Source organism: Rossellomorea sp. SC111, assembly GCF_024733565.1.
Lineage (GTDB): Bacteria > Bacillota > Bacilli > Bacillales > Bacillaceae_B > Rossellomorea.
This window is the reverse complement of record NZ_JANIOC010000026.1, coordinates 1-47,515: the sequence shown is the minus strand read 5'-3', so window position 1 is coordinate 47,515 and position 47,515 is coordinate 1. Positions and strand designations below refer to the sequence as shown.

Annotated in this window: 43 protein-coding genes; 6 read left to right on the top strand and 37 right to left on the bottom strand. The window is 44.0% G+C overall.

Annotated features, from left to right (window positions below; translation table 11 throughout):
* Nucleotides 1-478 precede the first annotated feature (478 nt).
* The 14 genes from NQ095_RS22020 to NQ095_RS21955 all read right to left on the bottom strand — a co-directional run bounded on the left by NQ095_RS22020 (nucleotide 479) and on the right by NQ095_RS21955 (nucleotide 17,238).
* Nucleotides 479-1,507, bottom strand: coding sequence for a glyceraldehyde-3-phosphate dehydrogenase (locus NQ095_RS22020; RefSeq protein WP_258265486.1), 1,029 nt, complete (start codon nucleotides 1,505-1,507; stop codon nucleotides 479-481).
* Nucleotides 1,508-2,022: 515 nt separating this feature from the next.
* Nucleotides 2,023-2,628: a dephospho-CoA kinase gene (gene coaE, locus NQ095_RS22015; protein ID WP_258265485.1), complete on the bottom strand. Its 606-nt coding sequence runs from the start codon at nucleotides 2,626-2,628 to the stop codon at nucleotides 2,023-2,025.
* A gap of 30 nt (nucleotides 2,629-2,658) precedes the next feature.
* Nucleotides 2,659-3,291 carry a sporulation membrane protein YtaF gene (ytaF, locus tag NQ095_RS22010; RefSeq protein WP_258265484.1) on the bottom strand — a complete coding sequence of 211 codons (633 nt, stop codon included), beginning with the start codon at nucleotides 3,289-3,291 and terminating at the stop codon, nucleotides 2,659-2,661.
* Nucleotides 3,292-3,359: 68 nt separating this feature from the next.
* Nucleotides 3,360-4,184, bottom strand: coding sequence for a DNA-formamidopyrimidine glycosylase (mutM, locus tag NQ095_RS22005; protein ID WP_258265483.1), 825 nt, complete (start codon nucleotides 4,182-4,184; stop codon nucleotides 3,360-3,362).
* A gap of 24 nt (nucleotides 4,185-4,208) precedes the next feature.
* Nucleotides 4,209-6,839, bottom strand: a complete 2,631-nt coding sequence (gene polA, locus NQ095_RS22000) for a DNA polymerase I (protein WP_258265482.1) — start codon at nucleotides 6,837-6,839, stop codon at nucleotides 4,209-4,211.
* Nucleotides 6,840-6,979: 140 nt separating this feature from the next.
* A complete protein-coding gene (gene hflC, locus NQ095_RS21995; RefSeq protein WP_258265481.1) occupies nucleotides 6,980-7,915 on the bottom strand; it encodes a protease modulator HflC in 936 nt (311 codons plus the stop codon).
* Nucleotides 7,908-8,870 (bottom strand): FtsH protease activity modulator HflK, encoded by a 963-nt coding sequence (hflK, locus tag NQ095_RS21990; RefSeq protein ID WP_258265480.1) that lies wholly within the window; start codon nucleotides 8,868-8,870, stop codon nucleotides 7,908-7,910. Before hflK ends, hflC begins: the two co-directional genes overlap by 8 nt.
* Before the next feature lie 271 nt (nucleotides 8,871-9,141).
* Nucleotides 9,142-10,941 (bottom strand): two-component system histidine kinase PnpS, encoded by a 1,800-nt coding sequence (gene pnpS / locus NQ095_RS21985; RefSeq protein WP_258265479.1) that lies wholly within the window; start codon nucleotides 10,939-10,941, stop codon nucleotides 9,142-9,144.
* On the bottom strand, nucleotides 10,938-11,654 hold the full coding sequence (locus tag NQ095_RS21980) for a response regulator transcription factor (RefSeq protein ID WP_258265478.1): 717 nt from the start codon (nucleotides 11,652-11,654) through the stop codon (nucleotides 10,938-10,940). Before NQ095_RS21980 ends, pnpS begins: the two co-directional genes overlap by 4 nt.
* Before the next feature lie 218 nt (nucleotides 11,655-11,872).
* Entirely contained in the window at nucleotides 11,873-12,349 is a 477-nt protein-coding gene (locus NQ095_RS21975) for a MaoC family dehydratase (RefSeq protein WP_258265477.1), read from the bottom strand.
* Between the two features lie 579 nt (nucleotides 12,350-12,928).
* A complete protein-coding gene (mdh, locus tag NQ095_RS21970) occupies nucleotides 12,929-13,867 on the bottom strand; it encodes a malate dehydrogenase (protein ID WP_254653802.1) in 939 nt (312 codons plus the stop codon).
* Nucleotides 13,868-13,945: 78 nt separating this feature from the next.
* Nucleotides 13,946-15,220 carry an NADP-dependent isocitrate dehydrogenase gene (gene icd / locus NQ095_RS21965; RefSeq protein WP_258265476.1) on the bottom strand — a complete coding sequence of 425 codons (1,275 nt, stop codon included), beginning with the start codon at nucleotides 15,218-15,220 and terminating at the stop codon, nucleotides 13,946-13,948.
* A gap of 116 nt (nucleotides 15,221-15,336) precedes the next feature.
* Nucleotides 15,337-16,455 carry a citrate synthase gene (citZ, locus tag NQ095_RS21960; RefSeq protein ID WP_258265475.1) on the bottom strand — a complete coding sequence of 373 codons (1,119 nt, stop codon included), beginning with the start codon at nucleotides 16,453-16,455 and terminating at the stop codon, nucleotides 15,337-15,339.
* Nucleotides 16,456-16,779: 324 nt separating this feature from the next.
* Complete coding sequence (locus NQ095_RS21955; protein ID WP_258265474.1) at nucleotides 16,780-17,238, bottom strand: DUF441 domain-containing protein; 459 nt, start codon at nucleotides 17,236-17,238, stop codon at nucleotides 16,780-16,782.
* A 158-nt stretch (nucleotides 17,239-17,396) separates the two neighbouring features.
* Here NQ095_RS21955 and ytvI point away from each other — a divergent pair, with 158 nt between their 5' ends.
* Nucleotides 17,397-18,503, top strand: a complete 1,107-nt coding sequence (gene ytvI, locus NQ095_RS21950; RefSeq protein ID WP_258265473.1) for a sporulation integral membrane protein YtvI — start codon at nucleotides 17,397-17,399, stop codon at nucleotides 18,501-18,503.
* A 557-nt stretch (nucleotides 18,504-19,060) separates the two neighbouring features.
* On the opposite strand, the gene NQ095_RS21945 is transcribed toward ytvI, so the two are convergent.
* The 8 genes from NQ095_RS21945 to dnaE all read right to left on the bottom strand — a co-directional run bounded on the left by NQ095_RS21945 (nucleotide 19,061) and on the right by dnaE (nucleotide 30,105).
* Nucleotides 19,061-19,447 carry an FxsA family protein gene (locus tag NQ095_RS21945; protein ID WP_258265472.1) on the bottom strand — a complete coding sequence of 129 codons (387 nt, stop codon included), beginning with the start codon at nucleotides 19,445-19,447 and terminating at the stop codon, nucleotides 19,061-19,063.
* Nucleotides 19,448-19,625: 178 nt separating this feature from the next.
* Nucleotides 19,626-21,386, bottom strand: coding sequence for a pyruvate kinase (pyk, locus tag NQ095_RS21940; RefSeq protein ID WP_258265471.1), 1,761 nt, complete (start codon nucleotides 21,384-21,386; stop codon nucleotides 19,626-19,628).
* A gap of 30 nt (nucleotides 21,387-21,416) precedes the next feature.
* Nucleotides 21,417-22,376, bottom strand: coding sequence for a 6-phosphofructokinase (gene pfkA, locus NQ095_RS21935; protein ID WP_258265470.1), 960 nt, complete (start codon nucleotides 22,374-22,376; stop codon nucleotides 21,417-21,419).
* Nucleotides 22,377-22,718: 342 nt separating this feature from the next.
* A complete protein-coding gene (gene accA / locus NQ095_RS21930) occupies nucleotides 22,719-23,699 on the bottom strand; it encodes an acetyl-CoA carboxylase carboxyl transferase subunit alpha (protein WP_258265469.1) in 981 nt (326 codons plus the stop codon).
* Complete coding sequence (gene accD / locus NQ095_RS21925; protein WP_258265468.1) at nucleotides 23,693-24,562, bottom strand: acetyl-CoA carboxylase, carboxyltransferase subunit beta; 870 nt, start codon at nucleotides 24,560-24,562, stop codon at nucleotides 23,693-23,695. Before accD ends, accA begins: the two co-directional genes overlap by 7 nt.
* A 134-nt stretch (nucleotides 24,563-24,696) precedes the next feature.
* On the bottom strand, nucleotides 24,697-25,356 hold the full coding sequence (locus NQ095_RS21920; RefSeq protein WP_258265467.1) for a FadR/GntR family transcriptional regulator: 660 nt from the start codon (nucleotides 25,354-25,356) through the stop codon (nucleotides 24,697-24,699).
* Nucleotides 25,353-26,591, bottom strand: a complete 1,239-nt coding sequence (gene ystJ, locus NQ095_RS21915; protein ID WP_258265466.1) for an NADP-dependent malic enzyme — start codon at nucleotides 26,589-26,591, stop codon at nucleotides 25,353-25,355. Before ystJ ends, NQ095_RS21920 begins: the two co-directional genes overlap by 4 nt.
* A gap of 163 nt (nucleotides 26,592-26,754) precedes the next feature.
* Entirely contained in the window at nucleotides 26,755-30,105 is a 3,351-nt protein-coding gene (gene dnaE, locus NQ095_RS21910; RefSeq protein WP_258265465.1) for a DNA polymerase III subunit alpha, read from the bottom strand.
* 137 nt (nucleotides 30,106-30,242) lie between these two features.
* On the opposite strand from dnaE, the gene ytrH reads away from it, so the two are divergent.
* From ytrH to NQ095_RS21890, 4 genes are all read left to right on the top strand, one after another.
* Nucleotides 30,243-30,578, top strand: coding sequence for a sporulation membrane protein YtrH (gene ytrH / locus NQ095_RS21905; protein WP_034756917.1), 336 nt, complete (start codon nucleotides 30,243-30,245; stop codon nucleotides 30,576-30,578).
* Nucleotides 30,575-31,081 carry a sporulation membrane protein YtrI gene (gene ytrI / locus NQ095_RS21900; protein WP_258265464.1) on the top strand — a complete coding sequence of 169 codons (507 nt, stop codon included), beginning with the start codon at nucleotides 30,575-30,577 and terminating at the stop codon, nucleotides 31,079-31,081. Before ytrH ends, ytrI begins: the two co-directional genes overlap by 4 nt.
* A 339-nt stretch (nucleotides 31,082-31,420) precedes the next feature.
* Complete coding sequence (locus NQ095_RS21895) at nucleotides 31,421-31,984, top strand: sigma-70 family RNA polymerase sigma factor (RefSeq protein WP_258265463.1); 564 nt, start codon at nucleotides 31,421-31,423, stop codon at nucleotides 31,982-31,984.
* A complete protein-coding gene (locus NQ095_RS21890) occupies nucleotides 31,981-32,997 on the top strand; it encodes a DUF4179 domain-containing protein (RefSeq protein WP_258265462.1) in 1,017 nt (338 codons plus the stop codon). The genes NQ095_RS21895 and NQ095_RS21890 overlap by 4 nt, the downstream gene beginning before the upstream one ends.
* Nucleotides 32,998-33,031: 34 nt before the next feature.
* Here NQ095_RS21890 and NQ095_RS21885 read toward each other — a convergent pair whose 3' ends face one another.
* The 13 genes from NQ095_RS21885 to NQ095_RS21825 form a co-directional block, all read right to left on the bottom strand.
* A complete protein-coding gene (locus tag NQ095_RS21885; protein ID WP_258265461.1) occupies nucleotides 33,032-33,889 on the bottom strand; it encodes an alpha/beta fold hydrolase in 858 nt (285 codons plus the stop codon).
* 2 nt (nucleotides 33,890-33,891) lie between these two features.
* Complete coding sequence (locus NQ095_RS21880; protein ID WP_258265460.1) at nucleotides 33,892-34,326, bottom strand: GNAT family N-acetyltransferase; 435 nt, start codon at nucleotides 34,324-34,326, stop codon at nucleotides 33,892-33,894.
* Complete coding sequence (locus NQ095_RS21875) at nucleotides 34,305-34,772, bottom strand: GNAT family N-acetyltransferase (protein ID WP_258265459.1); 468 nt, start codon at nucleotides 34,770-34,772, stop codon at nucleotides 34,305-34,307. The genes NQ095_RS21880 and NQ095_RS21875 overlap by 22 nt, the downstream gene beginning before the upstream one ends.
* Nucleotides 34,769-35,632: a phosphotransferase family protein gene (locus NQ095_RS21870; RefSeq protein ID WP_258265458.1), complete on the bottom strand. Its 864-nt coding sequence runs from the start codon at nucleotides 35,630-35,632 to the stop codon at nucleotides 34,769-34,771. Before NQ095_RS21870 ends, NQ095_RS21875 begins: the two co-directional genes overlap by 4 nt.
* An 11-nt stretch (nucleotides 35,633-35,643) precedes the next feature.
* The gene (locus tag NQ095_RS21865; RefSeq protein ID WP_258265457.1) at nucleotides 35,644-36,492 is read right to left on the bottom strand and encodes an alpha/beta fold hydrolase; all 849 of its coding nucleotides are present in this window, start codon (nucleotides 36,490-36,492) and stop codon (nucleotides 35,644-35,646) included.
* A 56-nt stretch (nucleotides 36,493-36,548) separates the two neighbouring features.
* Complete coding sequence (locus NQ095_RS21860; RefSeq protein ID WP_258265456.1) at nucleotides 36,549-37,763, bottom strand: MFS transporter; 1,215 nt, start codon at nucleotides 37,761-37,763, stop codon at nucleotides 36,549-36,551.
* A 246-nt stretch (nucleotides 37,764-38,009) separates the two neighbouring features.
* Complete coding sequence (locus NQ095_RS21855; protein ID WP_258265455.1) at nucleotides 38,010-38,648, bottom strand: DUF7010 family protein; 639 nt, start codon at nucleotides 38,646-38,648, stop codon at nucleotides 38,010-38,012.
* Between the two features lie 200 nt (nucleotides 38,649-38,848).
* Nucleotides 38,849-39,877: a DUF4362 domain-containing protein gene (locus tag NQ095_RS21850; protein WP_258265454.1), complete on the bottom strand. Its 1,029-nt coding sequence runs from the start codon at nucleotides 39,875-39,877 to the stop codon at nucleotides 38,849-38,851.
* A gap of 523 nt (nucleotides 39,878-40,400) precedes the next feature.
* On the bottom strand, nucleotides 40,401-40,820 hold the full coding sequence (locus tag NQ095_RS21845; RefSeq protein ID WP_258265453.1) for a hypothetical protein: 420 nt from the start codon (nucleotides 40,818-40,820) through the stop codon (nucleotides 40,401-40,403).
* 12 nt (nucleotides 40,821-40,832) lie between these two features.
* A complete protein-coding gene (locus NQ095_RS21840; RefSeq protein ID WP_258265452.1) occupies nucleotides 40,833-41,654 on the bottom strand; it encodes a lipid II flippase Amj family protein in 822 nt (273 codons plus the stop codon).
* A 407-nt stretch (nucleotides 41,655-42,061) separates the two neighbouring features.
* Nucleotides 42,062-43,270 carry an MFS transporter gene (locus NQ095_RS21835; protein ID WP_258265451.1) on the bottom strand — a complete coding sequence of 403 codons (1,209 nt, stop codon included), beginning with the start codon at nucleotides 43,268-43,270 and terminating at the stop codon, nucleotides 42,062-42,064.
* 381 nt (nucleotides 43,271-43,651) lie between these two features.
* Nucleotides 43,652-44,335: a DUF3600 domain-containing protein gene (locus tag NQ095_RS21830; protein ID WP_258265450.1), complete on the bottom strand. Its 684-nt coding sequence runs from the start codon at nucleotides 44,333-44,335 to the stop codon at nucleotides 43,652-43,654.
* Complete coding sequence (locus NQ095_RS21825) at nucleotides 44,328-44,846, bottom strand: sigma-70 family RNA polymerase sigma factor (RefSeq protein ID WP_375162872.1); 519 nt, start codon at nucleotides 44,844-44,846, stop codon at nucleotides 44,328-44,330. Before NQ095_RS21825 ends, NQ095_RS21830 begins: the two co-directional genes overlap by 8 nt.
* Nucleotides 44,847-45,107: 261 nt before the next feature.
* On the opposite strand from NQ095_RS21825, the gene NQ095_RS21820 reads away from it, so the two are divergent.
* The gene (locus tag NQ095_RS21820; protein ID WP_258265448.1) at nucleotides 45,108-46,073 is read left to right on the top strand and encodes a quinone oxidoreductase family protein; all 966 of its coding nucleotides are present in this window, start codon (nucleotides 45,108-45,110) and stop codon (nucleotides 46,071-46,073) included.
* 42 nt (nucleotides 46,074-46,115) lie between these two features.
* On the opposite strand, the gene NQ095_RS21815 is transcribed toward NQ095_RS21820, so the two are convergent.
* Together NQ095_RS21815 and NQ095_RS21810 are read right to left on the bottom strand one after the other, a co-directional pair.
* Nucleotides 46,116-46,568 carry a GNAT family N-acetyltransferase gene (locus tag NQ095_RS21815; protein ID WP_258265447.1) on the bottom strand — a complete coding sequence of 151 codons (453 nt, stop codon included), beginning with the start codon at nucleotides 46,566-46,568 and terminating at the stop codon, nucleotides 46,116-46,118.
* Between the two features lie 268 nt (nucleotides 46,569-46,836).
* Nucleotides 46,837-47,515: hypothetical protein (locus NQ095_RS21810; protein WP_258265446.1), on the bottom strand; the 679-nt coding region annotated here is incomplete at its 5' end.

Here is a 47,515-nt window from a genome sequence, read left to right as displayed (position 1 = left end):
AAGTCCGGTAGCTTATCGAGTAAGTACTGAATTAGCTGCTTAGAAATTTAAGTGTCCAACGTTATGGGACCAGTGCAGCTTTGCCCTGTGGGGTCTCAACTGTCCAGCTACGGCGGCTAGCCCCTCGAGGTCATAAGCTAAATGGCCCAAGAAGGCAAAAGGACGCCTTCTTAGTCCATTCCTCTTATGCTTGTCGGGGCTGAGCGAGCCGCCTCCGCATTTCGAGCTGTCCCGCTATTCCCGCAGGAGTCAAGTGCCTTCCGCTGCAATCCACTCTGTGATTTGACACTAGTAAAACTTTCAGATAGATAATTCTATGAAAGAACAATATTTCTAAACAGACTTTACACGATAGCGAATAAATGCTTCATTTTAAAAATTCTTTCGTTTACCCATTTATTAAAGTGTAATAAAAGAAAAGAACGCACCTGAAAAAGGCACGTTCTAATATATTACTTTATGATTTATGTTGGTTCTTTCAAACGTTGACTTCTTGTTTGGCATTCATTTTGGTGGCGACGAATTTGGCCAGGTCGACGACGCGGCATGAGTAGCCCCATTCGTTGTCGTACCAGGCAAGGACTTTCACTTTTCGGTTGCCCATGACCATGGTGGACAAGCCGTCGATGATGGCAGAATGAGGGTTTGTATTAAAATCGATTGAGACTAGTGGCTCTGTCGTATATTCCAGGACTCCGTGCAGGGAACCAAGGGATGCTGTGACGAATGCTTCGTTGATCTCTTCAACGGTTACGTCTCTTTTTACATCCACGACCAGGTCCACTAATGAAACGTTCGGAGTCGGTACACGTAAGGCCATGCCATGAAGCTTCCCGTTTAGTTGAGGAAGCACTAATGATAATGCTTTCGCTGCTCCGGTAGTCGTCGGGATGATCGATTGTCCGCACGCTCTTGCTCTTCTCAAATCTTTATGTGGATTATCGATATTCTTCTGATCATTTGTGTAAGCATGAACCGTCGTCATGAGACCGTTTTCAATTCCGAACTGCTCATCCAGCACTTTCGCTACAGGAGCCAGACAGTTCGTTGTGCAGGAAGCGTTGGAGATGACGCTGTGTTCTTCTATATTTAATGCGCTTTCATTTACACCCATCACAATGGTAACGTCTTCATTTTTACCAGGGGCCGTCAGGATGACTTTTTTCGCTCCTGCTTCTAAGTGAAGGCTCGCTTTATCTTTAGAATTGAATTTCCCCGTCGCTTCGATTACGATATCGATGTTCAGTTCATTCCAAGGTAACGCCTTAGGATCACGATTGCTTAATAGTAGGACACGTTTCCCGTTGACGATGAGTGCATGATCTTCCACCACTACATCTGCCTGGAATGTACCATGATTTGTGTCATACTTTATTAAATGGGCTAACGTTTCAGCCGGGTAGCTTGCATTAATGGCTACAACCTCTAAGTTATCCTCTAATATCGCTTTTCTGAAAACCATTCTTCCGATACGTCCAAAACCATTGATTGCAATTTTCGCCTTCATAAATCCGGCTCCCCTCTATATTAATGTTATACTTATATGTTTATTTGCTAAAAATAGTATAACATATTTGGAGAATTAGTTAATAAGTATTTTGCGGATTTTAAATGTTTTATTATTCTGACAAATAGGCTTATTGTATGTATATTTTTGTGGTTTGGTTTCATACGTGTTTTGCACACACTCAAATCAGTAATGTTTAAACCATAAATGAGTTTAAGTGTAAATTGCGGACCGTTCCTTTTCGCTCCAGGCACTTCCTTTCCGCGGGGAGGAAGTCGAGCCTCCTCGGGCGTTGCCCTGCGGGGTCTCGACTTTTCCTCGTTTCCCGCAGGAGTGAAGTGCCTTCCGCTCCATTCCACTCTGTATTTCTAACTAAAGTCAGCATATAAAAAGATTAAACAACACCCTTAAATTCCTTTTGGGTATCGGGTTATTGAATAACAGAATTAATATTAATATACATATATTACACCATTAAAAAACCGACAAGGGTTTCTTGTCGGTCATTTGTGATGCTATGGTTGTAAGTCCCATTCTGCTAATAGAGCCTCAAGTTGTTCTCTTGTCTCATGGAGTGATCCGTTGTTGTCGATGACTGCGTCGGCAAGGTTGACTTTGTCCTTGAGTGGGAATTGGGACGCGATCCTAGCTTCTGCATCTTCGCGGTTTAAGTGATTGCGTTCCATTAAGCGGGACAGCTGGGTTTCTTCGTTCACGTATACGAGGAGGGTACGCTCCACCATCCATGTGAGATCGCTTTCGAATAGCAATGGAATATCCATGAATATGGTGTTTTTGCCAGAAGCAATGGCTTCGTCTTTATGCTGGAGCATCATGCTTCTGACGGCAGGGTGCACGATGCTGTTCAGCACTTTCCTTTTTTCTTCAGAGTTAAAGATGATTTGACCGAGTTTTTCACGATTGATGGCCGAATCGTTTTCATGGAGGATGCCTTGACCAAATTCTTCGACAATCGCCAGATAAGCAGGCTGACCCACCTCGACCACCATACGGGCTGCGAGGTCTGCGTCGATTATGGTATATCCTTTTTCATGTAGCATGGTTGAGATTGTACTTTTACCACTTGCGATTCCACCTGTTAATCCTATAATACGTGCCATGATCGTGTCCTTTCCAATACTCGCCGGGCACTAGAACCTCAGGATCCCGATCAGGATGAGCAGAACGCCCGGAAGAAATGAAACGCGGTGAATCCAGCGCAGATGAGAGAAGAATTCCCCCATCTTTAATCCGGAAAATAAGAACGCAAAGCTCATCACAAAGATCGCCAGGGTTAATAGTAGTGGCGAGAAATGTAATAACGCGGCACCGATTCCGGCACCGAAGGCATCCAGTGACAAGGCGATTCCAAGCATGAACGCCTCGATACCGGTAATGGTACCCGATTTATCAAAGTCCGCCGTGAGCGGTCTTCTTAATATTTGAATCACTAAACCTATGGATTTGATTTCAAAATTGATCAATGTTTTTTCATGTGACAGTACCGTTTCTTTTTCCGGTCTGAAGAACTGATAAAGAACAGCCGCGCCTATCACGACAAGGATCAGTCCGCCGATCCTTCCTGCCCAGACCGGGGTGATGATGGACCCGATGGTTTGACCGAGTAACATCGCCAGCAATAAAGAGCTCGCTGAACAGATCGATATGATGCTGATTGATTTTGTAGGGATTTTCACTTTTCGCAATCCATAAGTTAAACCGGTGCTGAAACTATCGAGACTCACAGCGAACGCCAGCAGTAATAAGGAGATTGTTTCACTCATCTAATAGCCCTCCCGAAAATCATTACAATACTATATGGTAAGGGCTTATCAAATGTTAAACGTTCTTTCTACTGCTGACAGCGAGGGCAGTAATGGGTCCCCCTCCCCGCCGATACTTTCTTTTCGATAGGGGTACCGCAGTTTCGGCACGGCTCTTCTTTCCTGCTGTACACATAAAGGTTCTGTTGAAACATCCCCATCTGCCCCTCTGAATTCACGTAAGACCGGATCGTGCTGCCGCCCATTTCCACCGCTTCGGTCAAAGTGTGAATAATTTCATTGTGGAGCCGATCGATTTCTTTCCGGGACAGGGACTTTGATTTTCTGTCGGGATGAATGCTTGCACGGAACAAGGCTTCATCTACATATATATTCCCAAGGCCAACCAGGACCGTCTGATCCAATAATGTGGCTTTCACGATTCTTTCAGTCCTGCCAAGCTTTTCAGCGAGATAGTCTGATGTAAATTCTGACAGGAACGGTTCCGGCCCCAATTGTAGGAGGGGGAGGTGCAATAATTCTTCCCCCTTCTTGAACAGATGCATCGTTCCAAACTTCCGGACATCACGGTATCTGAGTTCCGTTCCATCCGTAAAGTGAAAGATGACATGGGTGTGTTTTTCAATGGGATCCCCCTGATCAGCCAGATTATACTTCCCTTCCATTCTTAAATGGGAAACGAGGGCAACATCATTGCAATCAAAAATCAAAAATTTTCCTCTTCTTCTCATTTCGATAATTTCCTGCCCTCTCAAGCTATGAATGAATTCATCCGCTTCAGGGGGATTCTTGATCATTTTCGGCCAAAAGACACTGACATCCTTTATTTTCTTACCTGATACAAGGAGCTCCAATGTTCTTCTGACTGTTTCCACTTCAGGCAGCTCAGGCATTGTGCCACCTCCTTCTGCTTAGAACTACTTCGCGTCGTACCATGTTTGTCCGTAAGAGTAATCAACCTTTAATGGAACTTCAAGCTCCATTGCACTCTCCATCACTTCCGGAACAATTTTCTTTAATGTTTCGATTTCGTCTTCAGGAGCTTCAAAGATCAATTCATCGTGCACCTGTAAGAGCATTCGTGTTTGAAGATTCTCTTCCTTCAAACGGGCTGCCATATCAATCATGGCTTTCTTGATGATATCTGCTGCACTTCCCTGGATCGGTGTGTTCATCGCTGTACGTTCAGCAAAGCTTCGTAAATTGAAGTTACGACTCGTGATTTCAGGAAGGTAACGGCGTCGATTCATCAATGTCGTCACATATCCCTTCTGTTTCGCATCCTGTACGATATCATCCATATATTCTTTCACGCCCGGGAAGCTTTCTAAGTACTTCTTAATGAATTCCCCTGCTTCTTTCCGTGAAATATCAAGGCTTTGTGACAGTCCGTAATCACTGATCCCATACACGATCCCGAAGTTAACGGCTTTCGCATGCCTTCTCATATTGGATGTGACCTCGTCCTTCTCCACTCCAAAAACGTCCATGGCCGTTTTCGTATGAATGTCCATATCATTACGGAAGGCTTCAACCAATTTCTCATCCCCCGCTATATGGGCGAGCACCCGCAGTTCGATCTGTGAATAATCGGCAGCGAACATGACCCACCCTTTTTCAGAAGGAATGAAAGCCTGACGGATTTTCCGCCCTTCTTCCAGTCGGATCGGAATGTTTTGAAGGTTCGGATCGGTTGAGCTTAACCGGCCCGTTTGAGTGAGGGCCTGGTTGAAACGTGTATGGATCTTGCTGGAATCTTTATGAACGACCTTCAGTAACCCTTCCAGATAAGTGGATTGCAGCTTTCCTAACTGACGGTAGTGTAGGATGTGATCAATGATTTCATGCTTGGACTGCAGTTTTTCCAATACGTCTGCGGAAGTGGAGTAACCAGTCTTCGTTTTCTTCACAACCGGTAGACCCAGTTTTTCAAAAAGGATCACGCCGAGCTGCTTCGGAGAATTGATATTGAAATTCTCTCCTGCCAGTTCATGAATGTTCTTTTCTAATTCTTCCAGTCGGAGAGCAAGCTCTTCTTTCATGGTCATCAAACGATCTTGATCCACTTTTACACCTGTGAATTCCATCTCAGCCAGGATAAGGGCAAGAGGTAATTCCAGTTCCATATATAAATGATAGAGATCATTTTCTTCCAACTCTTTTATGCATGTGTCCTTCAAGTCTTGAAGGATGCTTGCCTTTCTCGCAAGATGCTCGGATAATACGTCCGTGGAAGGGATTTTCTGCTTGGCCCCTTTTCCATAAACCGATTCATCCGACTCGATGGATGGCTGACCATGCCCCTTGGAAATGGACGCAAAGTCTTCACTCGATTCAGAAGGATTTATGATATAAGACGCGAGCAGCAGGTCGAACCCGATACCTTTGATGTCGATCCCTTGTCGCTTCAGGGCAACGACGGTCTCTTTTGAGTTGTAAACGTTCTTCGACTTCGATTCATCTTCTGCCCATTTCTTAAAGGCTTCTGATTTCAATGCAGTTTCAAGGGTAAAGAAAATCGTCCCATTTTCGTTATGAAGACTCAGTCCGATGACTTCACCAAGATGATAATTCTCTTCAAGCATTTCGATGTAGAGGGAGCTCTCAATTGAAAGGTGTTCGTCTGAAATGGTTTCCACCACTTCAAAGGAGATATCGTCCAGCTGCTGGGGCTCCTCTTGAACGGATTCCCCCATTTTTTCAAGGAGTGAATTGAATCCAAGGTCCCGGTACACTTCCTTCAGTTTCACTTCATCCCAGCCATCATAATTCAGTTCTTCTACCGTGATTTCGATGGGAGCTTCTCTCAGGATCGTGGCCAGCTCTTTACTCATGATCGCCTGGTCCTTATTTTCTTCAAGCTTCTCTTTCAGTTTCTTTCCGCTCACTTTGTCGATGGACTCCAGCAGTTTTTCAAGAGAATCGAATTCCTTCAAGAGCTTGATGGCCGTTTTCTCACCGACACCGGGTACACCAGGGATATTATCAGAGCTGTCCCCCATCAAGCCTTTCATATCAATGATCCGGTCAGGGGTGATTTCCCATTTTTCTTTAATGTGCTGGGGTGTATACACTTCGATATCCGTGATTCCTTTTCTCGTGATGCACACCGTTGTGTCTTTGGAACTCAACTGGGTCAAATCCTTATCCCCGGAGTACACTTTCACTTCGAACCCGTCAGACTCAGCCTGAAGGGAGAGTGTCCCGATGATATCATCCGCTTCATAGTTTTCTTTTTCATACCGTTTGATACCGTAAGCATCCAACAGTTCCCTGATATAAGGGAATTGCTCGGACAATTCCGGCGGTGTCTTCTGCCTGCCGCCTTTGTATTCCGTGAATGTCTTATGGCGGAACGTCGTTTTCCCCGCATCAAAAGCCACCAGGATATGAGACGGCTTTTCATCTTCGAGTATTTTCTGGAGCATGGTGGTGAAACCATACACCGCGTTTGTATGTACACCCTTGTCGTTATTCAATAAAGGAAGGGCAAAGAATGCACGGTAAGCAATACTGTTACCGTCAATCAGGACTAATTTTTTGGACATATAAGTACCTCCTGTAAAGGCTTTTGTTTCTATATAGTTATTCTATCATGTTGGGGAATGAAAGGAAAAACGGGGACCTTATCCAAGAAAAAAACTCCCGGAGATCAGGTAAACTACCCAATTCCAAGAGTTCCTTCACGTTATTCGGTATACCCCATCAACAACCTCGCATACGGCGAATCCGATGGTAAGATGATGACGGTTTTATCATCCACGGTCTTCTTATACGTTTCGAGTGTTTTATAGAGGTCATAGAAGCTCGGGTCCTTCGAGAAGGATTTGTTGTAAATTTGTGCGGCTTCGGCTTCTCCTTCGGCCCGGATCACATTGGCATCCGCACCGGCTTTTGCAAGCAGCTCTTTCACTTCACGATCGGTTTCAGCCGTCACCCTTTGTTTTTCGGCATCCCCCATGGACAGGTATTCCTGTGCTTTGGAGTCCCGTTCTGAAATCATACGGGTATAGACGGAGTTTTCATTCGCTTCAGGGAGATCCGTGCGCTTCATACGAACATCCTGAACGACGATTCCATAGTTGTCACGCTGCAACAGCTCATTCACCTTGTCAGTTACTTTATCGTTCAGACTTCCTCTTGAAGACTTCTCATCATTGATGATTTCATCATATTCCAATCGACCAAGCTCGGAGCGGACTACTGAATAGATGAATTCTTCCATCTTTGTCTCGGCATTGATTACCGTTCTTGCATTTTTGATCATTTTAAGAGGGTCTTCAATGCGCCAAACGGCATAATTGTCGATGAGCATCCGCTTTTTATCTTTTGTATTGATCTCTGCTTCCGTCACGTCATACGTCATTTGGTGCTTCGGTAGAGTCGTGACGGATTGGATGAACGGGATTTTATATTTCATACCCGGCTCTTTATCGATTCGTACCACTTCCCCAAACTGACGGACGACTTTGTATTCTCCTTCTTTGACAATGAAGAGACTCGTGAACAGGAGAAGGAGGACAGCGATGAGAATCACGAAAAAGATACCTAATTTCGTATAACGTTTCCACTCGATCGGGTCTTTTTTCTTTGTATTGATATCAAATACATTTTGATCACTCATTCTCGTCACTTCCTTCCTTCTCCACTTTAGGTGGTTGATTTTCCATTTGACGGATCGGGAAGTATTTCAACGTTTCCCCGCTGTCTTTCATAATATAGATTTCTGCATTTGGCAGGACGTTTTCAAGTGTTTCCAGTACGAGACGCTTTCTTGTAATCTCAGGATTTGATTTATACTCATTGTACAATTTGTCAAACACCGCTACATCCCCGCGTGCCTGCTCCACACGTGCGATTTTATCCCCTTTGGCCCTTGATATGACGGCATCCTTTTCCCCTTTGGCTTCGTTGGTCCGCTGATTTCTGTATTTCTTGGCTTCATTGATTTTCGTATTCATCGTTTCCCTTGCATCGGTTACGGCCGTAAACGCCGAGCGGACCTCTGCATTTGGAAGTTCAACATCCTGCAGCTTCACCGCAAGAATGGAGATCCCGATATCGTAATCATCGATCAACTCAGTCAATAAATCCCTTACATCTGCCTCGATTTCGGCTTTCCCCGAGGTTAAGGCATCATCGATCAATGAGCTTCCGATAATGCTTCTTAACGAAGATGAAGTTGCATCGTAGAGGATTTCTTTCGGTTTATCCGAGTTGAATAAATAGCTCTCAGGATCCGTGATTTTCCACTGTACAACAAGGTCGGCAAGTACAATGTATTCATCCCCGGTGATCATCTTTGTTTCTTTTGGAAAGTCCTTGATTTTCCCGTCTTTTTCTTCATATCCAAATTGAAGGCTGAATGTTTCTTTCGACAGGACTTCCACTGACTGCACCGGCCACGGCATCTTGAAATGCAGCCCTGGCTCCACAACCGGTTCGCCTGCTTCCCCGAACGTCAACACCAGCGCCTGCTCTGATTCATCAACGGTATACCAGGATGTCAGTAGGACAACAATCAAAATAATGGCTGCAAGCACCATTCCTGCTACAGTATAAACACGCTTCAAGCTCATATGCACCCTCCCTTTTCCATCTCTATATCTTATTTTCTGCTTACTAAGATATACGGACATAAGACAAAAAGGTTTCAAGAATATTAAGAGAAGATGACAAAAGAGGATTTGAGAGCGTTTTCATCGTTAAATAGCGAAAAGACGAGAACGGGGTTGGTTCTCGTCTTTTCTTAACACCTTGGATGAAGGGGTTTCACTTAGTATCGTAACACCCTATTGTTAATTAAATTTAAATCTAATGTAAAAACAATGTAAATGATGTGAAAAACGACTAAGGTTTTCCATGATTTCCACCGTGAGCGATGGATGAAGACCATTTGTTCAATGTGACAGTGAAAGTCGTTCCTTTATCCAGTTCGCTTTCCACTTCAATATCACCTTCGTGAGCTTCAATGATGTGCTTGACAATCGCCAAGCCCAAACCGGTTCCACCTGAATTGCGGCTTCTCGCTTTATCCACCCGGTAAAAACGTTCAAAGATGCGGGGGAGCTCTTCCTGGCTGATCCCCATTCCGTTATCTTTTACTTGAACATATACTTTATCACGATCTTCCGTTACAGTGACCGAAACATTTCCGCCTTTGGGAGTATAAGCGATCGCATTGCTGATCAGGTTGATGAAGACCTGCTTTAACCTGTAGGAATCCACTTCTGCCGTTCCCCTTGATTCGAAATCAGCATGAAGGGAAATGTCCTTTGGCTTCGCTTTTTCTTTTAAAATCGGAAACACATCTTCTATCAGCCCTGCCACTTCAACTTCCTCAATGAATAGCTGGAATCCCTGCTTCTCAATTTTAGACAACTCCAGCAGATCCTGAATGAGGGACTGCAGCCGGTCACTTTCCTTTAGAATGATGTCTAAAAAGGATTTCAGCGTTTCAGGATCATCCATCGCCCCGTCCAATAGCGTTTCTGAGAATCCTTTGATCGAGGTGATCGGCGTTTTCAATTCGTGAGACACGTTCGCTACAAAATCTTTACGCATCTGTTCAAGCTTTTTAAGCTCGGTGATGTCATGGAATACGACGACGATCCCTTTCCATACATCATTGTTGCCGATAATCGGGGCCCCGTACACTTCATAGTGCTTTCGATCAAGCTTGTACGGAAGGAGAATCTGCTTTCGCAACCGCTCCTCCGTCATAAAGATTTCCTCTACGAGCCTATTCACTTCCGAATAGTGAATCACCTCATGATACCGTACTTTCTTCAGTTGGCTTTCCTCCAGGTTGAAGAAGTCCCTGAACGTCCTGTTCGTTAAGACGACAAACCCCCGGTGATCGATCAATAGGAGAGCACTCCCCATATTTTCAATCAATGTCGTTAAGCGGTCTTGCTGCATTTCCTGGGCATTGACCATCTCCTGAAGGTTTCTGGCTAATATATTGATGGAGGTGCTGAGCATACTCGTTTCATCCAGACGATCCTCGTAGGTCCTGGCTCGGTAATTCCCCTTGGCAAGCTCCATGGCCACATTGGTCGCTGATTCGATGGGCTTTGTATACCTCACCGTAATCCTTGAGCCAAGAATGATGATGAGGACCAGGGCAAGGCCTAATGAAATGGACAATACAAACCAGATTTGCTGTGTGCCTCTTTCCAGGGCATCGACCTCTGCGCTCATAATGAGAAGTCCCATCATTTCATCGTTTGCATTTTTCAATGGATACCAATAATACCGATATTCATTTCCTGAAGTGACCAGTTTTTTATGCTTCTGCTTTACATCCCAATTCTTCTGAATTTCCTGTACGATTTTCTTCTGCTGTGGACCAACCACTGAATCAGCCGTATCCGTATCATGGACGACATCCCCGGTCTTATCAAGCACCATAATTCTTACATCCAATATATCACTCAATCCCTTAATCATATCCGGATTGATTTCTTTCGGTGTCCCGTTCTCCTCTATGGAGCTTGCCAGTAATCTTGTCTCCTTTTCAATCCTGGAGTTAAATGTATCTAAATAGAAGTTCTTGAAAATCTGGCCCAAAAGCAGACCAAGCCCAATTAAGACAGCGATAATCAAAGTAATTAGAGCAAATAGGAGCTTTGTTCTAAATTTGGTCATCGATTTTTAGGCTCCTCCAATTTATACCCAAGACCACGGATGGTTTTGATATAGGTAGGTTTCTTCGTATTGGACTCGATTTTTTCCCGTAAGTGGCTGATATGCACATCCACGATTCTTGTATCTCCGGCAAAATCATAATTCCATACGGCACTCAAGAGCTGATCTCTCGTCAGAACTCTTCCTTTGTTATCCGTCAAATATAATAAAAGCTCGAATTCCTTCGGTGTCAGTTCAAGTAATTCTCCTTGGAAATAGGCCTCATATTGTTCAGGATACACCTTCAATTCCCCGACTTCCTTATAATCGGTCTGTTCCTCGGCAGCCGGTTCCGTTTCCCGAATGGCCTGGCTTCGTCTAAGGATCGCCTTCACCCTCGCAACCACCTCACGTGGACTGAACGGCTTCGTCATATAGTCATCGGCTCCAAGCTCCAAGCCAAGAACTTTATCAAATTCATCATCCTTAGCCGTTAACATCAGTATAGGTATATTAATCTTTCTCTGCCTCAGTTCTTTACATACCTCGATACCATCCATGGACGGAAGCATCAGGTCAAGAACGATCAAGTCCGGGGACTGTTCAATCGCCAGATCCCTTCCCTCTGCACCGTCATGTGCCGTTGTCACCGAATAACCGGATTGCTCCAGATTGTACTTCAAGAGTGTTGCGATTGACTGTTCATCATCGACTACCAAGATTTTTTTGCTCATTTATTGTGCCTCCATACCAAAGAAAATTAACCCCAACATCCAAACTGTTTATGTAATTGTACTTTCATTATAATATAATTCTCTGTGCTTACCATCATTTAGAGAGATTTAATCCTTTTTAGTTTTTCACTCCATTTTTTTATAGGATGCACTTCGAGCTATTTCTTTATCATTTTCGCATAAAAAAAGAGCTATGATCACATAGCTCCTTTCCTTCATTAGAAGTTTTCCAATGCATGACTATTCATTTTTTCCAGGCGGTGAGGCGGACAAACCTTGACGGTGCCGTTTATCACCTTTTCATCCTCTTCGTTCGTGGCCGATACCTGGATGGTAACCAGATGATTATGTGGATTTACTTCTGTGACTTCGAACAGGAATTGAACCGTTGCGTAATGATAGACCGGTTTTGGAAATTCAATGGTTTGCTCCACAATATGGGAGCCGGGTCCCGGCAGATATTTGGATACTGCCGATGTAATGATCCCCGTCAGCATGATGGAGGGAACGATCGGCTTTTTAAATGGTGTCTGTGAAGCATAATCGTGCTGGATATATAGTGGATTGGCATCATTTGTGAGCCCAAGGTATAGAAGCAGTTCGTTGTCTTCAATTTTTTCAGTCAGGGTCAGTTTTTCACCGACCGTCATTTCGTCGATTTTTCTTCCCAGTTTTCTCTTTTTCCCTAATAACATAAGAAGCACCTCCAAGTATGTAAACGATTACAATTTTAAATAATAAAAATTGTTTTTATTGTCTGTCTATTAGTATTTTATCATTTTTAGGGTTTCCATACAAAGAGTTTTTACGCGTGGGTGTGGAAATTCATGTTCTCTGAATGGCTGATATTTTTTTGTGAAGTTTATACGGAGCATGTGCTGGTTGATTTCCGCTGCAGGTGCTCGCTTTCCGCGGGGCTGGCGGTGAGCCTCCTCGGCTGCATGTGGTGTCCTACCCCTGTCCAGCTCCGCTTTTCGTTGTTTCACGCAGGAGTCGAGCACCTTCCGCTTCAATCAACTATCGGGGCATATGTTAATACTACTTCAAAATCTATTATAATCGAATCCCCTTCTAATAATCTTAAAATAGACAACGGAGATAATAAATGCCAAACACTAGTTGTAAGCGTAGCACACACCCTATTATCCTCAGTAGTATTTTGTTGACAGGGCATTGTCGGTTCATTGATTCCTGAAAATAGACGCAGTCGTTAAAAGAGTTAAAACAACAAAAAAAACTGACCCCCATAATGGAAGTCAGTTTTCGTTATGTCGTTAAGCCAATGATGCCATCACATTCTTAACTGCGTCAGCTGAGTTGGCAAGTGCAGCTTTTTCGTCTTCTGTCAATTCGAGTTCGATGATTTTCTCGAGGCCGTTTCCTCCTAGGATGGTTGGGACGCCGAGGTAGATGCCTTCGAATCCGTATTCGCCTTCGAGGTAGGCGATGGCCGGGATGACGCGGCGCTGGTCTTTAAGGATGGCTTCGACCATTTGGACAAGTGAAGCGGCCGGTGCATAGTAGGCACTTCCGTTACCGAGCAAACCTACGATCTCGCCTCCGCCTTTACGTGTGCGCTCGACGATGGCGTCCAGGCGGTCCTTAGGGATCAATGTTTCTAAAGGGATGCCTCCAGCGTATGAGTAACGAATAAGAGGGACCATGTCATCGCCGTGGCCGCCGAGGACGAATCCGGTAATATCCTTCACGGACAGGTTTAATTCCTGTGCGACAAACGTGCGGAAACGAGCTGTATCCAATACGCCGGATTGGCCGATCACGCGTTCTTTCGGGAAACCGGATTCCTTGAACACTGTATAGGTCATGGCATCCACGGGATTGGTCAGGACGATGATGTAACAGTCAGGTGAATGCTTGACGATTTGCTGCGTCACGGATTTCATGACCTTTTGATTGGTCTGAACCAGATCATCGCGGCTCATACCCGGTTTGCGGGCAATCCCGGCAGTTATGACAACGATATCCGAATCCTTTGTATCTTCATAATTGGACGTACCGATGATGGTTGAATCAAACCCCTGTACAGGACTTGCCTCAAGCATATCCAGTGCCTTCCCTTTCGTTGGATCCTCGTTTTGCGGAATATCAACCAATACAACATCTCCAAGCTCTTTCTGGGCGAGCATCAATGCCGTTGTCGCCCCGGTGAATCCCCCACCGATCACAGATACTTTTCTACGTTTAATTGCCATCATGATTCCTCCTATTCGTCTCATTATGTAAAGGAAGGAGTGCTCCTATACGAAGCACCCCAACCTTATGTCTCATTATTATGCTTCCATGTTATCGATTAAAGCAGAACCGAACTCAGAGCATTTCACTTCTGTCGCTCCATCCATCAGACGGGCGAAGTCATAAGTTACGACTTTCGAAGCGATTGTTTTTTCCATTGATTTTGTAATCAGGTTAGCAGCTTCTGTCCAACCAAGATGTTCAAGCATAAGGACACCTGAAAGGATAACAGAAGATGGATTCACTTTATCCATACCTGCATATTTAGGAGCCGTTCCGTGAGTTGCCTCAAAGATGGCATGTCCTGATTCGTAGTTGATGTTTGCTCCAGGAGCAATACCGATTCCACCTACTTGAGCAGCTAATGCATCAGAGATGTAATCTCCGTTTAAGTTCATTGTTGCCACTACATCAAATTCAGCTGGACGAGTAAGGATTTGTTGTAAGAAGATATCAGCGATTGAATCCTTCACGATGATCTTACCAGCTGCTTCAGCATCAGATTGAGCTTTGTTAGCAGCTTCCAATCCGTCAGCATCTTTGATCTTGTCATATTGAGCCCAAGTGAATACTTTATCGCCGAATTCTTTCTCAGCTAACTCGTAACCCCAGTTTTTGAAAGCTCCCTCAGTGAACTTCATGATGTTCCCTTTGTGAACAAGCGTTACAGACTTACGGCCTTCAGTGATTGCATAGTTGATCGCAGCACGTACAAGACGGTTTGTCCCTTCTTCAGAAACAGGCTTGATTCCGATACCTGATGTTTCAGGGAAACGGATTTTGTTTACGCCCATTTCGTCTTGCAGGAAGCTGATTAATTTCTTCACTTCATCAGAACCTTTAGCGTACTCGATACCTGCGTAGATATCCTCAGTGTTTTCACGGAAGATGACCATGTCAGTGTCTTCAGGACGCTTAACGGGTGATGGAACACCTTCGAAGTAGCGTACTGGACGCAGGCATGTGAAAAGATCCAATTCCTGGCGAAGCGCAACGTTCAATGAACGGATTCCGCCGCCGACAGGAGTCGTAAGTGGACCTTTGATCGCGATGAAATATTCACGGATTGCTTCAAGCGTATCGTTTGGAAGCCATTCACCTGTTTTGTTGAATGCCTTTTCCCCTGCATATACTTCTTTCCATGAAATCTTGCGTTCGCCTTTGTATGCTTTCTCTACAGAAGCATCCAGGACGCGCTTGGCTGATGCCCAAATATCTGGACCCGTTCCGTCACCTTCAATGAATGGGACGATTGGATTGTTAGGCACATTAAGTTGGCCATTCTGGTTTGTAATTTTTTCACCTTGTGTCATTATGTAACCTCCATTTTTTCATTATCAAAGGGGATGACCCATAAGTTAAGCATGTTGAGTCATTCCCCTTCCCTTATTATTACACCAATATTTTTACTATTTGTAAATATTGATGATTAACCTCTTTGTTCAACAGGTACATATTCCTGCTTGCCAGGCCCTACATAATCAGCACGAGGGCGGATCAGACGGTTGTTTGAATATTGCTCAAGGATGTGTGCCAACCATCCGGATACACGGCTAACAGCAAAGATCGGAGTGAATAAATCATGATCGATACCTAAGCTGTGGTAAACAGATGCTGAGTAGAAATCAACATTTGGCGGTAAGCCTTTATTGGATGTGAATACATCTTCAACCTTGACGGACATTTCGTAGTATTTACTTTGTCCTGTCAATTCAGTTAATTTCTTGGACATTTCTTTCAGATGCTTCGCACGTGGATCCCCTTGACGGTAAACGCGGTGACCGAAGCCCATGATTTTTTCTTTCTTCTCTAATTTGTCGAGGATATACTCTTCTGCTTTATCGACAGAACCAATTTCAGTAAGCATCTTCATTACCTGCTCATTTGCCCCACCGTGAAGCGGCCCTTTTAAGGCACCGATCGCAGCTGTCACACCTGAATAGACGTCAGATAGAGTCGCGACACATACACGTGCTGTAAATGTGGAAGCGTTTAACTCATGGTCTGCATGAAGGACAAGCGCTTTATTGAATGCTTCGATTTCAACAGGCTCAGGGTCTTTTCCTGTCAACATGTATAGGAAGTTAGCTGCAAAACCTAAGTCCTGACGTGGTGCAATCGGTTCCTGACCGTTGCGGATACGGGCAAAGCTCGTGACGATCGTCGGGATCTTCGCTTGAAGGCGGACGGCTTTCAGATAGTTTTCCTTCTCTTCCATCACGTCTGCTTTATCATCATACAATCCAAGAAGGGATACAGCTGAACGTAAAGCGGCCATCGGATGAACTTCCTTGATGTTGTACATCTTGAAATGCTCGATGACTTCCTTAGGCAATTCAGCGTTAGCTGCTAACAGCTCTGTAAATTCCTTAAGTTCTGATGCATTAGGCAGTTTCAGATGCCATAATAAGTAGATTACCTCTTCGAAGCTTGCATTATTTGCTAAATCATCAATGTTGTAGCCAACATATGTAAGGGTATCGTCAATGATTGAACTAATGGACGATGTCGTCGCTACAACTCCTTCTAATCCGCGAGTTGCTGTCATAATAACCTCTCCTTTTGTTATATATTTGTCTTTTACCCATTTTCATATGAGTATAAAACCCTACAGAACGATCTATTAAGTCTAGTAGGCTTGTTTAAAAAGAACGTAAAAAAACGCTGAGCGATTGCTCAATTCCTATACAAAAAATGATTCCCTGCTCTTTCTATTCTATCACGAGAGCTCGGGATGCGCTTACATTTCCTATTATAAACAATTATCTGACTTTTGTGAATGAAAACGCATCAATTTCTATAAAAATTATTTTTCTAGAAAAATAAACCATCAAAAAAATGAGGATCGAATCGGATAAATCTCAATACATGTTTACAGGAATAATTCATACAGTTTCATAGCAAGATACGCGATCCCCGCGCCGATCAAAGGCCCGACGGCAACCCCTTTAAAAAGAGCGACGGCTAACACCGTACCAAGAACGAGGGCCGTCGTCAGGTGTGGGTCATCTTCCAATAGAATCAACCCGTTCTTTGCAATCAATGCCACGGCCATCCCAGAGGCGAGTGCAATCCAGGCATAAGGGGACTTCAACGAATCAAAGAGATCTTTAAAGCCGATTTCCCCTGTTGCAATCGGTGCGAGTACGGCAATCGTGATAATCGTCACCCCCCAGTTAATGCCTTTCGACTGAATCGCCGCGAAGATCTTCTCATCAAGCCCAAACAGCTTTAGTACAATTAGAAATGCTACGGCTATAATAATAGATTGATTTTTCGCCATCAGCCCGATTCCCAATAAAAGCAGTAAAAACATCAATGGCTGAGTCATATGAATCCCCTGCCTCTCCTTTATGTACTCCAATCATTATCCTACCATATCAACTTTTCACATCATTTATAAAATGCTCTAACCCCTGCAAATATATCTTCCTTTCATTTCCTGTCTCCTATAAAATAGAAGTACTAGACCCGGTAGGAGGGAAACCCTTGAATTTAGATTATGTTTATCGAACGATCCGCTTCCTGATCGTTTTAGCGATCATCATTCTCTCATTGATTTCACTCTATTACATATGGAAACTTGCTTATCCATTCATCATCGCCGTTGCCATCGCCTTACTGATCAATCCCCTGGTGAACGGGCTGGAGAAATGGCTTCCTAGGATATGGGCCGTCACCGTATCCCTCATCTTGATCGTCGCCATTTTTGCGGGGCTAATCACGTTATTGATTGCCGAAATCGTCTCCGGAGCCAATTATTTAGCTGAAGAGCTGCCCAAGCATGTTCAAACTCTTGTGACATATGCAGAAGATATCATCGTTAGCCACGTCATCCCTCTCTACAATCAGCTTGCCGGATTATTTAAAAATCTTGAAGCCGGCCAACAGGATACGATACTCGAAAATGTCCAGACAGCGGGAACGAAAATCGCGACATCGGCTGGTGATTTCCTGCAAAACTTTTTCACAAAGCTGCCCCAGCTGATCTCGTGGATCCCAAATGCCGCATCGGTCCTGATCTTCGCAGCACTCGCCACTTTCTTCATCAGTAAGGATTGGTATACATTATCCGCCAAAGCGGAGAAAATCATTCCGGGTAAGGCGATGAGCAGCGGAAGGAAAGTGTTCGTCGACTTAAAACGGGCACTGTTCGGCTTCATCCGTGCTCAATTCACGCTTATTTCCATCACGGCCATCATTGTGTTGATCGGTTTGATCATCCTCAGAGTAGATTACGCAATCACCATTGCACTCGTGACAGGTCTCGTGGATATCCTGCCTTATCTCGGGACAGGGGCTGTGTTCGTACCGTGGATCATCTATGAATTCATCACGGGCAATACAGGATTGGGGATCGGCCTGTCGGTCCTGTACCTTGTCGTTGTCGTCCAACGGCAGATCATGGAACCGAAAGTATTGTCTTCAAGCATCGGCCTCGACCCCTTAGCCACCCTCATTGCATTATTTGTCGGGTTTAAACTGATCGGGTTCCTCGGACTGATCGTCGGTCCTGTTGTACTAGTGATCTTATCGACTTTGAAACGTGCAGGTGTGTTTGAAGATACGTGGAAGTTCATAATGGGAGATAAATAGGAAGAACACTGTTCATGACTGACAACGGATTTACTTGTGAGGTGCAGACATTGTAAATCAATAAATAAAGCCCTGTGAACTCTCAATATAATTCACCGGGTATGAAATAATTATTAGAGAGTGTGTGCATAATTGGTGATTTCGTTAGTGGCTTATTTTTGATAGATAGAATAAGCGGAGATATTACTGTTAACCTTCAGAATAAAGCTTGAATCAGGGTAAATAGGCGGAGATTTTCCGTTTAAGTAAAAAAAATCACCCATATTCCTGCTTTTTAAGTAAATAGCCGGAATATTTCCGTCTATTAAAGCTATATTCAGGACTATTTCCTAATTAAGAGGTTTTTCTCCGCTTATTTATCAAACTTGCTTTAGCATCTACTGAACTTGTACAACATACAGGTGGCTTCTTGAAAAAGAAAATTTAAAAAAGGCTTAGAGATAGTTTCATCTCTAAGCCTTTTTGATTATGAATTTTATGTGATTGCCTATTTGATTTCGCCTACGTTTTGCACCTCACAAATAAACCCGTTATCATCACTAGGCAGTGCTTTTTCTCTATTTGTATATGATGACATTCCCATTATTGCTCCAACGTTTGAATAATCGGTAAATGAATGGCTTGAACATTTTCCTGGTGGCAGGCAGCAGTAATAAGAAACCAAGGGCATCCGTGATGAATCCCGGCGTCAATAAAACGACCCCTCCGACAAGGATGCAAAGTCCATCCATGATGGCGTCTCCCGGCAGTTGACCATACTGCATATCCCTCTGCGCCTTTCGTATCGTCTCGACTCCCTGCTTCTTAGCTAAATAAGCACCAAGAATTCCCGTCGTGATGATCAATAGGACCGTCGGCACAAGACCAATCGCCTGTCCAGATAGAACCAATAACCCGATTTCAAGGGCCGGTATGATAATCAATAGTAATAACATATATCTCATGATGGATTCCTCCATTTGGTTTAGTACTTGCTTTGTATTTATTATAGCATATTAGGAAAGTTGTGTTTTATGCGGTGGTGTGGGTGCTGTTTTTTTCTGTTGTTTCGGTGTTTTTAACGCTCAATACAAAAAAACCAGAGCCCTTAAAAAGACTCTGGTTTTCCCCACAACTATTTACTTACAATACGCTCGCATACCCATTATAGATCACGCCATGAGTTGCATCCACCGTGATTTCCTGACCATTTTTAAATAATGAAGTGGCATGGTCCACACCGACCACGACAGGAATTCCAAGGTTGATACCGACTACGGCTGCATGACTTGTCAGACCGCCTTCTTCAACAATCAATGCCGAACATTTTTCAAGGGCTGGCATCATTTCTTTATCCGTGCCGATTGTGACAAGGACGGCTCCTTCAGTCATATTCTTCACGGCTTCTTCAGCTGATGTTGCAACGACTGCTTTACCGTATGCAGATTTACGGCCGATTCCTTGACCTTTTGCAACGACATCGCCCACTACGTGGATCTTCATCAGGTTCGTCGTTCCAGATTCACCGATCGGAACACCCGCTGTGATGACGATGCGGTCTCCGTGCTTCGTCATACCTGAGTTGACACTCTCTTCTACTGCCATATCAAGCATTTCATCGGTAGTCGTCACTTTGCGGCCGACTGTAGGGTATACGCCCCATACAAGTGCCAGACGGCGTGATACAGAGTCTGTACCAGTCACGGCTACGATTGGTGCTTTCGGACGGTATTTAGAGATCATACGGGCTGTGTGACCACTCTCAGTTGGAGCGACAATGGCATTCACATTAAGATTAAGTGCCGTATAGGCAACGGATTGACCGATGGCATCCGTCATATTGTGCTCGCTGTCTTTGCTGCGAGAAGATAGGATCGCGTTATAATCAAGGGCAGTTTCGGCTCTAGACGCGATATTATGCATCGTTTGAACCGCTTCTACAGGGTAAGTACCTGCAGCTGTCTCACCAGAAAGCATGATTGCATCTGTACCATCAAAGATGGCGTTGGCTACGTCACTTGCTTCCGCTCTTGTCGGTCTTGGGTTACGCTGCATAGAATCAAGCATTTGAGTCGCCGTGATGACAGGCTTACCAAGTGAGTTACATTTCTTGATCAGCATCTTTTGAACCAATGGTACTTCCTCAGCAGGGATCTCAACACCAAGGTCTCCACGTGCAACCATCAATCCGTCAGATACTTCAAGGATTTCATCGATGTTGTCTACACCCTCCTGGTTCTCGATCTTAGGGATGATTTGAATATGAGAAGCATTGTGCTCTTCCAATAATTGACGGATTTCAAGCACATCGGATGCACGACGTACGAATGATGCCGCGATAAAGTCAACCCCTTGTCCGATACCGAATACGATATCGCTGGCATCTTTATCAGTGATCCCAGGAAGGTTCACTGATACGCCAGGTACGTTTACACCTTTTTTATTTTTTAGTGTTCCGCTGTTGGCAACATGTGTATGGATTTCACCGTTCGCTTTGTCGATTTCCGTTACTTCCAACCCGATCAGCCCGTCATCAAGAAGAATTTTAGAACCGACATGAACATCATCGATCAACCCTTCGTATGTAACGGAGAATTTTTCAGTAGTTCCCAATACTTCTTTCATGGAAACGATGATGTTGGATCCTTGTGTTAATTCGATAGCTCCGTCCTGCATATTGTTCGTGCGGATTTCCGGACCTTTAGTATCAAGCAGGATCCCGACTGTCTTACCTGCTTTTTCAGCTGCTTCGCGGATATTGATGATACGTTGTCCGTGCTCATCGTGGTCACCATGTGAAAAGTTCAAGCGGGAAACGTTCATTCCGGCTTCGATCAGTTGTGATAACTTCTCTACACTTTCACTGGCAGGACCGATCGTACATACTATTTTCGTTTTTCTCATTTTCTTTACCTCCTGAAATCTTACAACAATTTAGATTGAAAGCTCTTTGGAAAGTCTATACATGTTCAAATCAATTTGATGCGGCTTGGCAAGTGCTTCAATGATATCGTAATCAACTAATTGATTTTTCTCAATTCCTACCGCTCTTCCACCTTTACCATGTGCCAATAGTTCAACGGCATGAGCCCCTAAGCGACTTGCAAGGACACGGTCTGCAGCTGTCGGCGTTCCACCGCGCTGGATATGACCAAGGACGGAGACACGCGTATCCATTCCTGTTTCTTCTGTGAAGCGGTTCGCAAATTCATTTGCAGACATGACACCTTCTGCAACAATGATCACACTATGTTTCTTACCGCGTTCCTGTCCTTTTTTCAAACGACCGACCACATCATCAAGATCGAATTTCTCCTCAGGGATCAGGATCGTTTCAGCCCCACCGGCAAGACCTGCCCATAGAGCGATGTCCCCCGCGTTGCGTCCCATTACTTCAATGATGAACGTCCGCTCATGGGATGTAGCCGTATCACGGATTTTATCGATCGCATCGATGACCGTGTTCAGCGCTGTATCGAAACCGATTGTATACTCAGTTCCAGGAATATCGTTATCAATCGTTCCCGGTACACCGACACATGGGTATCCCCATTCCGTCAAGGCTTTTGCCCCTTGGTAAGAACCGTCCCCACCGATGACAACAAGTCCTTCAATGCCGTGTTTTTCTAATTGCTCGATCCCTTTTTTCTGGCCTTCTTTTGTTTTGAATTCTTCACAGCGTGCTGTGTAAAGCATTGTTCCGCCACGGTGAATGATATCACCGACAGAACCAAGCTCAAGCTTCTTGATGTTTCCGTTGATTAATCCATTATACCCTTGATAAATACCGTATACCTCTATATCCATGAAAATGGCTTTACGTACAACTGCACGTACGGCTGCATTCATACCGGGCGAATCTCCACCACTCGTCAATACACCAATCTTTTTCACTACGATCACCTCATTAAGAAATATGCCTTTTTATGTAAATGAATGGGACTACTTGTTAATCGTTTCACATAAAACAAAGAAAAGGAAAATTACAGATTTCATTCATTACATTATTATGGACCAATAGACTTTGGATTATTTCTAAAATAACACGAAGGTTCAAGGTTCTCAACAAGTTACTAGGAGGAAAAGCAAAAGACGAAATAATCTATTAAATGGAAGCGTTTTAATTGTTAAAACCTTCAAAATATCGTCACAAAGCCCTTTATCCGGGTAGGATTAAGGAGGATTGAATGAAAAAGACTGACAAATGGTATCTCCTATTTGTCAGTCCATCGTTTGTTATGATTTTACCCCGATAAGATCATTTAAAACCGAATATTCACCCATCGCCTTGAATTTTTCATAACGATGTTGAATGAGCTCGTCCTTTTTCATCGGAATCAACTCTTTCAGTGAGCTCTTAAGGACGTCGTTGATATAGTTCGCCTGCTCTTCGACATCTTTATGGGCTCCTCCTTTTACTTCCGTGATGATTTCATCGATGATGCCAAGCTCTTTTAAATCCGGAGCCGTGATCTTCATGGATTCAGCCGCGCGCTTCGCCTGGGTGGAATCCTTCCAGAGAATCGCCGCTGCCCCTTCAGGTGAGATGACGGAGTAGGTGGAGTTTTCAAGCATATGAATGTGATTTCCCACTCCAAGAGCCAGGGCCCCGCCACTACCTCCTTCTCCGATGACGATGCAGATGACGGGAACCGTGAGGCCGGCCATCTCCACAAGGTTTCGTGCAATGGCTTCACTCTGACCGCGTTCCTCTGCCGCTTTTCCGGGGTACGCACCTTTTGTATCGATGAAGCAGATGATCGGACGATTGAACTTGTCCGCCTGCTTCATCAAGCGCAAAGCTTTTCGGTACCCTTCAGGATGAGGCATCCCGAAGTTCCGGCGGATGTTTTCTTTCGTATCTTTCCCTCTTTGATGACCGATGATCGTGACAGGTACATCGTGAAACTTCCCTACGCCTGAAACAATTGCTTCGTCATCCCCATACAGACGGTCTCCGTGCATTTCGATGAAGTCCGTAAAGAGATAGTTGATATAATCCAGAGTCGTCGGACGCTCCGGATGACGGGCAACCTGAACCCTTTCCCACGGCTTCATGTTTTCGTAAATATCATTTTGAAGCTTTGTAAGCCGGTTCTCCAGTTTCTCGATTTCCTTTGATAGATCGACGTCTGAATTCTGAGTGAATTCCCTCAGTTCGGCAATTTTCTTCTTGAGTTCATGTACAGGCTTTTCAAATTCCATCTCATTTACCATGGCAGATCACCGTCCCACTGATGTATATCAAGTACTGTCCCGATCTTCTCTTTCAACTCGAGTCTCGAGATGACTCCGTCAAGTTGACCATGTTTTAATAAAAATTCTGATGTCTGGAAGTCCTCAGGCAGGTCTTCACGAATCGTCTGCTCGATGATCCTTCTGCCTGCAAACCCAATCAGTGCTCCCGGCTCCGCAAAGTTATAATCCCCGACAGATGCGAAACTTGCGGATACTCCACCTGTCGTCGGATGGGTCATGATCGAGATGAAGAGTCCTCCGTTTTCGCTCAAACGGTTCAAGGCAACACTGGTTTTGGCCATTTGCATCAGGGAAAGGACCCCTTCCTGCATCCGCGCTCCACCTGAAGCAGTGAAGATGATGAACGGAACCTTCCGTTTATCGGCTTCTTCGATGGCTCTCGTTATCTTTTCACCGACAACAGATCCCATGCTTCCCATACGGAAACGGGAATCCATGATGGCTGTCACGACCTCCACTCCATTCACCTTTCCTGACCCCGTCAGCACGGCTTCGTTCATCCCCGTCTTCTTACGGTCTTTTTCCACTTTACTTTCATAGTCAGGGAAATTCAGCGGGTTACCCGAAGTCAGGTCATGATCCAGCTCCTGGAACGTGCCCTCATCTATAAAACTATCGACTCTCTCTGGTGAGCTCATGCCATGATGGTATCCACAATGGATGCACACCTTTAAGTTCTTTTGAAGTTCTTTCGTGTACATGATTTTTTTGCAATCAGGACATTTTGTCATGATGCCTTCCGGAACGTCATGTTTGGACGCTTCAGAAGGAATCGTTGCATATTTTTTCTTTTTCGATTTGTTAAAAAGTTCCTTTAGCAAGGTGAAACCTCCTTACCGAATGACACTAGCTTACTTCAGCGGGGAAATATTCCCTTACATGACAGCTGCCCATTCGCTTCTCTATAGTAAATGCATGATCTATAACTGCTTGACTATCAGTTTAATGGAAGTGTTTAAAAAAAGATGTTGGAAATTGTCGCGTCTTCATCGACAATTTTCCTAACCTTTCTATACGTCTCTTGCACAGTCTCTTTCTCCTGGTGATCGATGCCGTGAAGCATTCTGACCAACTCTTCCCTCATTCGTACAGTGAGCTTCTTCTCACCACAGATCAACGTTTCGAAATCATTCAGGATATTCCAGATCCGTTGAGATAAGTAATTCGAACTCATCATGACGATCTCCCTGAACACGTCGTCCAGATTCTCTGATTCTGAAAGTTTCACATGCAGGGAATCTGTTTTCTTTTTATCTATATATAAAGCTTTCAGTGCCTCTTTTTCAATCATCATCTTTGTCTGAAGAATGTCTTCCTGAGCCATGTCGTCCTGGAGGATAAACATGCCAAGAAGGTCGATCAGATGATGATCCCTGAAATCCCGAAGGAAAGTACCTTCCCCTCTGCGGGTTTCAATCAGCCCTAACAGTTCAAGGGCCCGGAGTGCTTCCCTGACAGAGGAGCGTCCGACGTTCAGACGCTCGGACAGCTCCCTTTCGGACGGGATTTTATCTCCAGGCTTCAGACAGTCCTTTGATATCATTTCTCTCAGCTGGTGAACAATTCCAATATATACCTTAGCATGAGTTTGGAGAGAGTTCACTTCTGTCATCATTCACTCTTCCCGATGACTGCTAAATCTTCCGTTTTTTTACGGATTTCTTCCGGATCGACCTTTAAGCGGGCAACCCCCGTTTCCATGGCTGTCTTGGCAACGGCAGCCGCTACAGCCGGTGCGACGCGTTTATCAAACGGCGCGGGAATCACGTAGTCCGCGTTCAGTTCGTCCTCCGTGATCAGGGAAGCAATCGCTTCTACAGCAGCCTGCTTCATTTTTTCATTGATGTGAGTTGCACGCACGTCCAGTGCACCCCTGAAGATCCCAGGGAACGCAAGGACATTGTTCACCTGGTTAGGGAAATCAGAACGCCCTGTCCCGATTACCTTGGCTCCCGCCGCTTTCGCAAGCTCTGGCATGATTTCCGGTACCGGGTTCGCCATGGCAAAGATGATCGGATCCTGTTTCATGGAAGAAACCATTTCTTCCGTCAAGGCACCGGCAACAGATACACCGATGAATACGTCGGCATCCTTCAATACTTCACCCAAGCCGCCCTTGATATGATCACGATTCGTAAACTTCGCCACTTCATCTTTCGTACTGTTCATCCCTTCAGGACGACCTTCATAAATCGCACCCTTGGAATCACACATGATGATGTCCCTTACGCCATAACGGTAGAGGAGCTTAATGATGGCCATACCGGCAGCACCTGCACCATTCGCCACGACTTTGATTTCGGACATTTTCTTCCCGACAATTTTGAGAGCGTTCACAAGTCCCGCCACAGTAACGATCGCCGTACCATGCTGATCATCATGGAAAATAGGGATATTGGTTTCTTTCTTCAGGCGCTCTTCAATTTCAAAGCAATTCGGGGCGGCGATATCTTCAAGGTTCACGCCACCGAACGTCGGCTCAAGGAGCTTGACGGTTTCAACGATCTTATCCACATCCGTTGTGTTCAAACAGATCGGGAAGGCGTCGACTCCTGCAAAACTCTTGAATAATACCGCTTTTCCTTCCATGACAGGAAGAGCCGCTTCAGGGCCGATATTCCCAAGACCCAGAACAGCCGTACCGTCAGAAACAACCGCGACCATATTCCCTTTCATCGTGTAATCATAGACGGTTTCAGGCTTGTCATAAATCACCTTACAAGGTTCCGCCACCCCTGGGGAGTAAGCTAAGCTCAAGTCATCCGCATTCCGGACTTCCACCTTGGATTTTGACTCTAATTTCCCTTTATTCACTCGATGCATATGCAGAGCTTCTTCACGTAATGACAAATTGGCTCACTCCTTCTGATTCTTTTACATACTATGGATCGAATCGTGCGAAAGACGACTCTTCTAAATGTAAAAATGGATAAATAAAATAATAAGTTCAGAGGTGGTCAGACCACCTTTTTCTATTAAACAATAATATAAATTGTGGTTTTAGTAAAGTGTGTTATTGCAATATCACATTTGACTCACCAAGAATTCGGTACAATTCCCTAAGAGCCTCCTGTGAAGGACGGATGCGCAGGTGGTCCGGAAGCCTCACACTCTTTTTGGCTTGCTCGTTATAAACGATGACCGGATTCTTGCCTTTGAACCGGTTAATGGCTTGTTGGATTCCCTCCATACAAGCTTCTTCATCCTGACCCGCGGCGATTTTCAAATAAAGCTTTTGGCTGCTCTCTTTCACCCTTGCCTGAACGTCTTCCATCGTTTCGAGCTGATTCACGATGAACTGCAGCTTATCATTGCGATCCTCCACATTCCCTCCGAATAGGAGAATATTCCCTTCTTTCAGTAATGGCATATTATGTTTGTAAACATTCGGAAACACCACGGCTTCGATCTCGCCGCTTTCGTCCCCGATTTCAAGGAAAGCCATCACTTCCCCTTTCTTCGTCCGGATCGATTTCATCCCGGTAATATAACCGCCGAGTGAGATTTTCGATCCCTTTTGAAGATCGGCTATTTGCAGCAATCCAAGGTTTTCAAATAAAGGCCGGTAAGAAGAAACCGGGTGATCCGATAAGTATAGTCCCAGTACCTGTTTTTCAAACTGAAGCTTCGTATCGATCGTCATGTCATCCACTTCCACATATTTCGGCTTTAACATAAACGCCTCTTCTTCATGGAATAGGTCTGGATCGTCATCAGGATTCACAAGCTCCGCATGCTGTGCTGCCACATCCAGGCTTGCAAGCAAGGTAGCGCGGTCGATCCCGAATTCATCAAACGCCCCGGAGAGCACAAGATTCTCTAAGATCTTCCGGTTGATCGTCCTCGCAGACACCCTCATGCAGAAATCGAACAGATCCTGAAACGGCTTTTCTTTTCTCGCACGGATGATTTCCTTTAGAGCCGCTGCCCCGATTCCTTTAATCGCCCCTATGCTGTAGCGGATCACATTCTTTCCTTCTACTGTAAAAACAAATTGGCTGTTATTAATGGAAGGAGGAAGGATCTCAATTCCATACTGAGTGGCTTCCCGTATATACTGAGCCACCTTCGTTTCATTCCCTACGACAGACGTCAAGAGGGATGATAAGAAGAACGCAGGATAGTGGGCTTTCAGGTAAGCGAGCTGATAGGCGATCATGCTGTACGCAACGGCATGTGACCGGTTGAAACCATAATCGGCGAAGCGGACGATCAAGTCATAAATCGTATGGGCGACCTCTTCCCTGTAGCCCTTCCGGATCGAACCGGAAACAAAATGTTCCCGCTCCTGATCGAGGACATCCTTTTTCTTCTTGGAAACGGCTCGCCTGAGGAGATCCGCTTCCCCAAGGGAGAACCCGGCCATTTTCGAAGCGATCTGCATGATCTGCTCCTGATACACGATGACCCCGTACGTCATTTCAAGGATCGGTTTCAAATCGGGATGAGGGTATTCCACCTGTTCTTTCCCATGTTTCCGATTGATATACATCGGGATGTTCTCCATCGGACCCGGACGGTACAGGGCATTCACCGCCACGATGTCTTCAAAGGAATTGGGCTTCAACCTTTTCAACACATTCCGCATCCCATCCGATTCCAGCTGGAAGATCCCGTTCGTCTGCCCTTTAGTGAGCAGCTCGAACGTTTTGGCATCATTCATCGGGATCGATTCGATGGCAAACGGCTTTCCCGTCCCGATTTCAACGTTCTTCACGATTCGTTCCAATATACTCAGATTGCGAAGTCCGAGGAAATCCATCTTCAACAATCCGATTTCTTCTAAAATATCCATAGAGTACTGTGTCAGATGAATGCCCGATGAACTCCCCTGGATCGGTACCCACTGCACTAAAGGAGCTTCACTCATCACGACTCCAGCCGCATGGGTGGAGGTGTGTCTCGGAAGCCCTTCCAGTTTAAGAGCCGTCTGATACAATTTTGTGTAATGAGCAGAGCTCGTCACTAAGTCCCGGAACCCCTTCGACTTTTCATACGCTTCCTGCAGCGTGATCCCAAGCTGATTCGGCACAACCTTCGATACCTGCTCCTGCTCCTTCATATTCAATCCGAACACGCGTCCCGTATCACGGAGCGCCGCTTTCGCTGCAAACGTCCCGAACGTAATGATCTGGGCAACATGCAGACTGCCGTATTTTCCTTCCACATATTCAATCACTTCATCACGCCGGTGATCTGGGAAATCGATGTCGATATCCGGCATGGACACCCGTTCAGGATTCAGGAATCGTTCAAACAGCAGATGATGCTCCAAGGGATCTACATCCGTAATCCGGAGGGCGTAGGATACGAGGGAACCCGCTGCCGACCCACGACCCGGTCCGGTCAGGATCTTTTTTTCCTTGGCGTACTTCATGAAATCCCACACAATCAGGAAGTAGTCGCTGAATCCCATCCTGCCGATGACTTCAAGCTCATAATCCAAGCGTTCAATGTACTCATCTGAAATTGTTTCCACCCGCTCACTTAACCCTTTCTCACAAAGATGGGTCAATTCCTCGATGGCGGTGACCCCTTCAGGCAGAGGATATTTCGGTAGGAGCTGTTGATGGAAAGGAATGGTGAGTTGGCAGAGATCGGCAATCTTCATCGTATTTTCCAATGCCTCAACATGATCAGAGAATAGCTCAACCATCTGATCCCTGCTCTTGAAATAATACTCCTGTGATTCGAGTACATCCCGGTCATCCTCCGACAGCTTACTCCCGTCACGGATCGCAGCCATGCACTCATGGGCAAAATGATCTTCCTGCTCGAGGTACTGCACATCATTGGTGGCGACCATTTCCGTCCCGGTCTCTTCAGCCGCCTGCTGCAGTAATGGGATAAGCGCATCCTCTGAGGCAATGCCATGCTTTTGAATGCTTAAATAAAAGGAGTCCCGCCCGAATATCTGCTGATACGTTCGGATGCATTCCTTCGCTTTTTCAGTGTGATCATGTAATAGCAGACTCTCAATCTCACCAGAGACGCCTGGAGTGATGGCGATCAATCCCTTACTGTAGGATGAAAGCCACTTCAGCGGTAGTCCTTCTTTCGACTTCGCCCCGATGGCACTCGAGATTTTTAATAGATTCTGATAGCCCGTTTGATTTTTCACAAGGAGAACTAGGGGATGGGAACCTTCCTCTGAGGCAATATCTGCGGTCAATCCGATGATCGGCTTGATATCTTCTTTTATACACGCCTTATAAAAAGGGATCGCGGCATACATCATATTCTTATCGGTCAAGGTAAGCGCCTTATACCCTGACTTCTTCGCTTTATGTACAAGTCCATTTATCGAAATCGTGCTAGACAAGAGACTATAGGCACTCGCTATTTGTAAATGAACAAATGACATGTTATGCACAACCTTTTTCTCAATATACCTTTATTATAGGTAAGAAACCGCAAAAAAGAAAATATGTTCTCCCTCATATCTTGTCCCCGAATCCCATATAGTTATCGTAAAGACACGTAATAGATGGAGATGATGAAATGGCGGAAGCTTTCTTTCCTGAATTATTCAAAAGCTTCTTTATCGCTATGGGAGTATTGCTCGGCGGATCACTGCTCGGGGGACTTGCCTCGTTTGCCATGGGGCAGCCCCTGTTCATTGAAATGAGACGACTATCCGATTTCCTGCGCATCTGGGCCATCATCGCAGCGATCGGCGGCACATTCGATACAGTGTACAGCTTTGAAAAAGGCTTCCTGAACGGAGAGACAAAAGAACTCTTCAAACAATTTCTGTGGATACTCTCAGCCCTTGGAGGAGCCAACACGGCAGCCATGATCATCACGTGGCTCACGCAGGAACATATGCCGTCATGAGGATACCCCCTTTCTACCGGCTTCCCTCCTGGCAGCGGTTCTTTGCCGGAATGGTCGTGGGCGGCATCATCAGCTGGATGATCTTCCTCTTCATGTTCGGCACCATGCATGAAAAACAGGCCCTTAAAATAGAAGAACAAAAAAACGACATCAGCAAACTGAAACACACTCTGTCCTACTTACAAGAAGAATACAAGCAGTTGAATCAAGAAAACGAAAACGAACTGGTCATCCAGGAAGTCAAAATAAAGATCATCAACACAACCAAAACAAAAGTGGAGCTCCTCAGCATTCATGAAACCGAGGACAAACTGAGCGAAGATTTGCGGAGCCTATTGACCAAGGACTTAGAAACCGTGTACGGGAATAAGGAACTCATCAAGAAAATCATTGAAAATAAAACCGTCAAGCTGAATGACAAGAACTTCCAGCTGAAAGTGAAGGAGATGTACTTTTATACGACCACGCAGATAACGTTGGAGTTGAAGTATGAGGATGATTAAGAGTTGTTGGCTGTGAACCTGCCTGGTGGCGGGTTTTTTTGTTCATTTTTACTGTAAGATTGGTTGCTCCAGCTCATTTCACTTTCCTGAGTGGTATTTGGATGAGAGTCATCCTTTGTTCTGGAGGTGATTGCGTCATAAAGGACCTCGATTGTGTCATTTCTACTGACAATTGCGTTATTTTACATAATTATCCAACACCCAGCAAATCTCCAACCTTCACTGTATACTAGAAAGAATCAATCAATCAAAAAAACTCCATTTACGATGAGAATCTTTTCCACTTCCATTCGTTGTACATAATGTAAAGGCCTTTCGATCATATAAGGAGCGAATCAAATGAAAAGTTCACCGACCAATTTCATCACCAGGTTAATAAAGAAAAAGGAAGACGCATTGGAGTATGTGATCGACGCTTACATGCCACTTGTGAAAACCATTTCCATGAAGATCTTACACAACGGAAACCGACTTGATGTGGATGAATGCATCAATGACGTATTCCTCACTGTCTGGCAGAATGCCCATCAATTTAAAGGCGAGAAAGAGGATTTCAAGAAATGGATTGGGATGATAGCCAAGTATAAGGCGATCGACCGATACCGGCAGGCGGAAAAACGGAATGCCCGCGAACAGCAGGACGAATCCCTCCTTGCAAAATCAAGTACTCCGGGAACCGATATATCCTTATTGCGACGGGAAGAAAAAAATGAATTACTTGCAGCTATCAGCCTGCTGGAGGAGCTGGACCGGGACATCTTCATAATGAAGTATTACCTGGACTTAACCAATATGGAAATTGCAGATCACCTAAACCTTTCGAAAGCAGCGGTGGATAACCGGTTATACCGCGGAAAGAAAAAATTAGCGACGAATGTGAAATTAAAGGAGCGACTGATATGAGCATGAAGGAATGGATGGAATTAGATATAGATTCACTTGAACTCGAAGAAGTGACAGAGTTGGAAAAGAAGCGCGTCAAACAACATGTATTAAATAAACGGAAAAAGACAAATGTTTGGAGGAATATGGCCGTCGCATCCGTTATGCTGATCGGCGTCTCCACAGCAGCAAGCTTTGCCTATCCGTCTTTTGCCACACAACTCCCGTTCATGGACGATGTCATACGCTATTTTAGTGATGAACCATATAAAGAGTTTGAAGACTACTCGACTGATATCGGTCTTACCGAAACAAGTAATGGCGTGACCATCCTGATTGATAACGCCGTTTATGACGGCACGAATATTAAAATATCCTATGCCATCGAAACAGACAAAGATTTCGGGGAAGACATACACAGCGGGGGGAATTGGTTTGACATCAAGGGGGCGAACGGAAGCGGCGGAAGCGATCAACTCACCAAGATCAGCCCTACCCGCTATGTCGGACTGTCCACCATCACCCCGAGCTTTAAAGGCGGCGACTTTCCGGAAAAGGTGGAGATAACCTGGGAACCACAGACTCTTTACAGCACGTCCAATGATACGGAAGTGAAAGGTGACTGGTCTTTCGCTTTCTCATTAAAACGGCTGGAAGGCGATCTGCAGCTTATCAATGAAACGGTTCAGAGTAAAGATGTAACCTTCACGTTGAAATCTGTTGAGTTTACCGATGTATCCACCGTCATTGCTTATAAGCAGGTGACGACGGACGACCTGCTCGAGGAGTGGCCGGAGGTATCACCCGTATTCAAAGTGACGGACGACCTGGGTCATGTATATATGGACGGAACGGGCGGTGGTGGTTTTTCAACAGATAACGGAAAAACTTACGAGGGGACAACAGAATTCGGAACCATCCAGGATGGAGCCAGTCGACTCATCATCGAACCCATTGAAATTGCGAGTCTCGGGTCGGGGAAAGGGCATACAGAGATTGAACTCGAACCGATTATTATTGATTTAAAAGAATAAATGATCAGTCCCCTATTTAAGTTGAAAGCAAGACTTATATAGGGGATTCATTTTGAAAAATCCAATCCCGAATCACTTTCCCTACTCGATCTGGACAATCCCAATGCACGTTATGTTTCGTATTTTCGATCCCGACAATATTAGTCCTCATGACGGAACGCTGCAGTCTATCGATTGCTTTCTGCCTTGAGGGGTCTGAAATGGGAACAGTAGCATGAAAGAATAATACAGGGCACTTAATCTCTTGATAGGTTGTTGAACAGGGTTCATGATAAAATGCTTTGATCGTCGCCAAAAGACTGTCCCTGTCGGCCCTCAACTGATAATGGTCATCCACTACTACAAAGTTAGTAGAGATAATCCCATCAAGCTGTAGATTCCAAGGTTTTGTCGTGTACTCTTGATATACATCCACCACATCAGTCCAGGACTGATAACGGCTCGAATCTATGTATTCCACCCAGTCTGACAGAGCTTTTCCCTTTGAATATCCCACAACCATTTCAGGGAAAACGTACCCTCCGTCTATTAAAATTAGACCCTTTATTTGACCCGGGTACTGCTTTGCCATATGCAGTGACAGATCTGCTCCCCAGGAATGACCCAATACATATACTGGTTCAGTCGTCATTCTGGTGATCACGTTCATGATCCGTTTTGCAAGTGATGAAAAAAGGTAGTCGTCTTCGGTTCTCAGAGACTCGGTTTCTCCGTGTCCAGGAAGATCCAATAGAATAATATGAAAATCGTTGCGGAGATATCCAGCAAGTTCAATAAAACTCTTGGAGTCCCCTGTCATTCCGTGCAGACACACAAGAGTGGGTAGGTTTTCATCACCTATTTCATATGTGGTAAAGGTGTGGTGGTCAAACGTTATTGTAACTTCCTTCATGCTCATCCCTCCCGAATCCTTACACATCTAAACCGCTCTACCCCAGGAAATTTCTCCCCCAAACTCGCAATCTCAAACCCTATCTTCTTATAAAACAACACAGCATCGCGATCTGTTTCAGCAACCATGCAGGAGATGGAATAATGCTCGAGGATAAAATCAACCATCTTGATTCCAACACCCTCGCCACGGCGGTCCGGCATCACGGCTACATGTTTGATTTCACACCTGTCACCATCCAGAAATTCAATTCCGATACATCCAATTACGGTCTCTCCTACTCTAAATCCCAATAGCTTCCGCCTGTTGGAGTAAAGATAAGAAGCATATTCCCCCTTTACTTTCTCAAGGGAGGTTGCGTAAGACAATAACGTCTGGATGTCAGGATGAATACAACTCGATACGATCTCCTCTATTACAAAAACTTCTCCAAACAACAGTGCTGCCTCCCCTCATACACCACTTCTTTAAAAGGTTCATAGCCAAGCTTATTCCAAAACTTGATTCCTTGATCATTTTCTTGATGTACCGCCAAACGCAATTTGGTGTGACTTTCTCTCCTGATTACGTCTTCCAGCAATCCATGGGCTGACATGGAATACCCTGCCCCTTGAAACCTTTGATGAATGACAAATAAACTGACCCAGGGAGTCTGATCTTTAGGATTGTTTAATGTGTAATCGATGAGTCCTATGTATCGACTGTCCTTTTTGATGAAAAGCCGCACGATACCAAGCCGTTCAGATTCTTCATACTCAGCACAAATATCCTCGAAATCGATGATCTCTTTATTTTTGGATAGAAGATTATAAGCTGGATTTGAATTCATGATCTCCTGCTCTATTTTCCATTGACCAATCTGATTTTTTTCGAAGCCAATCATCTGTAGCCCCTTATCCCGTTTTCAAAGGCTTCCCGGTCACCATGTTCAATGCCGTGGAGTGCTTCTTGCAAGGCGAAAGTCCCCCGATAAAAGCTCATCCTCTCAAATATTTGATCGCCACCGGGATATAATGTCAGGCAATCTCTGACAAACGTTTCCCCGTAGCTGGATAATAATCCTGCAAAGTCATAGGCTGGATCCCCCACCTCCGTTTCACCAAAATCGATGATTCCGGAAACCTCATGTCGTGCTGGATTCCACAGAATATTCGATGCGCCGAAGTCTCCATGAATCAGTACAGGTTGAAAGTCAAGAAGATGTTCATTGGCTAAGAACGAGTCGAAATGCTTGCGTACTTCCACCTTTGCTTTTTCATTCATATGTGGAAAGAGCTTCTCCTGGCAACGGTCGTAAAGGTTTACAATCGAACTTCTTATCTCATGGATACTTTTCTTCTCAATCTCTACTTCATCAACAGAGTGGGAATGCAATTCGGTCAAAAAACCCACCAATTGGGAAGCGATTTTTTGACTATGTTCTTCATCCTTAAACACAGCTGGCCACAGGGGTTCACCCTCAATCATCTTGTACCCGGTAAACACTTTCCCCACTTCCTCAGAGTCCATGGATTGATAAAGGGGGGATGGGACCTGTAATGAGAGATTCCCCTCGACACCTTCCAACACTCTTGTTTCTTTCTTTAACTTCCTGATACCTTCTATGTACTTTGGGAACCTGAACACAAGGGACCCGTTCACGATAAGGACATCATTATTCTGACCGATTTCATTCATTTCGCTGTGAGTGATCGTGAACTCCGGATACACCTCTCTTATTCTATTTTCATAAGTTGAAACCATATGTGCTCCTCCTACTTCCTTTCATTCAAAAACAATTCATACTCATCCTTAAACCGGTCTGCTTCCTCAAGAAACGGATAGTGATTACTCCTCTCGAAGATGATCAGTCTGGAATCCCGTATCCCTTCAGCCATTTCAATCGAATACTTCAACGGGCATTGCACGTCGAACCGTCCACACATGATCAGGGAAGGAACTGATATGTGCTCCAATCTTCTTGATACATCAAAGACTTGCAGCTCACGGATAAAAAAATTCATGCGTGCTGCAGACATCCCCTTATGTATATTGAGGGAAAAAAGTTCATGATATGCCTCAGGTTTATGTAACGATAATTTCGTTCTCTCTACTGAAAGCTCTTTCCTCTTATCAAGAGATAAACCCGATTGTTTCAACGCTTCAATGAGTTCCTGCATCCTGCCAAAGTCATGATGTGCTTCGTTGTATATGCAATCCTTCGAGAAGGTCATATACTCCCTTGCCGCCGCCCCGACAATCACCGTGTAATCCAGACTACTTGAAAAATGAATGCCGTAAAGTACCCCTAACATTCCACCCGTTGAATGACCGGCAAATCCCCACTGCCGAAATCCTAATGCTTCCCGGATTGCCTCCAGGTCAAATATGGTTTCCAGCATACTCAAGTGATAAGATTCATGGGCTGTTTCTGATTCTCCCGCTTCCCGCAAGTTGATCAAGAAAACCTGGTTGGTTTCTGTGAACGTCTCCGCGAAATAGTCTCCAGTCTCATTGAACTCCGAGTAATGGTGGGTGACACATAGAGGGTCGCCTTCCCCCTTAATGAACAATTCAAATGTCCCCCGTTCTGAATGCAATAACGTTCTTTCCCATTTCTTCATCCTTACACCCCTAACCAGCTTTAAAAAAGGCTTCCCGAAATGGGAAACCTGATACATTACGAATCTTCAAATCGGACGCTTAAAGGCTTGTTCAAATTCCTCAACTTAGGATTCACCCTGAAGTACAAGGCAAAGACCAGATAACCCACACCTGAAATCACCAATGGGAATCTTCCGGAAGTGAACTCCCCAATCACACCGCCGAGGAGATACCCCAGTGGGCTGAGTGACCCGAGCAGCGACGAAATGAAGGCAAACCCGATTCCTATATAACCTTCTGGAAGATTGACCTGAATCAACGTTTGTACATAAATCCCTATGACGCCGATTCCCATCCAAGATATAGCGAATAATAGATATGGCAGTATCGCCAAGTCCTTTAGTGCAAACGCGAGCATCCAACACATGCCGGACCAAAGAGACAGCAGCGGTAGAATGCGATTTAGCGCGATTTTCTCTACCTTACTGGATAGTACGGTCCCTGTCAGAGTGCCTAAAGACATGGCCGTCAGCCAGAATCCATAATCCGCAGATGATTCCGAAATAACCGGCAGCATGCTAATCCCCATGGTCGCCATCACGTTCATCCCAATGATGCCGAATACGACGCTTAGAAGGGTATAGCGTTTTTTCACGACCTGGAATCCATCTTTGAAATCATCCTTGTACTGTTTGATAAAATGAACCGTTCTCAGTTCCGTTTCCTTTGTCGATCTAGGAACGTTTAAATAGAATAAAAACAGCAGTCCAGTCCCCAGCAATAATATACTGTTCGTCACATATATCAAACCCAATCCAACAAAGGCGATCAAAATCCCCGAGACAGCATCACATATAATATCAAGAGTTTGATACGAAAAGGCGAAGATGGAGTTCACCCTTGTTAGCTGTTCACGTGGAGTCAGGCTCTCAATCAGTGCACTTTCAGTCGGGTATGTACATTCTGATAACGAAAGCGCCACGAACATCAAAGTCAATAACAGGGGCAGCCATAAGAGATTCGTATAATACAAGATCGAGATCACGCTGACCAGTGCCCCTTGGCCGAGCATGGCGACAAATAGAATCTTCTTTTTCGAAAACCGGTCAATGATCGGACCGTATAGAAATTGAATCGTGACGGGCAGGATGGCCACTGCACTTGTCAATCCAATTAATAAGGGCGAAGACGTAGCCGATTTCACGTACCAGATCGTCGCAATCATGTAAAAGCTGTCAGCAAAATTCGTGATGATTCTGCCTGTCAACAGAATCATTAATTGTTTATTCATAAATGAAAATCCTCCTTTAATGATCAGCAAATAAGCGGTTGTCAATTGCTGTCATCAAGGCGGTTTCCACACGATGGATGAGTTCTAATGATCGAATGGATTGAGAAAACGTATTAGAATCATAGCTTCCTTCCTCTCTTATATTGGTATTGGTAATTATTTCATAAATATTTTGAATGTTCAACCTAAAATAAATAAACATCCCTGCAGGCAGAGGGTCTTCTCCGCTTGCAGAGATGTTTAACTTTAGCGTGTTAGATCATTTGTCACCTGATCAGGTACAAGTCCCATCAATCTTCTCCCTGTCATCCATATGGCAATACTCGTCACCCATAGAATCAACGCCGATCCTAATCCTACGGCAGACATATAGGCATTCAGCTCATGACCACTCAACGTGGCGGTCTCAGGTATGAACAGCCAGGTGATCACAGGAACTACACACAGTAAAATGCCCGTATAATAATAAATGCTGACCCGAAATAGTCGTGCCAGTGGAAGAAAATGAAGACCGACAATGATCGCAATGACGATTGGAATATTTTCCGTGTGTCCAACAGCATTGCACACAGCGATAGCGATGCCGATCGCTATTCCTTCCCCAGCGAAAATGATATTAAACCATTTTCTCATTTTCCTTTTCCTGCTGTTATTCCCTTCTCGACTGGATACTCCATCCGGAAATTCCTTAGAAACGTGAATCAGCGAGAAACCGGAAAGAACCAACAAGAAACCAATCGCCAACGCAACCGTCAACAACCAGGGGCTCCCCCATCCCTGCAATCCCATGATGCCTGTATACGCCCAAAGTGTACCGAAAAACGCCATGAATAGTACACCAGAAGCCGTGCCACGCAATTCCCCTTTAGAAACCGTAACCCCCATAAAATCGCTCCCTCTCATCAAGATTATGACTCTCCAACTTATAAAACATCCTTCTTGTTATTCCCCTCTATGGAGAAATCTTGATGAAATTTCCCAGCTGTATTAGTACCCTTCTCCCATACCAATTATTTCAAATCTCATTTCCCAACTCAATATTTTCTTAGGATAACGTTATGTCGACGACTGATCATTACCTATTACTATTCAGTTATCTTTTTAATATCACTCGCCTTGACTCTTCCGGGAGAACCTTCCTCCAACACCTCATCGACTTTCATGACAATTTTGTCTCCCTCTGAAAATTCTTGGGCGTCACCCGTTTCCACATATAAAAAGGTAATGTCATAATTCGATAACTCTTCCCCTTCAACCTTTTCCAGCGACACTAAATCAGCAGCCGTCAAATCTTCTCCAATCAAGATTTGATTTTCCTCCACCTCTAAGATGTAACCGTAGACGACATTTTCACTGGTTTTTGTGGGATGTTTGGATGCATGAATGATGTACTCTGCAATATCAGTGAAGGGCTTGGAACTTTCATGAGATCCGCAGGCATTCCAGTTAAGAGTGCGGTTTCCCCCATTTATCTTCACTTTCATCAAATAGTTGTCCGCCTTTTTTCCTTTAAGGCATTCATCACTCGTAGGCTTGGAGTCTAAATAATTCGCCAACACCAGCTGCTTATAGACCTCTTGCTTATCCTCATCATTTAGTTGAATCGTTTGTTTTTCTCCTTCTTTGGCACCGTATCTTAACTCCACTTCAAAAGCATCCTGGCGCTTTACGTCATAAGAAGTTTCGAGAACCCCCCAGGTTTCACCCTTTACACCCTCACAACCTGTCAGATAATAGGACAGATTAGTAGGATTTTCTTCCCGTTTCAGTTTTCCGCATTGAAAGGACTTCACCTCGCCATTGCCATACTGGTCTCTTGTGTAGTCGAATGTCACATTAATGTGTTTTCCATCGTAAGCTAAATCCGTGAGTATGGGATCTCCCTCGATCGTGTAGGAGACCACTCTCAAATCTCCTTTTTTCTCCTTCTCTACCTGTTGAAAATAGTTCTCCATTTTATCCAATCCTGTAATCCCGCCATGTACATTCACCACATCCGCATTCAGTTCAGAATCATTCTCGTCAGGAGGCTGTGCGGCTTGATTTGATTCCTGGCATCCGGTAAGAAGAAAGAGAATGATTCCAAGCATCCAGAGCCATTTTTGTTTCCCCATTCATTTACCTCCTATTCGTGTATCCCTTTTCTTGAAAACACTCACGTAGTTTTTTTCTTAACTCCCGATGCTTTTCCTCCGAATACAAATCATCATCATCCGTCCAGCGACTCTGAGGATAATTCCACACCGGCTTGGTCCTATGCTCCTCCCCTTCCCATTGGTACCTTGGAAAAATGTGAGCATGTAAAAAAGTATCTGTATTCCCGTAAATTGAATAATTGATCCTTCTCGGGTGACACACCTCCGTTATAACGTCTCCTATTATGCTCATATCAAGCAAATTATCACTTCTCTGGTTCATATCCAGATCATTCAAAGAACTCACTTCAACGTAAGGAAGCAAAACACAATAACCAGGTAAAAATTGTGTATCACCCATTACCGCGAAACCACTTTTCATATTGGCCAGGACCATTGGATTTTGGCCAGCATGTGCGGACCCAATCCGGTCTGTTTTCCAATTGTCATCTATTGTTGACATAAACACACTCCTACTGCTTAAGTCTAAATAATGCTTTCGTTAAAACAGAAAAATAAAAATCTGGTAAAACCGAAACAGAGCCCCTATAAATAATGCACCCACAGCAGCCATTAATAAGTATCTGAATTTAAAAAGCCACTGGAACTTATATTCATTGGGATCCTTCCACTTATAAATATCATTTTTAACAGTGTAAAAGAATAGGAAGATCAACGGCAGAACGATAAATACGATCATACCAAGGAAGAAAATCTGATTGTAATACTCCATAGAAGATTCAGACAGAAAAGCTTTTAATACTTCCCCGAATGCCACAAAGAGCAAGATCAATAGCATGACGTGTGAGGTAAATATGGCAGAGAGTCTTCTTCTTTTCTTCAGGTCCCTGATAATTAGATAAGGAATCAAAAAAAGAAGAATGATCACTGCCAAAGCATAAAAATATGTAATTCCAGACAAAAAAACTCCTCCTTACTTCATAACAAAAAACTGAGACATCCAGGCAATATAATAAGCACCCGGAATAAAGATCAATTGAGCGAGCAGCGTCCCGAATAGTCTGGAGATGACCATCATGATGGAAAGACCTTTCAACTCTTGATAATTCCCCTTTCCATTCGCCACATCATCGGCAAGAACTGATATCTTCGGGTCAATGAACAGTGTCAATAAAATCGTTGCGATACCATTGATCAACCCCGAAGCCATGGTCGCACTGCCTTGTCGATCAGGTACGATTAGCGCTGCATATAGCGCTGAAAGAACGCCAATCGTGTAAACTGCTGTAATGACCATATTGATGAAAAACAGCCTTTTTGGAATGGCTCTGAAATTGATTCCCCTCAAATATCTTCTACCTGGTTTAGCAAAATGGTTCATACCTCTTTTATACAGATCATTCTTAAACCCAAGCTTGATTAACCTTGGCACAGAACCTCCCTGCTCGGATAGGCGGATAATCCCCCTTGAAAACAATGCAACAAACGTAGGCAATAACACGATCCCAAGGAGAGTACCTAAAGTCGAGGCACCGATCAGTACCCTGAACTGCTCTTCTACCACTTCTAGTTTCCGGCCCTCAGGCGCAGCATCAGTGAGCCCCCCTGTAAAAGGCTGCTGCATCATATTCGACATCCGCGATACAATGACCATCATATTAAACAAGGAAAGACCTGAGGCGATCAGCTTCACCCTTGCCCCTGATAACCTGACCGCATAAGCAAGTGTTTCAATGCTATGTATGATTAAAATGAAGAGTGCAATCGAAATAACCGGTAATGATATAAATTCCACAATGACATCTCCCTTTTTTATCCAATCATATTATAGCATTAATAAAAAGGAACATTTCGTATTTTTGAAATGTTCCTTGAATTCATTCTATAAGCCTCATACTAAAGCAATCAATGTTTTTTCAATCACTAAAAAGGCGGCTGCGACAAGGTATGATCCTATATTTCGAGATATGATCTGTTATGGAGATTTATGATCCGTCTTAAAAATTTATCATCCTCTATTTTCTTTTATAATCCCGAATCATAATTTATGAGCTCGTTACAAAATTTATGAACCGTTTGTCGAAAAATCTTCATTTAGACTCCCCCATCTGATTCCATTCAAAAAAAGCACTCAGGCAATATTCAAATGCCTAAGTGCTGAAATTTCATTTATTCATGAATCCCCGAAAATCAGGGACCATTTTAACTGACTGTCTTCCGTTCAATTATACGCAGCCATGCGGTCAACATGACCGCTCCTGCCACCATGATGGCACCGATCCAAGGTGTATGAATTAATCCAATTCCATCCACAATCATTCCGCCGACAAAGGAGCCAATGGCAATCCCCACGTTAAAAGCGGCAATATTTAAAGCAGATGCGACATTGACAGCTGACGGTACGTACTTTTCCGCCATGTTCACCACAAGGATCTGCAGCCCCGGCACGTTCATAAATGCGAATAATCCCATTAGGAAGATTGCGATGAGACCTGCCACTTTAAATGGTGCTGCGAATGTAAGAACTACGAGAATGATGGCCTGCATAACAAACATCCAGAATAACGCTTTTAATGGATTTTTGTCGGATGCTTTCCCCCCGACGACATTTCCGATGGCAACGGCAATTCCGTACACAAGAAGGATGATGCTCACCCATTTTGCGCTGAATCCTGTTACATCTTGCAATAAAGGTGTTAGATAAGTGAACGCAACAAACGTTCCACCATACCCAAGTGCTGTGATGGCAAAAGCTAATAGTAATCGACCGTTCGTTAGAATCTCTAGCTGTTCGCTAAACTTAGCTGGCGGTGCTTCTTTCAAATTTTTTGGGACAAGAATGGAGCTTGCAATGATCCCCACTACACCAAGAACGGCAACTCCCCAGAATGTGGCTCTCCACCCGAATGCCTGTCCGATGAATGTTCCGAGTGGTACTCCTGTCACAGTCGCAACCGTCAAGCCTGTGAACATAAAGGCAATCGCACTTGCCCGCTTATGGGCAGGCACTAGATCGGCCGCAATCGTCGATCCGATTGAGAAGAAAATCCCGTGTGAAAATGCTGTGATAAAACGGGCAACGAGTAATAGTCCAAAGCTTGTGGACATGGCCGCAACCGAGTTTCCTACAATGAATAAGAGCATCAAGGACATAAGCAGTGATTTTCGGCTCATTTTACTCGTCAATGCCGTCAACACCGGGGCTCCGATGGCGACTCCAATGGCGTAACCTGAAATCAATAATCCTGCAAGTGTGATCGATATCGATAAATCATCGGCAATCGATGATAATAATCCAACGGGTACAAACTCTGTCGTTCCGACTCCAAAGGCACTGATGGCAAGTGCAAGTAACGCCGGCGTGCCGCCTTTCGTTTTAGACTGTTGTAAAGTAGCTGAAGTTGAACTCATAACGTAACTTCCTCCTTAAATGTTTGATTAAAATGAGTAACCGAAGGCGCCTTTCGTTTCTCTGTATACACATGATAATGTGTACAATGATTATTGAGAAGTACGCACTTTAAAGTCATGTAGGTACTTTTTTGTAATCTAGAGACTTTCAAGTGCCTATATGCCTTTCAAACCTCTTCTGCGAAAATCGACAGGTACTGTTTGAAAAGCTAAATTGAATTATGAGGGCTAGCTAACCTTTTGGGAAGAACGCACTTTGAAGTGGCATAGGCACCTGGAAGTACCCTACTCAATGCAAAAAACGCTCACTCTAATGAGTAAGCGCCTTGTGAAGCTCCTAAAGGTATAGTTTCTAATCGTATTTAAAATGGTTGTTATATTTTACTGATCTAATTGTTTTTCATTTACTTTTATCAGTACATTTTGAGCTTCTAAAAAGATTTCTTTTTGATCATCAGAGAGTCTATCGGTTTCATCGGATTCTTTCATTCCACTTTGAGACATAGTTTGCTCATATATCATGATCGCTTCGATATATTCTTCATATTCATCAGATGACAATACTTCTTTGCTTGATTTCTGTCCATTAAGTTGATCAAAGAAAGGCTGTATCTCATATAAGGTGTTTTTCAGTTCAGTCAGCTGTTTATCCGGAACCGTTGAATAATCAATGTTTCCATATTTATCTCCATACTCTACCTTTGCACTCGTTACTACATTTAATAATTCTTTAAAGCGCTTGAACTCTTCTTTTTCCATGTCCCCTTGGGCTTGAGTCAATCTTGCATCCAAAAGCAGATATCCTTCCATTGTGGCACTCGACAGATGAGCCTTAACATTTTCAAATGAACCATAAAGCTCATCAGCCAGAATCGTTTGATAAGCAATGGCTCCTGTTGGAACGATTAAAGAAGCTGCAAGAATAACTGATACAACGTTTTTCTTTATAAACCTGTTAACTCTTCCACCTTTTTCGAGGTGTGCTTTTCTCACTCCCATTTTTGACCGTTCGTGCAGGGTTCGTGGAATGGGAATTTTGTTTAGTTCCTGCTTGATGTTACTCACAAGTATCAACCTCCTTCATGTGCTTTCGAAGTTTACCTAACGCTCGGTACAAGATCGTCTTCGCAGTACCTAGGGGGATTTCAAGTATTTCCGCAATTTCTTTAAAAGAATACCCTTCATAGAATCTTAGGGTAACGAGACTTTTCTCTTCCTCATTTAATTTCTCCAGTAACTCATGTAGAGTGATACTAAGGAGAGTATCCTGATCTTCTAATCCGATATATTCCTCATATTCTGGCTTAAGTTGAACCACTTTTTTATTTTTTTTTAATATATTTAGTGCACTAGTAATCGCTATTTTTGTTAACCAGGTTTTAAAATACGCAGGATTTTTTAACGTTCCAATATTCTTAAAAGCACGGTATGCAACCTCTTGTACTACATCTAACGCATCATTTTCATTTTTCACATACACATACGCCATCCTGTATATATCTTCTTCATATTGTTGAAAAATTTTTAAAAATGCCTTATCATCGCCTTTTTGGGATTTCTTTACTAATCTACTAATGTTCTTCACCCCTTTTTATCTTCTTTCATTAATTAGACAACTGAAAAGACGAATTGGCTTTAATTTTTTTATATTTTATAAAGGTAAAAACAATAGAGAACTTTAAATTGCTGTAAAATTTCATTCAACCCACGCTCTATTCCAGTATTATACATTACATCCCATTAGTCTTGGGCTTTGTATCAGATAAGCTCTTCCCTAGTCAAAAACCTAAGGACTGGTTACACTAAAAGAGAATGATGTTAAAGAGGAGAGTACATAATGAAAGCACTCGTATTTGAAAAGTTCGGCGGACCGGATGTCCTCCACTATCAGGAGATTGATCCTCCCCAATTGGGACCGGATGACGTTTTAGTGGAAATGAAGGCGATCGGGCTGAATTTCGCCGATGTATATAGAAGAAAAGGAAATTATCATTTAGCAGGAGATCCACCGTACATTTGTGGATATGAGGGAGCAGGAATCGTCAAACAGATTGGAACTAACGTGAAAGGAATCAATGTTGGAGACCGCATGGCTTTTGCCGATGTACCTTATGCGAATGCTGAACTTGTGGCTGTGCCTAAGGAAAAAGCAATCCCGCTGCCTGATGATATATCGTACGAAACGGCTGCATCCCTCTTGTTACAAGGTCTTACTGCACATTACTTAACGAAAGACAGCTATCGCATCAAGAGCGGGGATACCGTTTTAGTCCATGCAGCTGCGGGCGGAGTGGGACAACTCCTCGTCCAAATCATTAAAATATTGGGCGGCACAGTCATCGGGTTAACTTCTTCGGAAGAAAAAAGACAGGCAGCGTTGGCTGTTGGAGCAGACCATATGTTTTTATACAGTGAAGACTGGAAACAGAGTGTGCAGGATGTGACAAATGGCAACGGCGTGGACGTGGTATATGAGTCAGTCGGTTCGACTCTGATGGACAGTTTTGAATCTACTCGCATCGGTGGGACAGTCGTATTCTTTGGTATGGCGGGAGGCGATCCTGTTTCAGTTGATCCGCGGATGCTGATGGACACCTCGAAGACTCTGACAGGCGGGGATTTGTGGAATGTCTTGACGTCTCACGAAGAACGGGTGACCCGCTCACATGAGTTGTTCGAATGGATTCAAGAAGGAAAGTTAAAGGTATCTGAACCAACGGTCTTTCCTTTAAGCGAAGGCGCAAAAGCTCATGAGTATTTGGAAAGCAGAAAGAGTACAGGGAAGATATTATTGATTCCTTAAGCATGTTGAAAGAGCCCCCTTCCTCCAGGAAGGGGGCTCTTTCTATAAATCCTGAGTCAACCGGATCATATCCCTGACTTGGATTCCATTTTCAAAAATGTCTTCAGAATAGTGCCGGGTGAAAAAATCCAAATCTACCCCAACGATCCTGAAACCACACTTCTGATAAAGGGCCAACTGGCCGACGCCTGAATTCCCGGTACCCACTTCAATGGTCTTATAACCTCTCTCTTTGGCCACCTTTACGGCATCCATCACTAGCTGTTTTCCGATCCCTTTCCCGTGCAGTTCTTCTGCAACCGCCACATTCACTAGCTCGACGGTTTCCGGTCGGGTTGGCAGTAAGACATACACACCAACGATTTTGTTCTCAAGCTCCGCTACAAAGCATTCACCCCTGACGGCATACTCCTTCACGATTTTCTCTGAAGGATCTGCCAGGAAAAGCATCTCCATGGGAAGTTCTTCATCCTTGTGTTGTTTTCTAATAATCATTTCCTACCTCCACTGAATCCCAAAAGATTTTCAAGCATAACTTATTCTGATCATCACATTAAGAAAAAAATATTCATCTAGGCATATCACCTTTACTAACCTGAAATTAATAGTATACTGAAATTATTCTTCATCTTGAAGAAAGTGGTTTAAGGCAGGACCCCTTATTGTAAATCGAAAAATTCCTTATTTGTAGCGGCTTACCAGTGTTGTTGGTAAGCTATTTTTTTTTGACGTTTATATGTCTATTATTGGTAGTTTCGGAACATTACTGCGCATTTTGGTTAATGACTTTAAACTCCTTTTCACTCCTCAGAAATTCCGCTGAAACATATTCTTTCGTCTCCTCAATCTTATTCACAAGTCCCACCATCTTTATACCAGTAAATTCAACTTCATCATATTGATACTGAAATACACCGTCTTCATTCTTCTTATTTTTGAGATTCTCCCCTTTTTCGCCAAGCTGATTTTTAACAGTTTCATTTTGCAAATGTGAATAGAGAATTACTTTAACAATATATTCTTTCTCTCTTTCCAATCTGTCAGTCGAATATTGAAAATAACCATCTGAAGAGGTTGTCACTTCTTCTTTTCTAATTAGCGTTTGGTCATCCCTTTCAAAGTGTTCAATTGTGAGTACTGCACCTTCTGGTAAACCAGTCTCTCCTTTAATAACGACTTGGTTAGGTAAATTGTATACTTTTCCAGACAGGCCGTACACACTTTCTCCTTGGTTGGGGATAGATTGAGCTGACTGTGAAACTTGTTCTTGATTGATGAGATAGTGTCCTGCAAGAGGGGTGAGTATCAGAAGGAACATAAGTATGGCTATATTAGGACCAGCCGATTGAAAGAGTCTTCTTTTCCAGTCCCTTCTATGCGCTTTTCTCCAAACAGTTTGGAACTCAACTGTCGACTTTTCATTTTCATCAACATGATTAAAT

Coding starts and splice junctions, on each gene's coding strand:
- NQ095_RS21855 (WP_258265455.1), bottom strand. CDS start 38,648: ATGGGGGTTACGGTTTCTAAAGGGGAATTGCGTGGCACGGCTTCTGGT.
- NQ095_RS21920 (WP_258265467.1), bottom strand. CDS start 25,356: ATGATGACAGAAGTGAACTCTCTCCAAACTCATGCTAAGGTATATATT.
- polA (WP_258265482.1), bottom strand. CDS start 6,839: ATGTCCAAAAAATTAGTCCTGATTGACGGTAACAGTATTGCTTACCGT.
- ytaF (WP_258265484.1), bottom strand. CDS start 3,291: ATGAGTGAAACAATCTCCTTATTACTGCTGGCGTTCGCTGTGAGTCTC.
- NQ095_RS21820 (WP_258265448.1), top strand. CDS start 45,108: ATGAAAGCACTCGTATTTGAAAAGTTCGGCGGACCGGATGTCCTCCAC.
- NQ095_RS21870 (WP_258265458.1), bottom strand. CDS start 35,632: ATGGTTTCAACTTATGAAAATAGAATAAGAGAGGTGTATCCGGAGTTC.
- NQ095_RS22020 (WP_258265486.1), bottom strand. CDS start 1,507: ATGAAGGCGAAAATTGCAATCAATGGTTTTGGACGTATCGGAAGAATG.
- NQ095_RS21860 (WP_258265456.1), bottom strand. CDS start 37,763: ATGAATAAACAATTAATGATTCTGTTGACAGGCAGAATCATCACGAAT.
- NQ095_RS21875 (WP_258265459.1), bottom strand. CDS start 34,772: ATGATTGGCTTCGAAAAAAATCAGATTGGTCAATGGAAAATAGAGCAG.
- hflC (WP_258265481.1), bottom strand. CDS start 7,915: ATGAGTGATCAAAATGTATTTGATATCAATACAAAGAAAAAAGACCCG.
- ytrI (WP_258265464.1), top strand. CDS start 30,575: ATGAGGATACCCCCTTTCTACCGGCTTCCCTCCTGGCAGCGGTTCTTT.
- NQ095_RS21850 (WP_258265454.1), bottom strand. CDS start 39,877: ATGGGGAAACAAAAATGGCTCTGGATGCTTGGAATCATTCTCTTTCTT.
- NQ095_RS21975 (WP_258265477.1), bottom strand. CDS start 12,349: ATGTTATTAGGGAAAAAGAGAAAACTGGGAAGAAAAATCGACGAAATG.
- NQ095_RS21885 (WP_258265461.1), bottom strand. CDS start 33,889: ATGAAGGAAGTTACAATAACGTTTGACCACCACACCTTTACCACATAT.
- NQ095_RS21890 (WP_258265462.1), top strand. CDS start 31,981: ATGAGCATGAAGGAATGGATGGAATTAGATATAGATTCACTTGAACTC.
- NQ095_RS21835 (WP_258265451.1), bottom strand. CDS start 43,270: ATGAGTTCAACTTCAGCTACTTTACAACAGTCTAAAACGAAAGGCGGC.
- mdh (WP_254653802.1), bottom strand. CDS start 13,867: ATGGCAATTAAACGTAGAAAAGTATCTGTGATCGGTGGGGGATTCACC.
- NQ095_RS21955 (WP_258265474.1), bottom strand. CDS start 17,238: ATGACTCAGCCATTGATGTTTTTACTGCTTTTATTGGGAATCGGGCTG.
- NQ095_RS21895 (WP_258265463.1), top strand. CDS start 31,421: ATGAAAAGTTCACCGACCAATTTCATCACCAGGTTAATAAAGAAAAAG.
- NQ095_RS21865 (WP_258265457.1), bottom strand. CDS start 36,492: ATGAAGAAATGGGAAAGAACGTTATTGCATTCAGAACGGGGGACATTT.
- pnpS (WP_258265479.1), bottom strand. CDS start 10,941: ATGACCAAATTTAGAACAAAGCTCCTATTTGCTCTAATTACTTTGATT.
- NQ095_RS21815 (WP_258265447.1), bottom strand. CDS start 46,568: ATGATTATTAGAAAACAACACAAGGATGAAGAACTTCCCATGGAGATG.
- accA (WP_258265469.1), bottom strand. CDS start 23,699: ATGGTAAATGAGATGGAATTTGAAAAGCCTGTACATGAACTCAAGAAG.
- ytrH (WP_034756917.1), top strand. CDS start 30,243: ATGGCGGAAGCTTTCTTTCCTGAATTATTCAAAAGCTTCTTTATCGCT.
- icd (WP_258265476.1), bottom strand. CDS start 15,220: ATGACACAAGGTGAAAAAATTACAAACCAGAATGGCCAACTTAATGTG.
- hflK (WP_258265480.1), bottom strand. CDS start 8,870: ATGAGCTTGAAGCGTGTTTATACTGTAGCAGGAATGGTGCTTGCAGCC.
- NQ095_RS21945 (WP_258265472.1), bottom strand. CDS start 19,447: ATGAGATATATGTTATTACTATTGATTATCATACCGGCCCTTGAAATC.
- citZ (WP_258265475.1), bottom strand. CDS start 16,455: ATGACAGCAACTCGCGGATTAGAAGGAGTTGTAGCGACGACATCGTCC.
- coaE (WP_258265485.1), bottom strand. CDS start 2,628: ATGGCACGTATTATAGGATTAACAGGTGGAATCGCAAGTGGTAAAAGT.
- mutM (WP_258265483.1), bottom strand. CDS start 4,184: ATGCCTGAGCTGCCTGAAGTGGAAACAGTCAGAAGAACATTGGAGCTC.
- NQ095_RS21980 (WP_258265478.1), bottom strand. CDS start 11,654: ATGAGCAAAAAAATCTTGGTAGTCGATGATGAACAGTCAATCGCAACA.
- pyk (WP_258265471.1), bottom strand. CDS start 21,386: ATGAGAAAAACGAAAATAGTATGTACGATCGGTCCTGCCAGTGAAAGT.
- dnaE (WP_258265465.1), bottom strand. CDS start 30,105: ATGTCATTTGTTCATTTACAAATAGCGAGTGCCTATAGTCTCTTGTCT.